The 57,671-nt window shown below is 43.7% G+C and carries 58 protein-coding genes, 1 tRNA gene, 1 other RNA gene and 1 other annotated feature (1 of these 61 running past the window's edge); of the genes, 20 read left to right on the forward strand and 40 right to left on the reverse strand.

The window, feature by feature from the left end; all coding sequences use genetic code 11:
- Positions 1–330: 330 nt before the first annotated feature.
- The 11 genes from ACE1TF_RS16440 to panD all read right to left on the reverse strand — a co-directional run bounded on the left by ACE1TF_RS16440 (position 331) and on the right by panD (position 6,011).
- Entirely contained in the window at positions 331–600 is a 270-nt protein-coding gene (locus ACE1TF_RS16440) for a pro-sigmaK processing inhibitor BofA family protein (RefSeq protein WP_042402223.1), read from the reverse strand.
- A 141-nt stretch (positions 601–741) separates the two neighbouring features.
- Positions 742–936: a DUF2508 family protein gene (locus ACE1TF_RS16445; protein ID WP_042402226.1), complete on the reverse strand. Its 195-nt coding sequence runs from the start codon at positions 934–936 to the stop codon at positions 742–744.
- Positions 933–1,529: a recombination mediator RecR gene (gene recR, locus ACE1TF_RS16450; protein WP_042402229.1), complete on the reverse strand. Its 597-nt coding sequence runs from the start codon at positions 1,527–1,529 to the stop codon at positions 933–935. The genes ACE1TF_RS16445 and recR overlap by 4 nt, the downstream gene beginning before the upstream one ends.
- 12 nt (positions 1,530–1,541) lie before the next feature.
- Complete coding sequence (locus tag ACE1TF_RS16455; RefSeq protein ID WP_042402231.1) at positions 1,542–1,853, reverse strand: YbaB/EbfC family nucleoid-associated protein; 312 nt, start codon at positions 1,851–1,853, stop codon at positions 1,542–1,544.
- 15 nt (positions 1,854–1,868) lie between these two features.
- Positions 1,869–3,596, reverse strand: coding sequence for a DNA polymerase III subunit gamma/tau (gene dnaX, locus ACE1TF_RS16460; RefSeq protein WP_375018398.1), 1,728 nt, complete (start codon positions 3,594–3,596; stop codon positions 1,869–1,871).
- A 129-nt stretch (positions 3,597–3,725) separates the two neighbouring features.
- Positions 3,726–3,991: signal recognition particle sRNA large type (gene ffs / locus ACE1TF_RS16465), an RNA gene on the reverse strand.
- A 33-nt stretch (positions 3,992–4,024) separates the two neighbouring features.
- On the reverse strand, positions 4,025–4,507 hold the full coding sequence (tadA, locus tag ACE1TF_RS16470) for a tRNA adenosine(34) deaminase TadA (RefSeq protein WP_375018400.1): 483 nt from the start codon (positions 4,505–4,507) through the stop codon (positions 4,025–4,027).
- 169 nt (positions 4,508–4,676) lie between these two features.
- Positions 4,677–5,027, reverse strand: a complete 351-nt coding sequence (locus tag ACE1TF_RS16475; RefSeq protein WP_375018402.1) for a hypothetical protein — start codon at positions 5,025–5,027, stop codon at positions 4,677–4,679.
- 9 nt (positions 5,028–5,036) lie between these two features.
- Complete coding sequence (locus ACE1TF_RS16480) at positions 5,037–5,180, reverse strand: hypothetical protein (protein WP_375018404.1); 144 nt, start codon at positions 5,178–5,180, stop codon at positions 5,037–5,039.
- Positions 5,181–5,383: 203 nt separating this feature from the next.
- Positions 5,384–5,476, reverse strand: a tRNA-Ser gene (locus tag ACE1TF_RS16485).
- A gap of 142 nt (positions 5,477–5,618) precedes the next feature.
- Positions 5,619–6,011, reverse strand: a complete 393-nt coding sequence (gene panD, locus ACE1TF_RS16490; RefSeq protein ID WP_375018406.1) for an aspartate 1-decarboxylase — start codon at positions 6,009–6,011, stop codon at positions 5,619–5,621.
- A gap of 204 nt (positions 6,012–6,215) precedes the next feature.
- On the opposite strand from panD, the gene ACE1TF_RS16495 reads away from it, so the two are divergent.
- From ACE1TF_RS16495 to ACE1TF_RS16505, 3 genes are all read left to right on the forward strand, one after another.
- Positions 6,216–6,734 carry a hypothetical protein gene (locus tag ACE1TF_RS16495; protein ID WP_375018408.1) on the forward strand — a complete coding sequence of 173 codons (519 nt, stop codon included), beginning with the start codon at positions 6,216–6,218 and terminating at the stop codon, positions 6,732–6,734.
- 89 nt (positions 6,735–6,823) lie between these two features.
- Positions 6,824–7,084 carry a hypothetical protein gene (locus ACE1TF_RS16500; RefSeq protein ID WP_375018410.1) on the forward strand — a complete coding sequence of 87 codons (261 nt, stop codon included), beginning with the start codon at positions 6,824–6,826 and terminating at the stop codon, positions 7,082–7,084.
- Between the two features lie 31 nt (positions 7,085–7,115).
- Positions 7,116–7,859 carry a class I SAM-dependent DNA methyltransferase gene (locus ACE1TF_RS16505; RefSeq protein ID WP_375018412.1) on the forward strand — a complete coding sequence of 248 codons (744 nt, stop codon included), beginning with the start codon at positions 7,116–7,118 and terminating at the stop codon, positions 7,857–7,859.
- Between the two features lie 883 nt (positions 7,860–8,742).
- Here ACE1TF_RS16505 and ACE1TF_RS16510 read toward each other — a convergent pair.
- The 20 genes from ACE1TF_RS16510 to guaB all read right to left on the reverse strand — a co-directional run bounded on the left by ACE1TF_RS16510 (position 8,743) and on the right by guaB (position 31,616).
- Positions 8,743–9,252 (reverse strand): ECF transporter S component, encoded by a 510-nt coding sequence (locus tag ACE1TF_RS16510; protein ID WP_042425945.1) that lies wholly within the window; start codon positions 9,250–9,252, stop codon positions 8,743–8,745.
- Positions 9,253–9,348: 96 nt separating this feature from the next.
- Positions 9,349–10,653, reverse strand: coding sequence for an amidohydrolase family protein (locus ACE1TF_RS16515; RefSeq protein ID WP_375018414.1), 1,305 nt, complete (start codon positions 10,651–10,653; stop codon positions 9,349–9,351).
- 27 nt (positions 10,654–10,680) lie between these two features.
- Positions 10,681–11,901, reverse strand: coding sequence for an MFS transporter (locus tag ACE1TF_RS16520; protein WP_375018416.1), 1,221 nt, complete (start codon positions 11,899–11,901; stop codon positions 10,681–10,683).
- A gap of 155 nt (positions 11,902–12,056) precedes the next feature.
- A complete protein-coding gene (gene opp4C, locus ACE1TF_RS16525; protein WP_375018418.1) occupies positions 12,057–12,974 on the reverse strand; it encodes an oligopeptide ABC transporter permease in 918 nt (305 codons plus the stop codon).
- A 12-nt stretch (positions 12,975–12,986) separates the two neighbouring features.
- Positions 12,987–13,934, reverse strand: coding sequence for an ABC transporter permease (locus ACE1TF_RS16530; protein ID WP_375018420.1), 948 nt, complete (start codon positions 13,932–13,934; stop codon positions 12,987–12,989).
- 67 nt (positions 13,935–14,001) lie between these two features.
- The gene (locus ACE1TF_RS16535) at positions 14,002–15,702 is read right to left on the reverse strand and encodes an ABC transporter substrate-binding protein (protein ID WP_375018422.1); all 1,701 of its coding nucleotides are present in this window, start codon (positions 15,700–15,702) and stop codon (positions 14,002–14,004) included.
- Between the two features lie 91 nt (positions 15,703–15,793).
- Positions 15,794–16,816, reverse strand: a complete 1,023-nt coding sequence (locus tag ACE1TF_RS16540; RefSeq protein WP_375018424.1) for an ABC transporter ATP-binding protein — start codon at positions 16,814–16,816, stop codon at positions 15,794–15,796.
- Positions 16,791–17,804, reverse strand: a complete 1,014-nt coding sequence (locus tag ACE1TF_RS16545; protein WP_042402251.1) for an ABC transporter ATP-binding protein — start codon at positions 17,802–17,804, stop codon at positions 16,791–16,793. Before ACE1TF_RS16545 ends, ACE1TF_RS16540 begins: the two co-directional genes overlap by 26 nt.
- 227 nt (positions 17,805–18,031) lie before the next feature.
- Positions 18,032–18,481: an Lrp/AsnC family transcriptional regulator gene (locus ACE1TF_RS16550; RefSeq protein ID WP_042425682.1), complete on the reverse strand. Its 450-nt coding sequence runs from the start codon at positions 18,479–18,481 to the stop codon at positions 18,032–18,034.
- Between the two features lie 174 nt (positions 18,482–18,655).
- A complete protein-coding gene (locus tag ACE1TF_RS16555) occupies positions 18,656–19,117 on the reverse strand; it encodes an Lrp/AsnC family transcriptional regulator (RefSeq protein WP_375018427.1) in 462 nt (153 codons plus the stop codon).
- Between the two features lie 21 nt (positions 19,118–19,138).
- The gene (locus tag ACE1TF_RS16560; RefSeq protein WP_375018429.1) at positions 19,139–20,026 is read right to left on the reverse strand and encodes a hypothetical protein; all 888 of its coding nucleotides are present in this window, start codon (positions 20,024–20,026) and stop codon (positions 19,139–19,141) included.
- Positions 20,023–20,910, reverse strand: coding sequence for an ABC transporter permease subunit (locus ACE1TF_RS16565; protein ID WP_375018431.1), 888 nt, complete (start codon positions 20,908–20,910; stop codon positions 20,023–20,025). Before ACE1TF_RS16565 ends, ACE1TF_RS16560 begins: the two co-directional genes overlap by 4 nt.
- A 71-nt stretch (positions 20,911–20,981) precedes the next feature.
- Positions 20,982–21,914 carry an oligopeptide ABC transporter permease gene (gene opp4C / locus ACE1TF_RS16570; protein WP_375018433.1) on the reverse strand — a complete coding sequence of 311 codons (933 nt, stop codon included), beginning with the start codon at positions 21,912–21,914 and terminating at the stop codon, positions 20,982–20,984.
- An 11-nt stretch (positions 21,915–21,925) separates the two neighbouring features.
- Positions 21,926–22,891, reverse strand: coding sequence for an ABC transporter permease (locus tag ACE1TF_RS16575; RefSeq protein ID WP_042402262.1), 966 nt, complete (start codon positions 22,889–22,891; stop codon positions 21,926–21,928).
- Positions 22,892–22,978: 87 nt separating this feature from the next.
- A complete protein-coding gene (locus ACE1TF_RS16580) occupies positions 22,979–24,811 on the reverse strand; it encodes an ABC transporter substrate-binding protein (RefSeq protein WP_042402265.1) in 1,833 nt (610 codons plus the stop codon).
- 91 nt (positions 24,812–24,902) lie between these two features.
- A complete protein-coding gene (locus tag ACE1TF_RS16585) occupies positions 24,903–25,904 on the reverse strand; it encodes an ABC transporter ATP-binding protein (protein ID WP_042402319.1) in 1,002 nt (333 codons plus the stop codon).
- Positions 25,879–26,898 carry an ABC transporter ATP-binding protein gene (locus ACE1TF_RS16590; RefSeq protein WP_042402268.1) on the reverse strand — a complete coding sequence of 340 codons (1,020 nt, stop codon included), beginning with the start codon at positions 26,896–26,898 and terminating at the stop codon, positions 25,879–25,881. Before ACE1TF_RS16590 ends, ACE1TF_RS16585 begins: the two co-directional genes overlap by 26 nt.
- Before the next feature lie 191 nt (positions 26,899–27,089).
- Positions 27,090–28,361, reverse strand: a complete 1,272-nt coding sequence (gene serS, locus ACE1TF_RS16595; RefSeq protein WP_042402271.1) for a serine--tRNA ligase — start codon at positions 28,359–28,361, stop codon at positions 27,090–27,092.
- Between the two features lie 48 nt (positions 28,362–28,409).
- Positions 28,410–28,638 (reverse strand) — a binding site (T-box leader).
- A gap of 46 nt (positions 28,639–28,684) precedes the next feature.
- Complete coding sequence (locus ACE1TF_RS16600) at positions 28,685–30,034, reverse strand: D-alanyl-D-alanine carboxypeptidase family protein (protein WP_238544735.1); 1,350 nt, start codon at positions 30,032–30,034, stop codon at positions 28,685–28,687.
- 124 nt (positions 30,035–30,158) lie between these two features.
- On the reverse strand, positions 30,159–31,616 hold the full coding sequence (guaB, locus tag ACE1TF_RS16605) for an IMP dehydrogenase (RefSeq protein WP_375018437.1): 1,458 nt from the start codon (positions 31,614–31,616) through the stop codon (positions 30,159–30,161).
- A 161-nt stretch (positions 31,617–31,777) separates the two neighbouring features.
- On the opposite strand from guaB, the gene ACE1TF_RS16610 reads away from it, so the two are divergent.
- Positions 31,778–32,503 (forward strand): YaaC family protein, encoded by a 726-nt coding sequence (locus ACE1TF_RS16610; protein WP_193744767.1) that lies wholly within the window; start codon positions 31,778–31,780, stop codon positions 32,501–32,503.
- Positions 32,504–33,312: 809 nt separating this feature from the next.
- Here the strand turns inward: ACE1TF_RS16610 and gyrA are convergent.
- The 7 genes from gyrA to dnaA all read right to left on the reverse strand — a co-directional run bounded on the left by gyrA (position 33,313) and on the right by dnaA (position 42,462).
- On the reverse strand, positions 33,313–35,820 hold the full coding sequence (gene gyrA, locus ACE1TF_RS16615) for a DNA gyrase subunit A (RefSeq protein WP_375018439.1): 2,508 nt from the start codon (positions 35,818–35,820) through the stop codon (positions 33,313–33,315).
- A gap of 40 nt (positions 35,821–35,860) precedes the next feature.
- Positions 35,861–37,774 (reverse strand): DNA topoisomerase (ATP-hydrolyzing) subunit B, encoded by a 1,914-nt coding sequence (gene gyrB, locus ACE1TF_RS16620; RefSeq protein ID WP_375018441.1) that lies wholly within the window; start codon positions 37,772–37,774, stop codon positions 35,861–35,863.
- Between the two features lie 115 nt (positions 37,775–37,889).
- Entirely contained in the window at positions 37,890–38,159 is a 270-nt protein-coding gene (gene remB / locus ACE1TF_RS16625; RefSeq protein WP_375018443.1) for an extracellular matrix regulator RemB, read from the reverse strand.
- Positions 38,160–38,202: 43 nt separating this feature from the next.
- On the reverse strand, positions 38,203–39,321 hold the full coding sequence (recF, locus tag ACE1TF_RS16630) for a DNA replication/repair protein RecF (protein ID WP_375018445.1): 1,119 nt from the start codon (positions 39,319–39,321) through the stop codon (positions 38,203–38,205).
- A gap of 19 nt (positions 39,322–39,340) precedes the next feature.
- Entirely contained in the window at positions 39,341–39,571 is a 231-nt protein-coding gene (gene yaaA, locus ACE1TF_RS16635) for a S4 domain-containing protein YaaA (protein WP_375018447.1), read from the reverse strand.
- A gap of 182 nt (positions 39,572–39,753) precedes the next feature.
- Positions 39,754–40,893, reverse strand: a complete 1,140-nt coding sequence (gene dnaN / locus ACE1TF_RS16640) for a DNA polymerase III subunit beta (protein WP_042402275.1) — start codon at positions 40,891–40,893, stop codon at positions 39,754–39,756.
- 198 nt (positions 40,894–41,091) lie between these two features.
- Positions 41,092–42,462: a chromosomal replication initiator protein DnaA gene (gene dnaA / locus ACE1TF_RS16645; RefSeq protein WP_042402278.1), complete on the reverse strand. Its 1,371-nt coding sequence runs from the start codon at positions 42,460–42,462 to the stop codon at positions 41,092–41,094.
- Positions 42,463–43,160: 698 nt separating this feature from the next.
- Here dnaA and rpmH point away from each other — a divergent pair.
- The 13 genes from rpmH to ACE1TF_RS16710 all read left to right on the forward strand — a co-directional run bounded on the left by rpmH (position 43,161) and on the right by ACE1TF_RS16710 (position 53,922).
- Positions 43,161–43,298 (forward strand): 50S ribosomal protein L34, encoded by a 138-nt coding sequence (gene rpmH, locus ACE1TF_RS16650; RefSeq protein WP_042358041.1) that lies wholly within the window; start codon positions 43,161–43,163, stop codon positions 43,296–43,298.
- 84 nt (positions 43,299–43,382) lie between these two features.
- On the forward strand, positions 43,383–43,727 hold the full coding sequence (rnpA, locus tag ACE1TF_RS16655; protein ID WP_042402282.1) for a ribonuclease P protein component: 345 nt from the start codon (positions 43,383–43,385) through the stop codon (positions 43,725–43,727).
- Between the two features lie 69 nt (positions 43,728–43,796).
- Complete coding sequence (spoIIIJ, locus tag ACE1TF_RS16660) at positions 43,797–44,564, forward strand: YidC family membrane integrase SpoIIIJ (RefSeq protein ID WP_375018451.1); 768 nt, start codon at positions 43,797–43,799, stop codon at positions 44,562–44,564.
- Between the two features lie 2 nt (positions 44,565–44,566).
- A complete protein-coding gene (jag, locus tag ACE1TF_RS16665; RefSeq protein WP_375018453.1) occupies positions 44,567–45,190 on the forward strand; it encodes an RNA-binding cell elongation regulator Jag/EloR in 624 nt (207 codons plus the stop codon).
- Positions 45,191–45,821: 631 nt separating this feature from the next.
- Positions 45,822–47,198, forward strand: coding sequence for a tRNA uridine-5-carboxymethylaminomethyl(34) synthesis GTPase MnmE (mnmE, locus tag ACE1TF_RS16670; RefSeq protein WP_375018455.1), 1,377 nt, complete (start codon positions 45,822–45,824; stop codon positions 47,196–47,198).
- Between the two features lie 15 nt (positions 47,199–47,213).
- On the forward strand, positions 47,214–49,097 hold the full coding sequence (gene mnmG / locus ACE1TF_RS16675) for a tRNA uridine-5-carboxymethylaminomethyl(34) synthesis enzyme MnmG (protein ID WP_375018457.1): 1,884 nt from the start codon (positions 47,214–47,216) through the stop codon (positions 49,095–49,097).
- A 66-nt stretch (positions 49,098–49,163) separates the two neighbouring features.
- Entirely contained in the window at positions 49,164–49,874 is a 711-nt protein-coding gene (rsmG, locus tag ACE1TF_RS16680) for a 16S rRNA (guanine(527)-N(7))-methyltransferase RsmG (protein ID WP_375018459.1), read from the forward strand.
- Positions 49,875–49,960: 86 nt separating this feature from the next.
- Positions 49,961–50,836, forward strand: coding sequence for a nucleoid occlusion protein (gene noc / locus ACE1TF_RS16685; protein WP_042402287.1), 876 nt, complete (start codon positions 49,961–49,963; stop codon positions 50,834–50,836).
- A gap of 108 nt (positions 50,837–50,944) precedes the next feature.
- A complete protein-coding gene (locus ACE1TF_RS16690) occupies positions 50,945–51,706 on the forward strand; it encodes a ParA family protein (RefSeq protein ID WP_042402336.1) in 762 nt (253 codons plus the stop codon).
- Positions 51,699–52,550, forward strand: coding sequence for a ParB/RepB/Spo0J family partition protein (locus tag ACE1TF_RS16695; RefSeq protein WP_375018462.1), 852 nt, complete (start codon positions 51,699–51,701; stop codon positions 52,548–52,550). The genes ACE1TF_RS16690 and ACE1TF_RS16695 overlap by 8 nt, the downstream gene beginning before the upstream one ends.
- Before the next feature lie 26 nt (positions 52,551–52,576).
- A complete protein-coding gene (locus ACE1TF_RS16700; RefSeq protein WP_042402290.1) occupies positions 52,577–53,281 on the forward strand; it encodes a DUF554 domain-containing protein in 705 nt (234 codons plus the stop codon).
- 82 nt (positions 53,282–53,363) lie between these two features.
- Positions 53,364–53,672: a hypothetical protein gene (locus ACE1TF_RS16705; protein WP_375018464.1), complete on the forward strand. Its 309-nt coding sequence runs from the start codon at positions 53,364–53,366 to the stop codon at positions 53,670–53,672.
- Between the two features lie 25 nt (positions 53,673–53,697).
- Positions 53,698–53,922 carry a hypothetical protein gene (locus ACE1TF_RS16710; protein WP_375018466.1) on the forward strand — a complete coding sequence of 75 codons (225 nt, stop codon included), beginning with the start codon at positions 53,698–53,700 and terminating at the stop codon, positions 53,920–53,922.
- A gap of 19 nt (positions 53,923–53,941) precedes the next feature.
- Here ACE1TF_RS16710 and ACE1TF_RS16715 read toward each other — a convergent pair whose 3' ends face one another.
- Positions 53,942–54,322, reverse strand: coding sequence for a DUF5391 family protein (locus tag ACE1TF_RS16715; RefSeq protein ID WP_152549083.1), 381 nt, complete (start codon positions 54,320–54,322; stop codon positions 53,942–53,944).
- A gap of 176 nt (positions 54,323–54,498) precedes the next feature.
- On the opposite strand from ACE1TF_RS16715, the gene ACE1TF_RS16720 reads away from it, so the two are divergent.
- Positions 54,499–55,182 (forward strand): YczE/YyaS/YitT family protein, encoded by a 684-nt coding sequence (locus tag ACE1TF_RS16720; RefSeq protein ID WP_375018468.1) that lies wholly within the window; start codon positions 54,499–54,501, stop codon positions 55,180–55,182.
- Between the two features lie 137 nt (positions 55,183–55,319).
- Positions 55,320–56,693, forward strand: coding sequence for an aminotransferase family protein (locus ACE1TF_RS16725; protein ID WP_375018470.1), 1,374 nt, complete (start codon positions 55,320–55,322; stop codon positions 56,691–56,693).
- Positions 56,694–56,771: 78 nt separating this feature from the next.
- On the opposite strand, the gene yyaC is transcribed toward ACE1TF_RS16725, so the two are convergent.
- Complete coding sequence (gene yyaC / locus ACE1TF_RS16730; protein ID WP_375018472.1) at positions 56,772–57,428, reverse strand: spore protease YyaC; 657 nt, start codon at positions 57,426–57,428, stop codon at positions 56,772–56,774.
- 85 nt (positions 57,429–57,513) lie between these two features.
- On the opposite strand from yyaC, the gene ACE1TF_RS16735 reads away from it, so the two are divergent.
- Positions 57,514–57,671 carry the 5' end (the start) of a YkvI family membrane protein gene (locus ACE1TF_RS16735; RefSeq protein ID WP_042402303.1) on the forward strand. It continues 868 nt past the right edge of the window, so only the first 158 of its 1,026 coding nucleotides appear in the window; its start codon is at positions 57,514–57,516; its stop codon lies off the right edge, out of view.

Below are 57,671 nucleotides of genomic sequence, written 5' to 3' on the forward strand. Positions count from 1 at the left end.
TCTCCATTGAAAGTGTTCCTTTTTTCGTCAGCACGGGGGTGCCAACGAGGCTCGTGCTTCTTTAATAGAAGCGCTAGCTTTTATTGCTTTAATTCGCTTATCTTTCATTCAGTTTTCAAAGGGCAATATTTGCGCTGTCGCCTTTAACAGCGACTTGATTATCATATCATCTTGCGTCGTCCGCGTCAACAACTTTTTTGTTTCTTTTTCGTTGTTTCTGTCGGCGTTTCTGCCTCTCTTGCGGCGACTCTTAGTATATTATCAGCTCTCTATTCTACTGTCAACAATTCTAGTAATATTTTCTTAAAATAATTTTATAGGGTGTGTATTTTAGAAAGGAAGCACGAAGTAATGGACAGCGAAGAGCATAATAACGCCTGGTATACCAAGGATTCCTGCCACCGATGATGTAAACAGATTGATTGGCATATGAATCCCTGCTAAGTTTCCGAATAAATTAATAACAAAAAGAGCGATCGCGCCAATGAGAATTCGAACTGCGCCACTGCCTAGCCACTTTATTGGCTTTAGCGAGGCACTAGCAATAACACCTACAAATAATATCGCACTTACAATAGAAATAATGATTACAGGATCCACAATCATTCCTCCTTCATAGCTTTATAACCATACTATGCTTGGACATGTGTGGACTTGCTTACTTCTTTAAATAAATTCATAGGTAACTAAACAAAAACGAAATCACCCCCTACTCATTATCCGGGGACGACTTCGCCGCTTTTACCATCTTCTCGCTTCTTTAAGGAGGAAGCGATATTTGGCTTCTTCCATTTTCAGTTGCGCTAACGCTTCTCTACTTGGATCAATACTCTTTTCCATATGCTTCTTCTGTGAGCTAAGTTTGAATTTCTGCGCATCTAACACTTCATATAGACGTTTCTTTTCTTTATGGTAGATTTTCGCTTTTCTTCTCAAAACTCTCGCCGTCCTTCCACTGCTCGTGAAAGGGTCACTTCATCCGCATACTCTAAATCTCCACCAACCGGTAGACCATGAGCAAGACGCGTTACGCGAATGCCTGTTGGTTTAATCATCCGTGACAAATACATCGCTGTCGCTTCACCTTCAATTGAAGGGTTTGTTGCGACGATTACTTCTTGAACGGTATCATCTTGCAGACGTTTAATGAGTTCTGGCATTCGTATATCCTCAGGGCCAATCCCATCCATTGGTGAGATCGCCCCGTGCAATACGTGATACAAACCCCGATACTCCTGCATTTTCTCCATGGCCATAACGTCTTTAGAATCTTCAACTACGCAGATCATTGACCGATCACGATGTGAATCATCACAAATGAGGCATGGATCTTTATCGGTAATATAGAAACAAGACGAACAATGCGTAAGATCTCGTTTCGCATTCACTAACGCTTTCGCAAAATCTAACACATCGTCTTCTTTCATATTGAGTACGTGAAAAGCAAGGCGACCTGCCGTTTTTGGGCCAATCCCTGGCAATTTCATAAACCCATCAATTAATTTTGAGATCGGTGCAGGGTATTGCACAAACCATTCCTCCTAGAACATGCCCGGAAGATTCATCCCTTTAGTAAACTTACCGAGATCTTCTTCAACGAGTTTGTCAACTTGAGCCAACACATCATTAGTCGCCGCAAGCACAAGATCTTGAAGCATTTCCACATCTTCTGGGTCGACAACTTCTTCATCAATTTGAATATCGAGGATGCGCTTATCCCCTGAGGCAACAACTTTAACTGCGCCACCGCCTGCAGTTGCTTCTACTGTCTTTTCTTTTAGCTTCTCTTGCGCTTCCGCCATTTGCTTTTGCATCTTTTGCATTTGTTTCATCATATTTCCCATATTTTTCATCGTTTGATATCCTCCTTAAGGTTTAGGTGGTGCATCGTCGACAATTTCGACGAGTTCCTCACCGAACAATTTATGCGCTTCAGAAACAAGCGGATCTTCTTGAGGCTCTTGCGGTTGTTGTTCTTCTTCGCCTGACTCTTCTTCTGCATTTTTCGATCGGTAGGAAGATTTTATTTCTTCCCATTGATGATGCAAAAGATTAATTATCTGATAGCTATGTTCATTATTAGACGCAATCGCCCGTTCCGTCAACGTCCGAAACTTATCGTCAATCATCCCTCTATGCATTTCGTTTTGGAACACAAGAATGATTGCTTCTGTACTAGCTGCTACAGGCTTCGCATCATTAATCCAAGCGGATGCGGGCACACTTTCTTGTTTAATCGTGCGCAAGGTGTCCGCCCAACGACTTTCTACTTTCGCACGTTCTTCTTTCGAAGCGTTTGGCAACATCCGCTGCGCTTGTTTCACTGATGCACTATTTTGCGCATTTGGTTGCGGTTTGCGCTTCGCCTTTTGTTTCTTAGGCGCTTCCTCCTCACTAGAAGAAGCACTGCCCGCACTTACTTTTCCAAGCTTCTCTTGAAGAAGAGACACTTGTTCTTTTAACTGTTGGACCACTTCATCATCAACCGATGATGAAGTCTGAACCGTTTTATTCTTTTGGGCTACATGAATGAGGGCCATTTCCAAGAAAATCTTAGGGTGTGATGCCCCTTTCATTTCTCTTTGTTCTTGATGGAGCGTCTCAATTGTATCATAGACCCATTCTCGATCGGCGAGTTTCGCCAATTCTGCAAACGCATCATCCGCTTGAACACGGTCTAATAACGTGTCCAGCGAAGGCGCGGTTTGGTACAACAACAAGTCTCGCAAGTAATAAATGAGGTCCTCCATGAACCGTAACGGGTCTTTCCCTTCACGCACGAGCGCATCCGCAGCTTGCACAGCCGCTTGAGCATCCCGATTCACCAATGCTCTCACCGCGTCGGTAAGAAATTGCTGAGAGACTGCACCCGTAATCGTCAACACATCACTAGAACGCACCGTTTGGTCTTCGGAAAATGACAATGTTTGATCAAGCAAACTAAGCGCATCCCTCATCCCACCTTCGGCCACTCGCGCAATGAATTGAAGGGCATCGTCTTCCGCCTCCGCGCCAATTTCTTGAACGATATAGCGCATGCGTTCCATTAACGTCTCCGGACCAATTCGTTTAAAATCAAACCGCTGGGTCCTCGATATAATCGTCAGTGGAATCTTATGGGGTTCTGTCGTAGCAAGAATGAAGATGGCGTGCGCTGGAGGTTCTTCTAACGTTTTTAATAACGCGTTGAACGCTCCTGTTGAAAGCATGTGCACCTCATCAATAATATACACCTTAAACCGTACATCTCTCGGTGCAGCAATGACATTATCTCGGATATAGCGAATCTCATCCACTCCGTTATTTGATGCCGCATCGATTTCAATTACATCAACGACCGCGCCGCTCTGAATTCCTTCACACGCCTGGCACGCATTGCACGGCTCAGCGACTGGCGCATGTTCACAATTGATCGCTTTTGCCAAGATCTTCGCAGCACTCGTCTTACCCGTCCCTCTTGGTCCACTAAACAAGTACGCATGAGCGACCTTTTGTTGCAATAACGCATTTTGCAGTGTCTTCGTAATATGATTCTGCCCAGCCACATCCTCTAACCTTCGTGGGCGCCACACCCGATACAACGCTTGGTAACTCAATCGAACCCCCCCTTCCTTCGTCCATCCTCTGACTTCACGCAGTTTGCTTTTATTATACTTGTTCCATAGTCGATTTTCAAAACCTAAAAAGAGCCCCTCTTTAAACAAGAGAGACTCTTCATTATGTAGCCGCGCACCTTCCATCGATCTATACACCACAAGCGTTACCTAAGCAGTTGGCTCGATCCAGGCAACTCCACGGCACACGAAAGGTCACGCTTACTGCTGCTTCCTTCCGGACCTGACAGGGTTCACGAGTTCCCGTTGCGTGGAACCCAAATGTCAACACTACTTACTTAGGGCAGACCTCGCAGCGTATAAACCTCAGGAAGGGATTCAGTCTTGCTGTAGCGGATTGCAAGTACAGGGCACCGCTAATTCCCCACCTAGCACGGCATGTAAAAGTATAAATCATCAATTACGAGAAATCAATGCTTGTTTCTTTTCTTTCTTTCACGAAGCTCTTTGAAAAAAGAAGACAGCATCGTCCCGCACTCGTTTTCGAGCACACCGCCAATCACTTCACTCCGATGATTAAACCGTTCATCATCAAGAAGATTGTAGAGAGAACCCGTAGCACCGGCTTTTGGGTCCCGTGCCCCGAATACCACCCTTGGCACCCGCGCTTGCAACAAAGCCCCTGCGCACATCGGGCACGGCTCAAGTGTCACATACAATGTGCATTCTTCTAGTCTCCAAGAACCCACATGTTCGTTCCCTTCACGAATGACGACACATTCTGCATGGGAAAACGTATGCTGATCATGTTCACGTCGATTGTGCGCCTTTGCAATCACCTCGCCCCGATAGACGAGCACAGCCCCAATCGGCACTTCATCAATACGGGCCGCTTTCATCGCTTCTTCCAAGGCCAAACGCATATAATATTCATCCAATTGTGTTTGTTCCATGTGAAACGACTTCTTTCTATATAAATTTACATACAAAAAAACTTCCAGCAATTGTGGAAGGTTTGGTTTGTGTATCATTTACGGTTTCGTTACTTATGAACCTATAATACCGAGAGACATTATTATAGTCAAGCTACTCTTCTTTGCTCGAGACCGCTATCCTTGTTAGTTAATGAAGTACATTTCTATTTATAATCGACAAGATCTCTTCTTTAGTGATCTTTTCAGTGACATTCTTTGAATAAATAGACAATGGATAGATCTCGTTTTCAGTAACTACCACCGTTATAATAATTCTAAACCCACCTTGTTTCCCTCTATTGGCATCGGGGTTTGCGTGGCGAGTCTTTATAACCAAATGTGAACCCGTTCCTTGTATAACGTCGCCGGGTACATTTCCCTTGATACATTCTAATTCCAAAAAGTATTCTTCTACAACGTCAACGACTTTTGGGTATTTGCGCGCCAGCTTTGTTAACAGTCGTTCAAACTCATCTGTTGGTATAACTGTATATCCCATATAAGCAATCTAATCCTGAGTATTCTCTCTAATACGGTGAATCATACTCCTCCAGGAGTTTTTCTCTTTCTTTCCATTACGCATATCATTGCACTGTTGGGCTGACTTCTCCAGAGACTCTTTCACTTCATCTTTATGAATTGTCGTTTCCAAGCCTTTGTCCTCCTCATCGTTGCGCAAACTCATCACCACCGATAAACAATGTATGAGCATACTATGCGCGTATTCGAGTAAATTATACCACTTTTCTGTCATCCGTAAACAATTAATAAACGGGCCGTTTAGGAGCCTCTGCATATTAAAAAACCATACAAAAAAACTTCCAGCAATTGTGGAAGGTTTGGTTTGTGTAATAATGGCGGAGGAGGAGGGATTCGAACCCCCGCGGGGCGTTAACCCCCTGGCGGTTTTCAAGACCGCTCCCTTCAGCCAGACTTGGGTACTCCTCCGTGCAATGTATAACGTATCTTGTCCGACAAAAATTATAGTAGCACGGACACACACACAAATGCAACACTTTTACCTGTTTTTTTTAAATCCTTTTGTATTTACGCGTGCGCATGTCCATTGTTACTCCTGATTTACAACGTTTTAATCATGCGTTCGAACGGTAGCCGCAGGCTCTGTGCCCATCATTTCAATGATCTCATTGTTTGCATTCATGATCGCCACCCGCGGTTGGAAAGCACTCAGTTCTTGTTCATGAACGACGGCGTAACCGATAATAATGACCGTATCGCCCGGTTGAACTAACCGTGCAGCTGCTCCATTCAAACAAACGACCCCGCTGCCACGCTCACCTGCAATGATGTATGTTTCCAGTCTTGCTCCGTTATTATTATTCACCACTTGCACTTTTTCATTTTCCATTAGGTCGACAGCATCTAGCAAGTCTTCGTCTATAGTAATACTGCCTACGTAGTTCAAGTTCGCCTCAGTCACTACGGCTTGGTGAAGTTTCGCTTTCATCATATGACGGTACATGTCTCTTCCTTTCGAACAACGTCGGCATCCTTTGTCTCCGGTTTTCACACTCGAAGCAAATACATCTGTTGTTCTTTACAAAAAGTACAGCTTCCAAAGAATGCTGTCTATCGTTTTATTATACCAGACTCATCACGAGGTTTGATCGTACATAAATCGGGAATGATAAAATGAAACTTCTTAAGAGAAAGGGCTCGTGGACCAATGGCTAAAAATCAAGACAATCAATCTCTTTTACTCGTCAAGTTCCCAGAACAAGCACAAGCATTTGAAGCGCTGTCAGAACTTAAGAAACGAGCAGAAGGGCCAAACCATACGATCGTACAAGCTGCAGTTGTAGAGAAAAGTATAAATGATGATATGGTGTACCGAGACGGATTCACAACAGAGCAAGAACGAAGCAACGACTGGTTTAAAGGCGGCATCATTGGCGGCCTCGTTGGAATTCTTGGCGGACCGTTCGGTGTACTCATCGGCGGTGGTATCGGCACACTGATCGGTACAATTGTTACTCAAGATAAAATTCAAGACCAGAGCGAAATCGTAGATGGGAAAATGACGGATATTGATGCAGAGAACCCATTTATTCTTGCACTCGTCGAAGAAGACGACGAAAGCGACGTGAATTATGTGTTCCGCGAAATCGACGAGCGCGTCGTCATCCGTCGTACAGATGCAAATGTCGTTGCCAAAGAAATTGAACAAGCACAATTAGACGATTGATCATATAGACAAGACGATATCAAAATTCCATCACAAGACATTCTGTGTTGGAATTTTGATCGTTTCATCCTAATATTCGGAGGCGTCTTATGGCTCGACAAACCTTCCCATTGTATATATTTGGTCTCCTATTTGGCATTGGGTTTTGCTTGCACTTATTTTTCAATCGCCATGCGTATGACCCAGAATACATATCGAGCGGTTTGATATTTACAGGAGCCGTTCTCGTTTACTATTTTCCAGCTGTGTATGTGTATCATCGCCACCCCATCGGTAAAATCATTGTGATGATTAGCTGGCTCATTATTCTCGCTTTCTCTGTATATATGATCTTTTTCTTCGCATCGTGATATAGTTAGTAAAAACGATGAGGGGCGTCAAATGTTTACAGAATACGGAGAATTAAGTGCACAATTTTATGAAGTTTCTAAACCGGTGGGTACATCACTATCTGGAGATATCGAATTTTACACCAAACAACTCAATCATGTTACAGGCAGTGTATTGGAAGCGGGTGTCGGTACAGGTCGTATGCTCATTCCCCTTCTTCAACGAGGCATTGCCGTTGACGGTGTCGATTTGTCAGAACAAATGTTGGATGTGTGCAAACAAAATTTGCAACGAGCAGAACTCCACGCCAACTTGTATGAGCAAGACCTCACAACATTGACATTGCCAAAGCAATACGAAGCCATTATTATGCCTTCTGGCAGCCTGAATCTATTACCGGGAAGAGAGGCATTGGAACAAATGTTATCCGCATTCAAAACCCATTTACAGCCAGGCGGACAAATCATTGTCGATATGCTTCTTCCGATTAATTGGCAAGAAGGAAAGGTCATGACAAAATCAATCCAAACAAGCATTCACGAAGGCATCGTTCTCACGTCCACATCTGCCGAGATAAACTGGGAACGCCAATACACGATCGATCTGCACAAATATGAAAAGTGGCGAAATGGGCAGCTTCAACATACGGAGCTTTCACAGTTCACCCTCCACTGGTACGGGGTCCAAGAATTTAAAGACATACTGACCGGGTACGGATTTACTCGTATTCACATAGTGCCAAGTTACAACGGGGCGAATCCGGATGGCTCTCTCTACACGTTCATCGCGTCTTAATCGATAGCGTTACACAGTCTCCATAAATAGATCATCGGAACTTGTAGGGATGATTAGTCAATGAGCAGTTCTCCTATTTTTGAATAAACAAGGCAATAAGTTTATGGAAACCTGCGGTTCAAGAGAGAGCTCGCAATTCGCGGTCACGGTGTCGTGAGTACGTGGTGAACTTGTCAGAAGCAGAAAAACACTGGTCACTCAGATGTCTGGGGAGTATGCACACACGGCAACCGAGCACCTCCAATTGGTGAAACGGGGGAGGGCTGAAAAAATACTCTCTCACTTTATATGTTACTCGTGCAACCCTTGGAGTTCGATCTATTTTGGGATTCCAGTGATCGGGGGCGTGGATGCAAATAATCCTCTCATAGAGCCGTCTACGAGGGGATATTGCCTTTCTATGTGGGGATTCCAGCAAAAAGTGTGTCCTCATCAACATAAATACCATCAAAGACAGCGTCTATGCGGGATCTTCTACTAAAAACAAGATTATACGTTTTTCAATTTGCCTCTTCCCGCATCCTCCTTGGCACCAACTAGGGCTCAGGACGAAAACTTTACCATAGAGCTTCCTGTGGTAAGATTTCTCTCCTTCTCCGCGTTTTGTTTTTGGAAATCCTACCATAGAAACCGAAAATCCCACCATAGACAAAACAATGGTAAGATTTTAGCTAAATCGGCTCCCTACTTGCAAAAAATCCTACCATAGCCAGGAGCCACTCTTTAAAATGCGTAAGCAAACGTGCACAGTCACCGAAAGAAGCTCCTCACTTTCTAAGCCAATCTTTAACGCGAACGATCCGATCTATTTGGGGTTTTCAATTCCCCTTTTTCAGTGACCTCAGTCCGCCTTCTGCTCTACTATTTTGTCGTGCCGAGTAGTTCAAGAAAGCTCCTCATAGTTTGTTTTCCGATATTCTTTGAATGACCATTTTAAAAACGGATATAAGAGAAGGACGAACGCGACGTTGCCGATGGCGTGCGCGGTGTCGAATGGCAAACCTGCCAAATAATACGCCCAGTAATTATTGGCAAAAAGCAGCATGTTTAAAGAGACGATCGCCCCGTATACGTACCCAAGCACACCGCCAATAGCTGCTAACACGTAGCGATTCGTGTTCGGAAACAGTTTTCCGATTCCTCCAGTAAGAAATCCAATACACCCCCAAGCGACGATTTGAAAAAGTGTCCAAACGCCAGAGCCTAAAAATAAATTCGTAATAACCGCACTGCCTACGGCAAGCAGGAAACCAAAGACTGGCCCCATAAAAAAAGAAGATAAAATAATAATTGCTGTCACCGGTTGTACGTTAGGAATGAACACAAACACGACGCGTCCGACGACACAAAGTGCAATCATCACCGCTAATAACGTTAGTTTTTTCGTTGTCATGTCGCGCTTAACCATTTACCGGAACCTGTACACATGAAGAAGCCACCTTCCTTACTCTATTCATCAAGTGTACCAATCCAGTATTTTTCACACAATCTATCGTACATTCCAAGATTCGAGGTGTTGTTGCCAGCGTGACATAAATTCTTGCTCATCAATATCAATTTTCTCATCCGACTCTGCTTGAGCGAATAACTCTGCTTGAGAGTAACACTGACCTCCCTTGCCAATGATTGCAATTTTACTAACGTTTTCAATGTGTTTAAGAGGGTCTTCTTTTAATAGCACGAAATCCGCGTGATTCCCCCGTTTAATTTCACCAAGATCAGGTCGATTTAACACACGAGCAGGAACGATTGTTGCACTTTTCAACGCTTCATATGGTGACAAACCGGATTGTGTGAGTAACATTAACTCACGGTGCAAACTAGCCCCTGGATTTGTAAAGATGATCGCTGGCGAGTCGGTTCCTGCTAAAACCGTCCCACCTAACTGATGGTAGACTCGTGTTATCGCTTTCGTATAAGTGAAAATAGCCTGAGAGCGGCACGACGAAACATGAGGGGCTGTTTGTTCCCACACCTGTAATAAACTCGGGCTTATAAAGCGGTCCGACACCCGATGGTTTGGATAATCAGCTGCTTGTTTGAACAATCCCATTGTTGGTACAAGAATCGTGTCCCGCGCTAGCAACGGTTGCAAAACACGAGCGATCTCTTCTTCATTTGGCGGCTGCAAAAATGGTTCATAAAGATCATCACTTGCATTCATATGCCAGCCAGGGTGAAGCATCTGCATAATCCCTGAGTTATGCTCCAGAAACCGGACGCCTGCCTCGACCGCCACCTTTGCATCCAGTGAATCAGCCCCTAGCAAATCGGCACTAACATCTAAATGATTTCTTTTCGATTCCTTTATGACTTCTTTTAACATTTCTTCAGTAATCTTTGAGTAAACCTTTATGAAGTCTACACCCGTCTCAACTTGCCTTTTCACTTCTTCTTTCGCTTCTTCGAGATCATCTGTTGATAATGATCCATGATTCGTTTCTCCCCACGACCCTGGAGTACCATCAATCATACGATCTGCTGTAATTAGACTGGGAACCGCTTCGTGTGCTTCCGCTTCTCGAATAGATGAGAGCAAGAGATGATTGCCAGCAGTATTGCGTACCGTCGTAATTCCAGCTGCCAGAAAAAGGGATGCATAATTTGCGCTAATGTGGCAATGGCAGTCCATTAAGCCCGGAATCATATACAACCCATCGCCATTAATGACTTGTTCCCCTACTCGTGATCGAAGTGCACCCATTTCTGAAAATAGCCCTGCCTCGATGCGAATATCTTGTAACGTATAACTACCTGTAGCTATGTCTAATATGTGACTTCCTTTAATTAACATACGGTCTCTACCTTCCTATCCTACCGATTACGCCACTTCAGATGGCTTCTCTTCGTTTCTTTGCTCGCGAATTTTTCGCCATCCGATAATGACAGCTATAATTGACATACATGCTGCGATTAAGATGACAAATTCACTGTCCACAACCATAAGGATGATCCCTGCAATAAACACGCCTAACGGTTGGGCAATGGTCACCCCTGAAGAAAGCATTCCCATCGTGCTGCCTAACATATTTTTCGGTGTGCTTTCTTGAATTTCGGTCGTGAAAATAATGGATAACGGGGCTGATAACAATCCGAATATGCCGAACAAAAGAATGCTAAAGATGATTTGATCAATAAGAAAACCTGCACAAACGACAGCTAAACTAGAAATGATATATAACGTAATGGATACGTCGAATGTGATCTTTTTCATGCGGAACGTTAGGGCTGCACCGATGAGTGTTCCGAGACCGATCGCAGTGAAACAAACCCCTAAAGCCGCTGATCCGTTAATGCTAATATCAGCGAATAGATATGGCAAAGCTGCATCCATAATCATGACGAACGCCATATTCGTGAACACTGCAGACAATACGCCGATGACGATCCAATTTTGCTTTTTTATTTGTTGGAATGACTCTTTTAGTGCATTTAATGTGCCTGAACTCGTTTTTTCGTTTCTCGGAATATGTACTCGTATTTTTAAAATAAAGTAACAACTGATCGAAACAATTGATAAACTAATCGCGAGGAGTATCGTCACACCAAAACCGGTAACAGCAATCATAATTCCGGCGATACTTGTACCGATCAGACTTGTAACTTGGGATAGTGCTGTAATTACACTGTTTACAGACTTCAACTCACCTTCATTGGCAAGGATGGGCGTGAGCGTGCGTTCGAGTGGAGACAATACCGCTGAAGCCATACCCATAATGACAACGAGCGCGACATACACCCAGTATCCGGCACCAACCGCTACGACCTCGTTTAAACCAATCATTAAAAAAATACAGAGAGTGATCAAGTGCCAAATACTCGCCCCTAATCCGAGTGTTATCTTATCAGTGCGATCAATCGCCACGCCACTTAACATCGTAAGCAGTATGCCGGGTATGTATCGAAAAGCCATAAGCGAGCCAAATGCGACTGCAGACTCGGTAATTGTCGTAAAGTACCAGGCAAACGTGATAAATATAATACTTGATTGCAAGGATTGCGCGCCAACCGCTACAATGACGAAAGAGACATTGCGATTCATAACATTATCGATCCACCCTTACTAAATGATTATTTTATTTTATACAAATAATAATATTAAGAATATTTATATGCTAGTGAAATCTTTTCTTCCTTGAAAAAACGTAGAACAAGCCCTTATAAAGGCCTGTTCTACTCAATAAATAAACAGATGGTTTATTTCTCCACGACTCTAGGGTCTAGTGCATCTCGCAATCCATCACCGACGAAGTTAAAACTAAGTACAGTGATGAAGATCATTAACCCTGGAAATAGTGGATACCACCAGGCAGTCTGGAAAATTGTTAGGTTTTGTGCTGCAGAAAGCATATTCCCCCACGTCGCTGTTGGCGGACTGATCCCGAGCCCTAAGAAGCTAAGTGTTGATTCAGCAATAATATATCCACCGATTGCTAATGTAGCGGATACAATGAGTGGGCCAATGGCATTTGGCAATATGTGGTTAAAGATAATTCTCCACTTTGGCAAACCTAATATCCGGGCAGCTAGCACATATTCTCTACGTTTTAACGATAGAATCTCCCCGCGAACGAGACGAGCGGTTCCTGTCCATGTAAGAATAGCGAACATAACAATGAGCCAAAATGGACTTGGTCTAAATAATGCCACAAGCGTAATGAGCAAGAAGATGTTTGGGAATGAGATAATAATATCAACAATTCTCATCAGTATGTTATCAATCAAACCGCCAAAGTATCCTGCAATTGCGCCAATGGTCGCCCCAATAAATGTAGAACTAGCCATGGCAGCAAATCCAACGAGCAGTGACATTTGACCAGCATACAATAACCGACTAAACAAATCTCGTCCTAACTGATCCGCACCGAGCCAATATTCAGCACTCGGTTCGTGCAAACGGGCAATCAAGGTTTGGTGGTTCGGATCATGTGGAGCAATTAACGGTGCAAAAACAGCTGAACCGATAATAATAAATAGCATCGCCAAACCAAAGACAGCGAGTTTGTTTTGAAAAAATTTAGACACGATAATTGCCAACATCGAGCGGTGCTTTCCGAGCGTGTCTTGATTAGGGGTAATTGATTCTTGTTTTCCTGCTTGATTAAATTGATCCATAGCTGTTCCTCCCTAATACTCAATGCGCGGATCGACGATGGCGTATAAAATGTCCGCGATCAGGTTTCCGATTACGACAAGAAATGCGGTAAACATCGTCATCGCCATAATCACTGGATAATCACGCTGGTTTACACTCGTTAAGAAGAGCTCCCCAATCCCTGGCCAGGAAAAGACGTTTTCAACAACGACAGAACCGCCAATAAATGTTGGCAACATCAGACCAAAAATTGTAATTAACGGCAATAGCGCATTTCGAAGTGCATGCTTAAAGATGACTTTTCCCTCTTTAAATCCTTTTGCTCGTGCTGTCCGAATGTAATCTTGGTTTTTCACTTCCAACATGCTCGTTCTTGTGTAACGAGTTAGACCAGCCGTATCGGCGGTTGCTAATACGATCGCCGGTAAAAAGAGGTGATGAAGTCGATCCCAAATATTAAAGTCGGCATTAAGCGTTTGGACACCACCTACTGGAAACCAACCAAGCTGGACACTCAAGAACATAATTAACATTAAACCTATCCAGAAGTTCGGTACGGCAACTCCAGCAAAGGAAAAAAGTGTGATCGTGTAATCGGTTTTTGTATACTGTCGAACAGCCGAAATGATTCCTATCGGTATGGCAATGACGATCGCCAACACTGAGGATGCAAACATTAAGATCAACGTGTTTGGCAACCTCTCTGTAATCATATCGACAACTGGTCGTTTAGAAATGTAGGAGTTTCCTAAATCTCCTGTCACAACCCCACCCATCCATCGTGCGTATTGGACTGGAAGCGGGTCATTTAACCCTAATGCTTCAATTTGAGCCTCTCTCGCTTCTGGTGGAATATCCGGGTCAACATCAAGTATTGCTGGATTTCCAGGCGCAAATTGCATCATCGCAAACGTGATGATGGAGATCCCGATTAGCAATGGAATTGTCATGATAAGTCTTCTGATTATATATGTAGTCATATTCCAAATCTCCTTTTAAGCGAAAGAGAAGAGAGGCCACCCTCTCTCCCCTTTCGGAATGAAGATTTTACTCTTCAATCCACCATTCGTTAACGCGGAATAAGTTAACCCGAGGGTTGTGTTGGAAGTTCTGTACATTATCACGGTATGCACTAAATTCTGTAGCATAATACATGAATGTGTATGCTTGGTCTTCAGCAACTTGTAAAAATGCATCTTGAAGAACTTCAATACGCTCATCTGGATCAATAATACTACGGTTATCTCCAGCTAACTCATCAAACTCATCGCTTGCGTAAGCAATGTTGTTTTGGCCAGCTTCGATGTTATCAGAGTGGAAAAGCTGCTCAGGGTTTGGATCAAGTGCTAGGTTCCATGCACCTGCTACCGCATCGAAATCCCAATTTGGAGGTTGAATACGATCAAGGTAAGCACCAAACTCCATTGTTTCTGTTTCGACAGCAATACCAATCTCACCTAGCATTTGCTGTACTGCAACAATCCAATCCGTACGAACGTGAGCTTCAGAGTTAGTTAATAAGTTGAATGAGAACTGCTCACCACTGTCATTAACAAGTTGATCTCCTTCAAGCTCCCATCCTTCTTCTGCAAACAGTTCAAGAGCACCATCTGGATCAAATGGAATCTCTTCAATTTCATCTGTATACACAGGACCTTCAGGGCTGTGTGGGAATTCAGCAATGGTTGCATGTCCAGACATAATTCCGTCAATGATTCCTTGACGGTCAATTGCCATCGTTAATGCACGTCGAACAGTCGGTGATTCAAATAATTCATTACGGTGGTTCCAGCCAATATAGTTATAACCAAATCCTGGAACTTCACTAATGTTAAAACCGTCTACAGATTCTGCTGTTACTAGATCTTGTGGTGGAACATTCATAACATCAATTTCGTTCGCTTGTAAGTTTGCAAGCTGAGCATCGTTGTCACCAAGTCTCCACGTTACTTGTTGAATATATGGACCTTCTTCATGATAGTCATCACGTGCTTCGTAGTTAATGTACTGACCAGACGTCCAGTCTGTCATTTCGTAAGGACCTGCACCAACAACAGCGTCAGTTGTGCTAGCTTCGTGCTCTTCAATTGCCGCATAGCTGTCAGCTTCACCAAGAATATGTTCAGGTACAATATAAATACCAAGACCAATAGGCAGTGCGGAATCTGGCTCGTTAAGTGTCAATGTCACTTCAAATTCATCTGTTGCTTCTACTGTATCAACACGCTCAAACGTTGTGATAGCAGGACCTGTATAATCTTCCATCATATAGATTCCGATTGTGAAAGCAACATCGTCCGCCGTCAATTGCTCACCGTCACTGAAATATACATCGTCACGAATTTCAATCACGTATTCTAAACCATCTTCTGATACTTGTGGCTCTCCAGCCGCTACTTCCGGCTCTACTTCATAAGCATCGCTTTGTTGACGATAAAGCATTGCATGAACCAAGTTATGGGCATCCGTAGACGCAGAGTCAGAAACGGTTGCAGGTGTTAATCCGTTAGGCTCAGCATCTGTACCGTAAATTAATTCGCCACCTTCAACCGGATCGCCTGTTGCTGCTGTATCATCGTCGCCATCTTCATCATCTGTATCATCGTCTGTTTCTTCTGTATCTGGCTCGTCATCGCCACCTGCATCGCCGTCTGTTTCTGTTTCGTCAGCGCCGCCGCCACATGCAGCAAGCAATAGACCTAATGCAAAAATCATTGCTAGAAGTAACCAATGTGCTTTTTTACCCACTTATAAATCCCCCTTTAATAAATGTAAAGATAATTGATTTGAACCTTCCGACAATTGTTTAGCATCCCTCCCTGTACAGGGTAATCTGTTCTTACTCGTGTAAGTGACAAGCGACGTAATGCTTCGGTCTAATTTCTTTCATTTCCGGCTTCACTTCTCGACAATGGTCCATCACATACGGACATCTTGTATGGAACACACACCCACTCGGTGGATTTGCAGGACTCGGGATATCCCCTTTTAGAATGATTCTCTCCCGCGTTTGTTCACGAGGGTGAGAACGAGGAACCGCAGACAATAGCGCTTGTGTATACGGGTGTAGGGGTTCATTGTACAAATCATTCTTTTCAGCAACTTCAGCCATATTGCCAAGATACATGACTCCGATCCGATCAGAAAAATGTTTCACAACACTTAAATCATGAGCAATAAATAAGTACGTAAGGTCAAACTCATCCTGAAGATCATTAAGTAAGTTGAGTACTTGAGATTGGATCGAAACATCTAAAGCTGATACGGGTTCGTCTCCAACGATAAGTTTTGGATTAAGAATAAGTGCTCTAGCAATCCCAATACGTTGACGTTGTCCACCGGAAAATTCATGGGGATAACGATTAATGAAGGAAGGGTTTAACCCTACTCGCTCCATGATTGACTGGGCAAATTCACGCCGTGCTTTCGTATTCGATTGGATGCCGTGCACCTTCATCGGTTCAATAAGCGTCGCCCCCACGGTTTTACGGGGGTTAAGTGATGAAAATGGGTCTTGGAAAACCATTTGCATATCTCGTCGTAACGAGAAAAGATTACGCTCTTTGCTTTTTGTTATATCGTTCCCGTCAAACATAATCGTACCGTCTGTCGGCTCATACAACCTTGTGATCGTACGTCCTGCCGTCGATTTCCCACAGCCAGATTCTCCAACGAGTCCAAACGATTCACCTTTACGGATATAGAAATCAATCCCATCAACCGCTTTGATTTGCCCTTTTGTTCTTTGGAGCACTCCTGCTTTGACTGGAAAGTGTTTTTTCAGATTTTTAATTTCTAAAATCTTATCATCATTCTGATTTATACTCGTTGATGGATCATGAGCTACGTTCGTGTTCGCCATCGTTTACGACCCCTTCCTCATGTAGAAAACAGCGCACTTTATGTCCGGATTCTTTTTCTAGTAATGTTGGCTGCTCTTTTGTACATACTTCCATCGCATACGGGCAACGCGTCACGAAACGGCATCCGACAGGGAAGTTATCAGGTGTCGGTACGGCACCTGGAATCGATTGCAAGCGATCTTGTTCTTCATCAAGCTTAGGCATCGAGTTTAATAATCCTTCTGTGTACGGGTGTAACGGTTTATCAAATAAATCTTCTATAGCAGCCTCTTCGACAACTTGGCCAGCATACATAACGACGACTCGTTGAGCAAGCTCTGCTACAACGCCAAGATCATGTGTAATCAGAATAATCGAAGAATCATACTCATTCGATAAGTTCCTCATTAAATCGAGAATTTGTGCTTGTACCGTTACATCAAGTGCCGTTGTTGGTTCATCTGCAATGAGCAACTTCGGATTATTACTTAGCGCAATCGCGATCATCACCCGCTGCCTCATACCACCTGACAACTGGTGCGGGTACTCTCCCATGATTTCTTTCGCTCTTGAGAAACCGACGCGCTCTAGCATTTCGATTCCCTTCTGATGAGCTTCACGCTTAGATAGTGGCTGGTGATACATGAGTTGTTCCCGAATCTGTTCTCCAACAGTATATACAGGATTTAACGATGTCATGGGTTCTTGGAAAATCATCGAAATGTCATTTCCACGCACCGTATACATCGCCTTCTCTGGCTTTTTAAGTAGATCTTCTCCGTTAAAAATAATTTCACCATTCGTAATTTTCCCATTAGGTGAAGGGACGAGCTGCATAATTGAAAGAGAAGTCATACTCTTTCCCGATCCTGATTCTCCAACAATCGCTAGGGTCTCCCCTTGTTTTACGTTGAAGCTGACACGATCGACGACGGTTAATTCTTGCTTTCTGCTGTAAAATGATGTGGTTACTTCTTTAAGTTCAATAACATTCTGCTGTTGATCCATAGATGATTGCACCTCATCTCTTTCATCCCTGTATATTTCTATTTGATTGAATTGATAAACAATTCCAACTAGGTGTCTGCCCACTCATATGTAGAAAAGTACTATGACAGAATATTTATTACAAGAAACTAAAGATCATTATAAGCGCATTTCTATGAGCGATGCAATGATTTCTTTAAATTTTTTTAATTTTTTTGTGATATAAATGTCACACTTCGTAATAAAACTTAACTGTCAATGTAAGAAAACGTATCCTTATATTGCTTTAGTTCAACATTTACATCGACGCTAATAATTCCTTCAATTTCTGATAATTCCCGATTTACAAATCCAATAAGTTCATCGTTGTTTCGGAAGTAAGCTTGAATGATCAAGTCATGCTTACCAGAGAACGCCCCAATAAAACGAACAGCCCCATGCCCCTGAAGCCGACAAGCAATCGAATCTTGTTTACCGAGCCGTGTTTCCAAACCAATAATGGCTTGCACGTGCAGTCCTATCTTATTTGGATTTGTATGAATAATGAATTCAAACACTTCTTCTTTGAGCATTTTGTTTACCCTGGAACGGATGGTTCCTTCACTTACTTCAAGACCTCTCGCAATCTCACTATACGATTGTTTTCCATTTTCTTGAAGATGCGCCAAGATCTTAAAGTCCATTTGATCTAGTTCCATAGCTTCACCACTTCTTTTTCCATGTATATAGTTTGATTATTCGGCTTAAAAAGCAAAAAATGAACTTCTTTTTTACTGATTTCGTAGAATATTTTAGACTTATTATACTTTTTGCTTGTCTGAAGTGCAATGCTTTTCTACACAAAAAAAGATTATTGCTCATGGAGTCAATAATCACGACATCAGGCTTTTACGTATGATTCGATTTTTAGACGACTCATATGTTTTTAATTCGATATTCATCGTCACTCCTAGTATGCCATCCATTGCTGCCAAATGGTCATTCATAAAAGCGGTCAATGCTTTCTTATCTTTAAAGCGAGCCCTCATCAGTAGATTAAAATCACCAGAATAGGCACTGATGAAATGCACTTGCTCACAATCCATAAGTTCGCTGGCAATCGTATCTTGTTTTCCTGCTACGGTCGTAAGCCAGATGAGAACGTGTACTGTCCCTAAACGACTCGGGTCTACGGAGATAAGAAACTGGAATACCCCTTCTCGAAGCATGGCATTCACTCGGTGCTTAACCACTCGTTCACTTAGCATCAACTCGCTAGCGATCTTTCTATATGATTTCCTTCCATTTCGTTGCAGTTCATCTAGTATTGAAAAATCAATTTCGTCAAGATACACCGTCCTCACCTTCTTTCATAATCAACTCGTCGTTTGCTGCATGTTTTTTAGAGCATTACCGATTGAGAAAAAGATTAATGAAGTGACAGCAATGGCTAACGATGGCCAAAAAATGACCCACATTTCATTAGGAATATGTGTACGAGCGTTTGAAAGCAGTGTTGGCCACGTTTCAAATGCATTGATTGCGATTGGCTCACCTAAGTCATTAACAGCGAACGTCATCGATATGAACATCGCGAAAAACCCAAGCTGCCCGAGCAACATCATCATTTTACTAATATCTAAGCAGAACAACACGATTAGTGAACTTCGAATATGACGCCAATAATATTTTCTCCAAACAGTCCAACGACTGCTGCCAATCATAGTAGGCGTCTCCATAAAGGATTTCTGACGAACTTGATGAAAACTCTCTTGAACTGTAACTGCTGTCCTGCCAAGTTCAAATAGTACAATTCCAATAAACACAAAAAGCATTCGGTATTCAGAGGAAATGACAAACGGAATGGTCATAAAAAAAATCATTCCAATGAGTAACGGCATAAACGAGAACAATTGATTTAGAAGATGGATTCCTTGATGAAAGATGCCCTTTTGTTTCCTTCCGAAGTAAGCGAGCGGTACGGCAAGAATAAACCGAACAGCGACAATCATCAACACGAGTAATAACGTCCCTTGACCCGCACTCATCAGTTGTCCGAATAAATCATTACCCGCAGCGTCCGACCCGAGTACAAAATCTTCGCCTGGAGGGAACGGAGCCGTTCTAATCGAGCCATCATTCATTATCATCACCCCATCTTCGTGTTCTGGCGATGAATAGATGAAGGGACCGACAAATAAAAAGGCAACGAGCATAAGAAGGGCAGACACTGAAATGATCAGTGAGGCAGGAAGGTTCTTCACGATAATCTCCTCCTCCTCGTCACGATTTCCGTCATAACTCGACTACCGATGTTGACAAGAAAACCTAAAGAAATAAAGAATGTCAAATAGACGACAATCACAGGTTCTTCAATGTACATTTGGTTAGGTAAACTTTCTAAGCTCGTCTCTTGAAATCCCATTGCCTGATAGGTCCTATACATTGCCCCTCGGAATGACGTGAGAAATTCTACCATTAATAAGTTAGAAAGTAAGTACATAAACATAACCGGAATCTGTTGAACAATCGACGGTAGGGCATTTGCTAACTGATGTTTGATTAACAATACGCTTTTTTTAACTCCTCGTCCTTTGGCTGCTATTAAATAGAAGGAACCTTCTTCGCTTTCAAGTGTTGAAGCGACAATGTTCGCAAAATACATAGAAGGAAATAGTGACAACAAAACCGCAGCAAACAAGAACGCAGACAGATCCTCATTTCCATACAATGAAAATTGCGGGAACCCTTGTCGAAATAGCCATAAGACGACCATTTGCACGACAATAATGATGAAGAAATCAGGCAATGCCTGCATGCCTTGTCCAATTTTTCGACTTGAACGAGCAAAGATTCCTTTATACCGTGTGTCAAAATACGCTTTTGCTGTGCCTATGAAAATAGCGATAATCGAAGCAATTCCTATGAGTTGCAAGCTACGGCTCGCATACAGTTGTAAATCCACGAGTACATTCGTTCCGTATCGATTCTCTCCTAACGATCCCGACCCAATCATGGCGACATATTCAGAGAGCCTCTCCCCGTAGAGTTGCATATTCATCGTCGCGATTCCATACGTTTCGTACTCTTCGGAAACAAACACGAGTTCTCGTGGCAGAAAGGCAATAAGCACAACTACCACGACCATACATACCCACAGAAAGAGTTGTTGCAGAAGAAATATTCTCATGCACGTCGTTCCTTCCTTGAAGCGGGCATTTATTTTCTGCTGCTTTTCGGATCAAAAGCATCTCGTAAACCGTCGCCAATAAAGTTAATTGATAATACCGTAATAACGATCATGATGCCTGGTGGCATCCACGCCCACGGCATGCCCGTAAGGATATTTAAACTTCTCGCTTCGTTCAGCATCGCTCCCCAAGAAGGCGTCGGAGCAGGGATCCCAAAACCGATAAAACTTAGTGCAGACTCTAAGATAATCATCTGCGCCATAATGATTGTTGCATTTACAATGATCGGACCGATCGCATTTGGAATCATATGTTTCACGATAATGCGTAGATCAGTCGCGCCGGCCGCCCTTGCACTATATATGAACTCTCTTTCACGTAACGTGAGATATGTTCCCCTCAGAATCCTCGTAATGTTTGGCCAGACGATGAGTCCGAGGGTGATGACCAGAATCGCAACATTCACATTTTGTAAGATTGTAACGACGGTCAGAACGAGCAATAGAAACGGAAAGATTAAAAACAAATCAGTAATTCTCATAATAATGCTATCTATCCAACCACCGAAATACCCAGAAATACTACCGAGAACAACACCTATCACAGATACGATGAGCATGATAAACACGCCGACTTGTAAGGAAATTTGTCCTCCATACACAAGGCGAGCAAAATTGTCTTGACCTGAGCTGTTCGTCCCGAGCCAATGATCGGAGCTCGGTTCTGCATACGTATTTAATGGGTTTGTTTGTGCTGGATCATGTTCGACAAACAAAGGGGCTGAGAAAGAAAAAATGACGACAAGTAAAAACATAAATACACCGGCTACTGCCAATTTATTTGCGAAAAATCGTTTCACGATTAATTTTGTCGGACTATAGCTTTTCTTTTGTTCTTTCGCTTCTGGCATTGGTGGCTCGGTGTTTACTTGCTTTGTGCTACCTGGACTTGGTCCGCTCATCAACTACCACCTCAATCATAACGAATTCTCGGATCAACAACTGCATACATAATATCGGCTAACAGATTCCCAACAAGTATTGTGACACCAATGAGTAAGTTAATGCCCATAATTAACGGAAAATCACGATTTTGAATGCCTGTTAGGAACAGTTGACCAATGCCTGGAAAATTAAAGACCGCTTCGGTAACAACGGCTCCGCTTACGAGTGTTCCAAATTCAAAACCGAGAAGAGTTATAATTGGAATCGTTGCGTTTCGAAGCGTATGCTTGTACACAACAGTCCCATTTGTCATTCCTTTTGCACGTGCAGTCCGGACGAAATCACTGCTCAACACATCAAGCATCTCAGATCGAATGTAGCGCATGTAGATGGCAACACTTGCAAGTCCAAGTGTGAGACCGGGCAAGATAAGGTGATGCAATCGATCCAAAAACTCTGCCAGACCACTGATGGATGCACTGCTCTGTGTCCCTTGCGCTGGAAACCAGCCAAGTTGAAAAGAGAAAAAGTAAACGGCTAATAAAGCGAAGAAAAAGTTTGGAACAGCAAGTCCAAAAAAACCAAATGTTGTTACAAAGTAATCTGCTGCAGTGTATTGCTTTCGAGCCGCATATATCCCGAGCGGCAGTCCGATGACTAGCGTAATAAATAGAGAGAAAACCGCGAGATATACTGTATTCGGGAGACGAGACCAAATTAAATCTTGGACGGTTCGTCCACTAAAGTACAGTGAATCCCCTAAGTTCCCTGTCGCTACTTCACTCAACCAATTTATGTATTGCACAGGCGGTGGGTCATTTAATCCGAGTGCTTCTCTTCGTTCTTCCAGCGCTGCTGGATCAATTGTAGGGTCAAGTTGTTGACCTGTTAATGGGTCTCCTGGTGCTAATGTAGCAAGAGTAAATACTACAATCGTTACGATGAAGAGCATCGGAATAAAGATGAGTAAGCGCCGCAAAATATACTTTGCCATAGTACATTGGACCTCCTTATAAGCCAATGATGAGAAAAGGCGTGTGGTGGCTTTGCACACCACACGCCTTTTGCTGGTGTTTCTCGTCTATTCTTGGACGTACCACAGATGTGGATCTTTTAGCATCGTTACTGGATCTTCTGTAATTCCTCCAACACGATCTGTTGCAGCCCAGTTATTAATCATTGACCATAAGAATGCGTAAGGCACTTGCTCGGACACATATTCTGCCCACTCGCTATATACTTCCTCCCGGTACTCTTGCTCAAAAGCATCCGGTGCAGAAAGTCCACGTTGAATCATTTCATCACTCGTTTCATCTACCCAACGCGTGTAGTTGTAAGGAACGTGTGACGTGAAAATTCCTCCAGGGTCTGGGTCGCCTGATGCAAGGCCCCAACCCATCAAGTACATATCAATACTCTGGTCATCATTTTCCACAATCTCAGAGTGAGCTGGAAACTCTCTTGGTGTATCGACGTTCACATTGATACCTACTTCAGCTAGTTGTTGTTCAATAACAATTGCGGCATTTTCTCGTGGTTCATTCCCTGTTGGATAAGCCAATGTGAGTACGTACTCTTCACCATTTGGATCTTCAACAAAACCATCACCATTCGTATCTTCATAACCCGCCTCAGCTAATAGTTCCATTGCACGGTCTGTATCGTACTCAAGACCGATGTCAGCATTTTCATCGAACGCCCACGATGCTTCTGGGAACGGAGCATGAAGCACTTGACCTGACCCTTGAAGAAGGCCACCTTCACCGTCTTCACCACCAACCATCGCTTCACGATCTAAAGCATGAACGATCGCTTGACGAACACGAACATCACTTAGCTTTTCATTCTCAATAAAATTATCCGTATCAATTACACCAGCTTCAACATCTTCCGATGGGCGATAACCGATTTTGAAGCCCATATATTGATACCCTAAGTCTTGGGGTTGATACAAAGTCACATTGTCCATCTGTTCAACAGAGGCCACATCACTTGGCACAATACCATCCGGTTGGATAACCATGTCCACATCGCCAGACTCGAGAAGACCGGTAATAACAGCTTGGTCACGAACTTGCAGTGTTACCGTATCCAAATTTGGTGCACCATTCCAATAATCTTCATTTGCATTCAACACGTACTGATCCCCTTCGACGAAGTCTCCGAGCATGAACGGTCCAGTTCCAACAACTTCACCCGTTGCAATGGAGCTTTCATGACTCTCGATTTCACCAGGTTCAACCGCGCCAAAAATGTGCTCAGGAATAATCGGGAAACTTGCATTAAATTCCGGTGTTACGCTTGACTCTTCCCATCGGAATATAACGGTTTGATCGTCTTCTGCAGTGACACCTTCGAATTCATCCGATTCGCCAGCACGAAAATCTTCATACCCTACGAGTTTATCTGCATACGTTCCACGCACACCCGTATATTCCGGATGAGAAATCATTTCGTACGTAAATACGACATCGTCAGCTGTAAATGCTTCCCCATCATGCCAAGTAATGCCTTCGTTTAGTGTGACCGTCATTTCCGTTTGATCATCATTTAGTTCATAACTTTCTGCCAAATGTGGTTGCAATAACAACTCATCATCCGTTCTAAATAATGCTTCAAAAATAAAGTCCATGACGTTTGCATCATAAGTAGACGTATAATAAATCGGGTTAAACTGATGCTCAGGAGGTGAGAAGAAGGCAATGTTTACATTTCCGCCTTCACTTGCTTCTCCAGCTGTGTCGTCGTCACCATCGTCATCACCATTTTCATCATCTGCAGGCTCTTCCCCGTTGTCATCTGCAGGTTCTTCTGGGTCTGTGCCTGTCTCATCATCGCCCCCGTTACATGCTGCTAACAGTAACACTGAGAATGTAAGTGCTAATAAGAAACTCCACCATTTTTTTAGATTCACGATATCATATCCCCCTTAGTTAATCTGCACTAGGCATAACATTCAATCCATCCATGCTTTCGGTACACCACCCCCTAAACGGATCTAAGTGTTAACTTTGTGTATACAAGTGACAAGCAACGTAATGTTCTTCTCCCATCTTTGTCATTTCCGGACGCTCCAACGTACAGCGTTCATGCGCCTCTGGACAACGTGTGTGGAATGGACAACCACTCGGCGGATTGGCTGGGCTCGGCAAATCCCCTTGCAATATTATTCGTTCGCGTTTTTCATCAATATCTGTCGTTGGCACGGCTGAGATCAACGCTTGTGTATACGGATGTAATGGATTGGCGTACAAGTCGTCTTTCGGCGCCACTTCTGCCAGTCGTCCTAAATACATCACGGCCACGCGGTCGCTAATATGCTTAACGACGCTCAAGTCATGGGCAATGAACAGATACGTAAGTTGGAAATCATTCTGCAAGTCTTCCATCAGATTCAGTACTTGTGATTGAACCGATACATCGAGTGCACTGACAGGCTCATCACCGATAATTACCTTTGGGCGTGTAGACAGTGCACGAGCAATACCAATCCGTTGTCGTTGTCCCCCAGAAAACTCATGCGGGTATTTATATCTTGCTTCCTGTTGTAAACCGACTCTTTCTAGCAGACTAATTACATTTTCTTGCCGTTCTTTTGATGATCCCGTTTTTTGGATAAGCATCGGTTCTTCAATAATCTCCCCAACGCTCATCCTCGGATTGAGCGAAGCGTACGGATCTTGAAAGATCATCTGCATATCTTTACGGAGCGGGCGAATCTTCGATTGTCGAATGGTCGAAATATCAACGCCATTAAACGTAATCTGTCCTTCGGTCGGATCTAAGAGACGCATCATCATTCGACCTAATGTTGATTTCCCTGAGCCGGACTCCCCGACAATCCCTAAAGTTTCGCCTTCAAAAATATGTAAGGAAACGTCATCTACAGCCTTCACATGACCGACGGTTCGTTTTAACACCCCGCCTTTGATCGGAAAGTATTTCTTAAGATTCTGAACTCTAAGGATTTCTTTTTTTTCGTTAGGCTCTTTGACTGGTTGTGACATCGTCATACCGTTGTCCCCCTTGCTCGGCATACAGGATGCACCGAACCAAATGTTCATTTTCATTGTTGACGAGCTCAGGAATGTCTTTCGTACAATTTTCAGTCGCGAAGTCGCACCGTGGTGCGAATCGACATCCTTCTGGAAAACTATGTGCCGGTGGTACACTGCCACGAATCGATGTTAACCGCTCTTTATTAGAAGTTAGGCTAGGCATACTTTCCAACAACCCCACCGTATACGGGTGCTTTGGCGTTTTTAACAACTGCCTTCTCGTCGCTTGTTCAACCACTTGACCTCCGTACATAACGATAATGTCATCGGCCATTTCTGCCACAACACCAAGATCGTGGGTAATGAGTAAAATTGATGAATCGAATTCTTTTTGAACTTTTTTCATTAGGTCTAATATTTGCGCTTGAATGGTTACATCAAGTGCAGTCGTCGGTTCGTCTGCAATCAGCAGTTTAGGGTCACAACTCATGGCAATTGCGATCATTACCCGTTGCCTCATCCCCCCGGATAACTGATGTGGAAACTCTTTCATCGTATCTTCAGCTCTTGGGAACCCGACGAGCTTGAGTAACTCAACCCCTTTTTGAAACGCTTGACTCTTTGACAATCCTCGGTGTTTCATTAACGGTTCTTTGATTTGTGTTCCAACAGTGAACACGGGGTTCAAACTGGTCATCGGCTCTTGAAAAACCATGCCAATTTCATTGCCGCGTACTTTCTCCATTTGCTTATCACTTAATTGGAGCAAGTCTTTGCCTGAGAGTTTTACAGCCCCATCAACAATCTTTCCAGTAGGACCTGGCACAAGTTGCATGATGGATAACGACGTCATACTCTTCCCACTACCTGACTCCCCAACGATCGCGAGTGTTTTTCCTTTCTTAATCGAGAAGTCTATACCGTCTACCGCTTTAGCAACATTCCCACCCATGTAAAAATAAGTTTTTAACTGATTCACTTCTAATAGCACATCATCGGCCATGATTTCACCTCTATCTGACAATACTGAAAATTCGACTTAAACGTTCGGAAGAACAATTCTCCTTTTTCTGAATTTGAATGAGTTTATTATAATCATGTCTATAGGACATTGCAACAAAAAATTCCAAACTTTTTGTTTTGGATTAGATATAAAGTAGCACCACTATAGAATGAGTGTGGTGCTACTTTTATTTACAATACTTTTTTTCCACCCATGTACGGAACGAGTACATCTGGAACACGGACAGTTCCATCCGCTTGTTGATAGTTCTCAATAATTGCAGCGATCGTACGTCCTACTGCAAGCCCTGAGCCATTTAATGTGTGCACAAATTCTGCTTGAGATTTAGCATCTCTTTTGAATTTAATGTTCGCACGGCGAGCTTGATAGTCTTCACAGTTACTACAAGAAGATATTTCTTTATACGTGTTATAGCTCGGCAACCAAACTTCTAGATCATACGTTTTTGCCGCTGTAAAACCAATATCACCTGTGCATAGGTCAAGGATGCGATAAGGCAGTTCTAAATCTTGTAAAATACGTTCTGCATGTCCTGTGAGATTCGTAAGCGCCTCATAAGAATGTTCCGGCTTCGTATACATAATGAGTTCGACTTTACTAAATTGATGCTGACGAATAATGCCCCGTGTATCTCTCCCTGCAGAACCTGCTTCAGCTCTAAAACATGCGCTGTACGCGACATATTTGAGGTCGAGGTCATCGCCGTTTAACATTTCGTTTCGATGTAAGTTCACCACCGGCACTTCTGCAGTTGGAATCAAATAGTAAGGCTCTCCTTCAATACGAAATGCGTCTTCTTCGAATTTCGGCAATTGACCAGAACCGACCATACTATCTTCATGAACAATTTGTGGAGGAATCGTTTCTGTATACCCATGCTCGTCGGCATGCGTATCCATCATCCATTGCATTAGCGCGCGCTCAAGGCGTGCACCGTTGCGTTTGTAAAAGGCAAAGCGACTGCCCGTCGTTTTCGCCGCTCGTTCAAAGTCAATAATATCTAGTTGTGTAGCGAGGTCCCAATGTGCTTTTGGTTCAAATTCGAAACTCGTCGGTGTTCCCCACGTTTTTATTTCGATGTTTTCTTCTTCGCTCTCACCGAAAGGTACAGTCTTGTGTACGAGATTCGGAATGTTAAGCAGAAGTGTTTGCAGCTTCGACTCTATCGCGCGTAATTGTTCATCATAATCCTTCATCGCCTGTGAAACATCTTTTGTAGCTTGAATGAGATCATCGGCGTTCTCTTTTGCGCGTTTTCTTTCAGCTACTTGTTTACTAATTTCGTTACGCTTTTGCTTTTGCTCTTCTGTTTTAACGATCAATGCTCTTCGTTCTTCGTCATAACGAATGGCTTCATCAATTTCTCTTGGGTCCACCCCTTGTGACTGGACATTCGCTTTCACTTCTTCAGTATTTTGCCGAATGTACTTCATATCTAACATGATGTTTCCCTCCTAAAATAAATAAAAAAAACGCCCCTGTATAATATATACAGGGACGATTGATCACCGCGATGCCACCCTCATTATCAGCGCTAATGTTACGTTTAGCTACTGATCCGCTCAACTCCATTAACGCTGGACAACGGAGAAAATTACGCCTTAATGGTTTCCATTTCTCACTCAAGACTGGATTCACTTCAATCAACTTACCGGCTTTCACCAACCGCCGACTCTCTGAAAAATCGTTGAAGTTACTATTGTCTCTCAATGCTTTAGCTTATAGTATCACACAATATGATAAAGAGTATACCACGAAATCAAAATTAAGAGAACCAGCCACCAATTGTCTCCGTCGTTCGATTCCAAAGTCCAGAGAAGAAGTCACCGATTCCTCTCATAGAGAGAACAAACCAATTTGAACGATCCACATCTTCTTGAATAACAACAGGTACAGTTTGCCGCTGTTCATGGGCATTTGTAAGAAATTCGTAGTCACCTTCACCTTGGTACTCGACCATGGCATAACCGACCGTTTGCCCGGCTTCAATCGGTGCATCAATCGTGCCATCTTCATTTAGCGCATCCGGATCAAGCGTAAAAGAAACTTCATATAGTTCTTCTTCACCTTCTTGAATCGGGAGCACAAGCTGTTCACCCGCTGCAATTGCCACCTCTTGCTCCTGACCATTCGGCACTTCAAGCATCATATGTTCAGAATCTTGATCACCTTCGGCAATCATTTCCGTCTCAACAAACTCTTCAAAGCCATAATCGTAAAGCGTTGCTGTTTGGTTAAAACGTTCTTCATGACTTTCCGTTCTCATGACAACCGATAACAAACGCGTGCCATCTTGCTCAACGGTTCCTGTAAACGCACTTCCAGCCCGAGAAGTCGAGCCTGTCTTCAGACCGTCAACACCGTCATACTCTTGCCCGAGACCTGGTAACATCCGATTCCAATTGAGCATCGTGATTTCATCGTTTGTTCCTTCACGAAATTGCATTTGCGGAATGCTTGCTGTATCTAAAATCTCAGGGTATTCGGTAATAAGACGGTACGCTAATGTCGCAGTATCCCGAGCTGACATTTCATTTTCTGCATTTTCATCCGTGCCTTCAGGATGGAAACCTTGCATGCTGGCATTGTTCAACCCTGTAGAGTTTACAAATACGGTATCATCCAACCCTAATTCACTTGCCGTTTCATTCATTAAGTCAACGAAGGCCGCTTCACTGCCAGATACCGCTTCTGCAAGAGCAATTGTTGATCCGTTTGCTGAATAAATCGCCATCGATTCATACAGTTCTTCAATTGTATATGTTGTATCAGTACGCAAAAACACATTAGAAAGTACCGTATCTTGCGATAATAACGCAATTTCATCTGTAACAGATACTTCATCATCCCAAGAGAGTTCCCCTGCATCAATTGCACGGTTCACCAAGTATTCGGTCATCATTTTTGACATACTTGCTACCGGTAACTGTGTATCAATCTCATCACCATGAAGAATGACCCCGCTATTCATATCAACGAGAATCGAAGCGTCTGCTTGCAATTCAGGACTTTGAGCTTCCGCTGATATTGGTGTTGCTATCGTTGTGAGTAAAGCTGTAGCAGCAATCAAGCTTATGTATGTATGTTTCGGTTTCGTTATAAGTTTCTTCATCATTAATTAGCACCTCCGAGGTGTAGTTCACTGAACTTGTCCAGACGTAATTTTACCATATTTGCATCGGAAAGAATAGGCGAGCTTGGACAAAAAAAGTCCCGGGATATTTCCCGGGAAATGATCGTTAAAGGCTATAATTTGGCGCTTCTTTCGTAATCTGAACGTCGTGAGGATGACTTTCTTTCAACGATGCATTCGTAATCTTCACAAATTGTCCATGTTCTCGTAACAGTTCAAGGCTTTCTGTACCACAATAACCCATTCCTGCTCTCATACCGCCTGTCATTTGATAAAGTGTATCTGCCAATGGTCCTTTATATGCAATTCGACCTTCAATGCCTTCAGGTACAAACTTTTTATTTTCTTCTTGGAAATACCGATCATTACTTCCTTTTTCCATCGCTCCAAGAGAACCCATTCCTCGGTAAACTTTAAACTGACGTCCTTGATAAATCTCCGTCTCTCCAGGACTTTCAGTCGTTCCGGCAAGCATGCTACCGAGCATAACTGCATTTGCACCCGCTGCCAAAGCCTTCACAATATCTCCAGAGTATTTAATTCCTCCGTCAGCAATGATCGGCACATCATGTTTCACCGCTTCTTGTGCACAATCATAAACCGCTGTAATTTGTGGTACACCGACACCTGCAACAACGCGCGTTGTGCAAATCGACCCTGGGCCAATACCGACTTTTACAACGTCTGCACCAGCTTTAATTAAATCTCTTGTCCCTTCAGCTGTAGCGACGTTCCCGACAATGAGTGTAATGTCCGGATACTGACTGCGTATTTCTGCCACTTGATCGAGTACACCTTTGGAATGACCGTGAGCAGTATCAATAACAAGTGCATCAACATCTGCATCAGCCAGCGCTTTCACGCGGACTGCAGTATCTTTAGACACACCAACCGCTGCGGCAACAAGAAGACGACCTTGGCTGTCTTTCGCTGAATGAGGAAATTCAATTGCTTTTTCTATATCTTTAATCGTAATTAACCCTTTTAATGTCATATCATCGTCGACGAGGGGCAATTTTTCGATCTTATACTTCTGTAAAATCTTCTCCGCTTCATTCAAGGTAGTCCCAACAGATGCGGTCACGAGATTATCTTGGGTCATCACTTCATCAATCGTAATCGCGTAGTCTTCAATAAAACGCAAGTCCCGATTCGTAATGATGCCGACAAGTTTTTGGTGTTCATCAACGATCGGAACACCTGAAATGCGATATTTCCCCATGAGATGCTCCGCATCAAACACTTGCCGATCTCTTGTGAGGTAAAAAGGATCGGTGATAACACCGCTCTCTGAGCGTTTCACACGATCGACCATTTCCGCTTGTTCTTCCACTGACATGTTCTTGTGAATCACACCAAGTCCACCTTCACGTGCCATGGCAATCGCCATTCCAGCCTCAGTGACCGTATCCATGCCAGCACTTAAGATCGGAATATTTAGCGGTAGCTTCTTTGTCAACTGCGTCGATATATTAACATTTCTAGGATGAATTTCTGACCTTGCCGGAACGAGCAGTACATCGTCAAACGTTAATCCTTCTTTTGCAAACTTATCCTCTCTCATTGAAGCTCCACCCTTTCTTCGATCACACGTGTATTTTGTACAAAAACGGGGACAGTAATTCTTAACAGCAATAGTATTTTTCCTATTTTATCACGTTTTCCAACGTTTTTATTGCTAGGAAGAGAAGTTCTAACTTTCAAACAATGATTGGGGTGCTCACATTGGAACCACTTGATACTTTGCAAGCGTTTACGACGACCGACCATTTGCAACCCGCATTGCAAAGCCTTTACGAGCGCGTTGGTTTTAGCGATCCACTCCCCAAAAAATATGCGTATGCCAATACATTACCGTTTTTGCATCGGTATCTACAAGCGCGACGACTTTTAGCGTCGACCGGTCAGAATGACATCCATATTCAGCCTCTGCTCCTATACTATAGCTTTACCGAATTTATGAAAGCTATTGTCTTATTTCATGATCCTGAATATCCGTCCACGACTTCTGTGCTTCAACACGGTGTGAGTACGAGAAAGCGTAAGAAAAAAGATTATCGGTTTATTGATGATGAAGTGAAAATTCAACAAAATGGATTACTTCCACTTCTTAACCGCAAAATGTTTCACGTGAAAATGAATGATGGCGAACGATTTACGATGGGGAAACTATTCAGAGAGCTCGATGAGTTGAAAGCCATTCTTCAGCACGATCGTCGTCTGTCAAACCAACATAAAGATGCTCGAAACCTTCCTCCTTTGTTCGTACATTATCTAATCCTCTATAATTTGAGCATGATATGTCGTTATGAAACCGAATGGTGGGGAGAACTCATTTCATCACGCTCGTCTATTGATCTGCCGCTAATTGAACACTACTTGCGCATCGCCCCACTTCACATTTGTGAGGAGATTGCAATCGAAATGCGCAAACATCTCATAAGAGATTGATCGATATATGTTGAATTATAAACGTTCCCTTCCGCATGGAGCTGAGTGAGCAATACTATATGGAATGAACGAAACCTTATCCTGCTCAGCACCGTTAGTTGCTGCTTTCCACTGCTGGAGTATGGTTGTACTCCCGAGCATAAGGGCAACACGGTTCACGTTTCTGCCTACTGGTTATGATGTTGAAACAAGTCCAAATGCCCCATATATTCATTAATGTGACACTTGAGAAACAAAAATCATGATTCAAAACGTGGATGCGCACATAAACAGAGTCAACGGTCACATATATCGCGATTTGTGACCGTTGAGGGCAGGAAGTTCCCGGTTTGAGGGCTGAATGGTCACATAAGTGACAGGTCATCACATGCTTGTGCAAGGTGGTGACCATATTTCTTCAAGAACCAATGGGAAGCTTGGTAAAGTGTAAACTGTGCTCGAGTTACGACCGAACTGTTCTCAAGTTGGGGGAAATCGCAGAAAAAGCGATATATTCACCTAAACTCGGGAACAGAATGAGCAAACTCGGGAACAGATCACCGGGTCAGGTGTACATCCCCGCCCCGAAGTACTCACAAGCTGTCGGCGCGGACCGCGCCGACAGGGTACTCGCATATGGGCATTTCTGCGCTCCAGTTGGAACAAACTGCGCAGGAGTTTAGCGGAATGAGCGCCGAAATCGTTTAACTAGGCAAACTAGCGCGCAAAATGACACCCAGCACCGCGCTACCTCTCCTACCCAACATCCACCAGCGCAAACAATACACAAAAAACGGACGCTCTCCAATAATAAGAGCGTCCGTTTTAATCTATTCTTCTTCTGTTGGATCTTCTTCTGCATTTTCTACTTCTTCAGCCGGTGCTTCTTCCTCTTCGCCATCGATGTCTTCGTCTTCATCGACTTCAATTGGAGCGACAGTAGAAACTTCTTCGTCATCACTAACACGGATCAGTGTTACTCCTTGTGCATAACGACCGAGTGTGGATATCTCATCCGACTTTATGCGAATGAGCACGCCTTTAATTGTGATCAGCATTAAATCGAAGTCATCATCAATGACTCGTAGAGACACAATGTGTCCGGTGCGGTCCGTCAACGTTGACGCTCGAAGACCTTTACCACCCCGATTTTGGATGCGGAATTCGTCTTCGTTTGTGCGTTTTCCGTAACCCTTATTGGACACAATGAGCACTTTCTGACCAGCCTTCACGATGTCCATACCGACAACTTGATCATCATGATCTAATGAGATGGCTTTCACACCACCTGCTGTCCGGCCCATTGAACGCACATCATCTTCTTGGAAACGAATCGCCATTGCTTTTTGCGTGCCAATGATCACATCACTTTGGCCATCTGTTAGACGTACACCGTGCAATTCATCATCGTCACGAAGATTGATTGCAAACAGCCCGCCTTTTCGAATGTTCGCGTATGCAGACAGTGGCGTGCGTTTGGAAATCCCTCTTTTCGTCAAGAAGAACAGGTACTTGTCATCACTGAATTCATCGATTGGAATGACCGTACTGATCTCTTCCCCTTTTTCAATTTGCAAAAGGTTGATGATCGGAATGCCTTTCGCCGTTCGCGAAAGGTCAGGAATTTCATAGCCTTTGAGACGATACACTTTCCCTTTATTCGTAAAGAAGAGAATCGTGCGGTGCGAATTCGTCGTGAACAGATGCTCGACGAAGTCCCCGTCGTTCGTTCCCATTCCTTGAATACCTCGTCCACCACGACGCTGACTTTTGTACGTCGTAATTGGCAGCCGTTTAATATATCCTTCATGCGTTACTGTAATAACAACGTTCTGTTGCGGAATGAGATCCTCATCTTCAAGCACATTTTCACTCGCATGAATCGCTGTGCGTCGTTCGTCGTTAAAACGCTCTTTCACTTCAAGCAATTCTTCGCGAATAAGGTCGAGCACTTTCTCATCGTCAGCAAGAATGGCTCGTAGCTCTTGAATACGAGCGAGCAACTCATTGTACTCATTCTCAATTTTATCTCGCTCAAGACCAGTTAAACGTTGCAAGCGCATATCAAGAATGGCTTGTGCTTGTTCGTGGGACAACTCATAGTTCTCCATCAAGCCGTTGCGCGCAATGTCGGCCGTTTCAGAAGCACGAATGAGGGCAATAATCTCATCAATATGGTCAAGTGCAATTCGAAGACCTTCAAGAATATGGGCACGTGCTTCCGCTTTGTTCAAATCAAATTGCGTCCGGCGGCGGATCACTTCGACTTGATGGTCTAAGTAGTGTTCTAGTGTTTGTTTAAGGTTAAGCACTTTCGGTTGCCCATTTACAAGCGCAAGCAAGTTAACGCCAAACGTCGTTTGTAATGCCGTTAACTTGTACAAGTTATTTAGCAATACGTTCGCATTGGCGTCTTTTCGAACCTCTATGACAATTCTCATCCCTTGACGAGCAGACTCATCGCGTAAATCCGTAATGCCTTCAATCTTCTTCTCACGAACAAGTTCAGCAATTTTTTCAACAAGGCGTGCTTTGTTCACTTGATACGGAAGCTCAGTCACAATAATTTCTTCTTTGCCGTTCGCTTTTTGGTCAATATGAACGTTCGCCCTCAAAGTAATGGATCCGCGCCCGGTTTGGTACGCCTTTCGGATTCCACTGCGCCCCATAATTAAACCTGCTGTTGGGAAGTCAGGTCCTGGGATATAGTCCATCAGTTCTTGTATCGTAATCTCTTTATTATGGCTATAAGCAAGTAAGCCGTCAATGACTTCTCCAAGCTGATGAGGGGGGATGTTCGTTGCCATTCCTACAGCAATTCCTGATGCACCGTTCACGAGCAAGTTCGGGAATCGCGCAGGTAAGACAACGGGTTCACGTTCAGCCCCGTCGTAATTATCTTGGTAGTCAATCGTATCTTTTTTAATGTCCCGGACGAGTTCCATCGAGATCTTCGACATTTTCGCCTCGGTATACCGCATGGCTGCAGCAGAGTCCCCATCTACTGAACCGAAGTTTCCGTGTCCATCAACAAGCATATAGCGGTAGCTGAAGTCTTGTGCCATACGAACCATCGTCTCATACACCGCTGAATCACCGTGAGGGTGGTACTTACCAATCACATCCCCGACAATTCTTGCTGACTTCTTGTATGCTTTATCTGGCGTCATGCCGAGTTCATTCATAGCGTACAAAATACGTCGATGAACGGGTTTCATCCCGTCACGAACATCTGGCAGGGCACGGCTGACAATGACACTCATTGCATAGTCAAGAAATGATGTTTGCATCTCTTGGCTAATGTTAATTTCATGAATTCTTGATTCTTGGTCTGCCATCCTCTTACCTCCAATTTCTTAGAACACTGCGAAATGTTCGTTACACGTCCAAGTTCTTCACGTATTCCGCATTTTCTTGGATAAATTCACGACGTGGTTCTACACGATCACCCATCAATGTTTCAAACACTTGATCCGCGAGCATAGCGTCTTCTAACGTCACTTGAAGAAGTGTACGTACTTCTGGGTCCATCGTTGTTTCCCATAACTGTTCTGCGTTCATCTCTCCAAGACCCTTATACCGTTGAACATCAGGCTTTGGTGTTTCTGGCCACTCATGAAGCGTATCAGCTAGTTCTTTATCAGAATGTACATACGTAATCTTTTTCCCTTGTTTGATCTGGAACAAAGGAGGTTGTGCGATATACACGTAGCCTTTTTCAATAAGCGGGCGCATGAAACGATAGAAAAACGTTAGGATGAGGGTACGAATATGCGCACCATCGACATCTGCATCAGTCATGAGCATAATTTTATGGTATCTTGCTTTTTCAATATCAAATTCATCGGCAATTCCTGTTCCTAATGCCGTAATTATCGTTCGAATCTCATTGTTGGCAAGGATCTTATCTAATCTTGCTTTCTCGACGTTTAGAATCTTCCCTCGTAACGGGAGAATCGCTTGAAAATGACGATCTCGTCCCATTTTCGCGGATCCACCAGCTGAATCACCCTCAACGATATACAGTTCACTAATGGCTGCATCCCTTGAGGAGCAGTCGGCAAGCTTACCAGGCAAGGCACCGACATCGAGTGCACTTTTTCGACGCGTAAGGTCACGTGCTTTTTTCGCGGCTTCTCTCGCTCTTGAAGCTGTTATCCCTTTCTCAACAATGAGCCGGGCTGTGTCCGGGTTTTCTGCAAGAAAACGTGCGAACAATGTGCTGAACTGTTGATCAGTAATTGTTCTTGCTTCACTATTTCCAAGTTTCGTCTTCGTCTGACCTTCGAATTGTGGATCGGGGATTTTGACAGAAATAATTGCTGTTAAACCTTCCCGAACGTCCTCACCAACAAGGTTCGGATCATTTTCTTTAAACAGTTGGTTCTGTCTTGCATAATTGTTAATCACACGGGTGAGTGCCGTTTTAAACCCTGACTCGTGCGTTCCACCTTCGTGTGTATTGATGTTATTGGCAAACGAGTAAATACTGCTCGTAAAACTGTCGTTGTATTGAACGGCGATTTCGACACTCATGCCGTCTTGCTCGCTTTCAATGAAGATCGGCGGATCATGTAGAGGCTCTTTGGAACGATTTATATACTCTACAAATGAGCGAATTCCGCCTTCATAGTAATACTTCTTCTGAGATGGTTCTTCATCACGCTCATCGGTAAAAATAATGCTTAATCCTTTGTTCAGAAACGCCAGTTCTCGAATCCGTGTTTGCAGTATTTCTGCTTCATAAACGGTTGACTCTGTGAAAATCGACGGGTCCGGCTTGAAATGAACACGCGTACCTGTCAGTTCCGTTTCTCCAATCACAGAAATGTCCCCTTGTGGTTGGCCTTTCCGATAATCTTGATAGTGAATTTGCCCGTTTCTGTACACATGAACTTCAAGATGTTCTGATAACGCGTTTACAACAGACGCGCCTACACCGTGAAGGCCACCAGACACTTTGTACCCTCCGGCACCAAATTTTCCGCCCGCATGCAAGACCGTCATAATAACTTCTAAAGCTGGTCGGCCGGTTTTTTCTTGCGTATCTACAGGAATTCCACGGCCATTATCGGTCACAGTAATGCTGTTATCTTTCTCTAGCACAATATTAATCTCATCCGCATATCCAGCCATGGCTTCGTCGATGCTATTATCAACGATTTCCCATACGAGATGATGCAAACCTCTTGGACCTGTAGAACCTATATACATTCCCGGTCGTTTACGAACTGGATCAAGCCCTTCGAGAACTTGAATTTGACTAGCATCATAAGAGTGTTCAATCGACAATCTATTCACCTTCGCTTCTGTCAGGTATTCAGGGGGCAAGTCTATAGAGACATGCCCTGTCATTTTGTTGCTATTGGCACATGACGGTAACGATCACACCACTCAAAAAAGAAAATTAGACGGGATCATCTTCCTCATGCAAGGAATCGTGTCCTTGCACTGCCCGTCGCTTCAATGTCACCGACGATATGGGTGAGTAGAAGACTTTTGTATCTGTGATGACAACCGACTTTGTCCCCTCTTCACTAATGTGTACGACATCTTCTTTTGGCACGTGAGCCAAAAAATTATCGGTATGCAAAGACGTATCTTTTTCGTCGTAATTCAAGATTGCAACAACATCTTTTGATTGAATCACCGCATAGCCACCAAGATGTAGGAACAAATCAACCACCTCACTTTTACACAATCCATATATGTTCGTTTATTTAATCAAGCAAAGAAATGCGTCCATTTTGCACGTCGTACCTCTTTGCTTGTTGCAACGTATGATGTTCAATCCCAGAAACATTCGTCGTCGTTACGAATGTTTGGACTTTGCCTTGGATCGCATTCAGGAGATGTGACTGCCGGTGGTCATCAAGCTCACTCAGCACATCGTCCAATAGCAATATCGGCGGGTCCCCAGTCGCTTCAGTAATCAGTTCTATCTCTGCTAGCTTTAAAGATAGAGCCGCGGTTCGTTGTTGGCCTTGTGAGCCATATGTGCCAACGTCCCGGTCGTTTACATAGATTAAAACATCTTCCCGATGAGGGCCGACGAGGCTAAGCCCTCTGCGGATCTCTTGATCTTTCTTCTGCACGTACTGATTCGTATACGCCTCTTGCAATTGTGTCAAACTCAAGTCGCCATCCACATCTGCAGATGCTTCGTACTGGAGCTGCAGTTGTTCAAGGTTTCGGCTAATTTGTTCATGAATCTCTTTTGCCCAAGATTCAAGCTGACGAATAAACGCTAATCGGCGATGAACGACTTTCGCTGCGACTGTAGCCAGTTGCTCCGTAAGCACATCCAACATGACGTGATCTGGAGATTTGGCACGCCAAAAATCTTTTAACAGTTGGTTTCTTTGTTTCAACGTTTTATGGTACTGGGATAAATCGTGAAGGTAAACATTACTAATCTGCCCAATTTCCATGTCAATAAAACGTCTCCGTTGCTTTGGTCCGCCCTTTACAAGATTCAAATCTTCAGGAGCAAACATCACCACATTTAACGCACCGATGTATTCACTAAGACGACGCTGTTCAAGATGGTTGATCTTTGCGCGTTTTCCTTGCCCGGAGAACTGAACATCAAGTGTGAGTGGTCCGACACGTTTCTCCACTGCTCCGTGGATCCGTGCGTACTCTTCCCCCCAAGCAATTAATTCACGATCTTTAGATGTTCGATGAGATTTCGCAAAACCTAGCACATATAAGGTTTCTAAAATATTCGTTTTCCCTTGTGCATTTTCACCGAGAAAAAGGATGACGGAATCATCAAAGAGAAGAGTATGTGTGTCGAGATTCCGATAGCCGCTCACTGACAATTCACGTACAAACACAGTTTATGCTCCTTCTCATTTAGGCGCCATCATCGGTGTGAGCGACGACAAAAGACCCCGCATCTTCTACTTGGACGAGATCACCGGGATATAACTTTCTCCCTCTGCGCTCTTCAGGTTCTCCGTTCACACGCACATCGTACTCAGCAAGAATCATCTTCACCATTCCTCCTGTACCAACGACGCCTCCCTGTTTTAAGAGCTGCCCTAAGGTAATGTATTCAGTCTGTATCGTCACTTTCTCTGTCATGGTCTACACCTTTCTCGGTTGCGATCTCTATTCGAACATTCGCATCCAATCTTTATTTTACTAGAAATTATCTTCGAGCGCCAAAAAATTTAAGAGATTTCTCGAAATGAGGTCCATCTGCACAAACATCCAAACAAATAAAAGCTCTAAAAGAACAAGTTCTGTTCTTAAAGAGCTCTCGATTAGTTCGTACGTACGGGTGAAAAGAGATGAGTCATTTGGTTATGGTCCGTCGGCCGAATGACGAATGGACTCATTGAACCGGTAAACATAATCGAGATCGATTCGCTGTCGATCACCTTTAATGCATCAGAGATATTCTTCCCGTTAAAGGCGATACGTAATTCTTCTCCATCCATCATTTCTGCGGTTAATTGCTCTTTCACTTTCCCAACTTCAGCAGAAACGGATGTAATTTCGACATCACCGTCAGAACTTATCCTCATGTGGATAACATTATTTTTTGCTTCTCGTGATAACAGCATGGCACGATCAAGCGCTTGATTCAATGGTTTTGTGGATAACGTCAACGTCATCTTTCCCGATTGAGGAATCATATTGTTTGTGAGCGGGAACTTGCCGTCTAAGAGACGTGAGTAAAATAACAGATTTTCCATCTTAAACAATACTTGTGTCTTTTCTAACACGACAGTGACCGGGGTCTCATCGTCTTTTAAGATCCTGCTCAATTCAACAAGACTCTTTCCAGGAATGATCACATTTGTAAAATCTAACTCATCACTCGTATCTACAGTTGCACTGCGCATCGCTAAGCGGTGGCTATCTGTCGCTGTAGCCGTAAGTTGTTGGTTCTCAACATCGAAATTAACTCCCGTTAACACCGGCCTCGTTTCTTGAGAGGAAACAGCAAAAACGGTTTGACGAATCATGTCTTTTAGCAGGTGTTGGGGCAATGTCAAGCGGTTGTCTTCGGGTAGTTCTGGCAACCTTGGATAATCGTCTGGATCGTAGCCATTCAAGTTGAATACGACCGCGTTCGATTGGATGGTTGCAGCCATTTGTCCGTCCTTTTGCAAGGTAAGGGATTCTCCAGGCATTTTTTTAACGATATCAGTGAAATATTTCTCTTGAAGGACGAGTTGACCTTCTTCATGAACCGTCATATATTCTCGTTCTTCATCCCCGAGAGGAATAAAGGTTTCAATCGAAATATCAGAGTCACTTCCAGTTAATGTGACGCCTTCTTGTGTCGCAACGATTTTAATTCCTGTAAGAATTTGTATCGTTGTTCTGGAAGATACAGCTTTACTTACATATTGAACCGCAGTCACAAATGTATTTGTATCGATGGTCAGGTGCATAATTCATCTCCCCGTGTGCCATTAATTTCAGGAATAGACAGCTAAAAGCTGTAATAATTATATAGATTTTTAAATCGTAGTAGTAGTATATGCTGTGAAAGATGTGGATAAGCTAGTAAAACCTATACATATCAACGTTTAGAGCGTGTGGATGAACTGTGTATAACTTCGTATAAATAAGAGCACTTATTCACACGCTCATTGCTTGATTTTTTCGGTAATCTCGTTAATTTGTGCTTGGACGTGAGTATCTTCTGCAAACAACTTCGTAATCTTTTCATGCGCATGGATGACTGTCGTGTGGTCTCGACCGCCAAATTTCTCACCAATTTTCGGCAGTGAGAAGTCCGTCATTTCTCGTGATAAATACATAGCAATTTGCCGAGCATGGGCGATGGACTTCGTTCGTTTTTTAGCCGTTAACTCCTCGATCTTTAACTGGAAATATGCAGCAACGTGTGACTGAATGTCTTCGATCCCGATTGTTCTAGGCTTTGCACTTGGAATGATATCTTTCAACGCCTCTGCAGCTAAATCCGCATTCATATCTTCATTAATTAAGGATGAGTACGCCACAACACGGATGAGTGCGCCTTCTAGCTCTCGGATGTTCGTATCAATTTGATTGGCGATATAGAGCATCACTTCATTTGGAATATCGAGCATGTCAGCTTTTGCTTTTTTACGGAGTATCGCAATTCTTGTTTCAAGATCAGGCGGTGTAATGTCGGTAATTAATCCCCATTCAAAGCGGGATCTCAGGCGGTCTTCTAGTGTTGGAATCTCTTTTGGCGGTCGATCACTTGAGATGACAATTTGCTTGGAATCTTCATGAAGCGCATTGAACGTGTGGAAAAATTCTTCTTGTGTTTGTTCTTTTCCCGCTAAAAATTGAATATCATCAATAAGAAGCACGTCGACATTTCGATATTTATTACGGAAATTGTCGCCGCGGTTGTCGCGAATGGCATTAATAAACTCATTCGTAAATTTCTCAGAAGATAAATAAACGACGCGAGCTCCAGGGTTATGTTCAATCACGTAATGTCCAATGGCGTGCATAAGGTGGGTCTTCCCCAAACCAACGCCCCCGTAGATAAACAACGGATTGTACGCTTTAGCCGGTGCTTCTGCGACGGCGAGTGAGGCTGCATGAGCAAACCGGTTTCCTGATCCAATAACAAACGTATTAAACGTATATTTGTCATTAAGCGGCGCATCTTCACGTTGTACGATTTGGCGCTGTTGTTGCGTCATGTCTTTTTTTGTATCTTTTTCTGATTGAGTGGCTTGACTGTCTGGCGTAGTGTCATACACCCGCTCTTGTGGAATCACAAACTTCACATCATATTTAGAACCTGTAATTTCTTCAACAGTACTGGCAATAATGACGGAATAACGATCTTCTAACCAATCTTTAGCGAATTCGTTCGGTGCAGCAATGAGCAAGGTGTCTTCTTTCAGCTCCAATGGCTCCGTTGCTTTTAGCCATGTTTCATAACTAGGCTTGCTAACCCGTTCTTTAACGGTTAACAGTGTCTTTTCCCAAAGATCTGTCAAGTGCTCCAATGGTAACGGCCCCCTCCTTTTACGTACTTTGGTATAGCCTCTCTACACAATCTATATATCGCTCATTCAAACTAGAAAAGGGAGGTACCCTTTCGTTCGTGTGAAAAAGCTTCCTACTCATCACTTGTTTTGAAGTAAGGAAGCTTTCTGATTCTACATGCTTAAGATACGTTTCGTCCACATGCAAAATCTCTAGTCATTCGAGTAGTTTCAACAGTTCTTCACAATATGCACTGGCGTGTGGACAACAGTATAAAGAACCTGTGGACTTTATCCACATAGATATACACAGGCTGTGGATGAACGAATTTCGTTCGGTTAAGTTTTCAAGAAAACATGTTAATCATATCAAAAATAAAGAGGGGCTTCAACGGGTAATAATAAAGTTATCCACACCATCCAGTGAGGATTTTTGTTTCATTTTCCACAACATGGGATATGTGGACAACCTGTCGATGAGTGTGTCGATAAAAATCGAGACCACCCACATTCTGAAAATGGCTGTGTGGATAACTGTCGAAAATCCTTATGTTTTTAGGAAAAATGTCGAATCAATGCGTGTGGATGAAGATGGAAAAGAAATCAAGCAAAGTGAATTGCGAAGAAGAATTTACGTGCGGTATTGACAGATGAGTGGATCTGTCTGTATACTTTTTTAGAATGCCTGAATATGGATTGATTTGAGGAGGTGGCTTGCGATGTCAAAGAAAACATTTCAACCGAATAATCGTAAGCGGAAGAAAGTTCATGGTTTTCGTTCTCGCATGAGCACGAAAAACGGTCGTCTCGTACTAAAGCGTAGACGTCAAAAAGGACGTAAAGTTCTTTCTGCATAAGGCCACTGTCGCTTCAGTGGTCTTTTTTCTCATTTGAGTGAGACCATTGTACATATATTGACTAAATGAGGTTTAAGAGATTTTATGAAAAAAGCCTATCGAATTAAAGATCAAGAAGAGTTTGCTGCGATTTTTAAGCATGGAAAGACAGCCGCGAATCGTCAGTTCGTCATTTACGTGCTAGACAAGCCGGACCAACAGCATTTTCGCGTCGGTTTCACCGTAGGAAGAAAAGTTGGGAATGCAGTCACTAGAAATTATTTGAAGCGCTGGATGAGGGAACTTATGAGAGCGCATGCAGACCAAATTGAACAAGATAAAGATTACGTTCTTATTGCAAGAAAAGCGCTTTTGAGTATGGATTATGAGGCTGCTGGTAAAAGTCTAAAGCACGTACTTAAACGAGCAGAAGTATGGAGAAAATGTTAACACCATTGAAACCGAGTCCGTTTCTCTATATCTTTAAGGATAGAGTATTCACCAAGGAGGATGTACGCGTTGCGAAAGAAATTATCACTGGCAGCGATTCTAATAGCTGTAACCGCATTAATGACGGGGTGTTTCAGCCTTGATCAACCGATGGATGGCAACCCAGAAGGCATTTGGGATACCTTCTTTGTTTTTCCCCTCTATTGGCTAATGGTAAACATTGCTGAAGCGACGGGGCAAAACTATGGACTTGCGATTATTGTCGTTACGCTTATTTTAAGAATCTTGATTCTGCCACTTATGATTAAGCAGACAAAAAGTACGAAGGCGATGCAGGAAATTCAACCTGAATTGCTGAAATTAAGAGAGAAGTATAGCGCCAAAGATCAAAAGACGCAGCAAAAGTTGCAGCAAGAAACGATGAGCTTGTTTACAGAAAACAGCATTAATCCGCTCGCCGGTTGTTTGCCTCTATTCATACAAATGCCGATTCTCATTGCATTTTATCACGCAATTATGCGTACGTATGAAATTCGAGAGCACGATTTTTTATGGTTCCAGCTTGGTGAACCCGATTTTATTTTGCCAATCATTGCAGCTGTGACGACCTTCTTACAGCAGAAGATGATGATGGTAAACAACATGAACCCACAAATGCAAATTTTGCTATACATGATGCCGATCATGATCGGGGTTTTTGCTTTCTTCTTCCCATCAGCACTCGCACTGTACTGGGTAGTCGGTAACATTTTCATGATTGCACAAACGTACTTTATTACTGGACCAGGTGCGCAAAAACGTAAAGACGAAAAAAAGAATCCGGGAGGAGCTAAATAGTCATGAAAACCATTTCGGTGTCAGGAAAGACGGTTGAAGAAGCGTTAGATAACGGGCTTACACAACTACAGGTCAGTCGTGAACGAGTCGAATACGTTGAAATCCAGTCACCGAAAAAAGGGTTTTTAAATCTTTTTAGCAAACCGGCAATTTTAGAAATCACGGTTAAACCGGATCCTATTGAAGAAGCGCGTTCGTTCCTTTCAACGATTTTAGAATGTATGCAAGTCGACCTGACAATTGATATTCATCAATTAAAAGAGAATGAAGCACGATTTAATCTTGAAGGTGAAGACGTTGGCATTACGATTGGTAAGCGTGGGCAGACACTTGAATCATTACAGTATTTGACCAACTTAGCAGCGAATCGTCATGCGGATCGCTTTTATCGCATTGAATTGGATGCAGAGAATTACCGCGAACGTCGCCAGAAAACGTTAGAACAGCTTGCATTTAGGCTTGCAGAAAAGGCGAAACGAACGAAACGAAAAGTAACGCTCGAACCGATGCAAGCGAAAGAGCGAAAGCTCATTCACCAGACATTACAAAAAGATCGAGCTATTGAAACCTTCTCTGATGGGAAGGAACCACGACGTCATATTGTTATCGCCCCAAAAAACCACTGATCTTAGTTGCGATCAGTGGTTTTTTTGATGCAATCTATGGGGGATGAACTTAAAATTTTCCTTATTTGCGCTGTTGGGTGTTGGGTTAGAGGGGTAGCGCGGTGCCATTTTTCGTGCTAGTTTACTCGTTCTGTAGTTTAACGATTTCAGCGCTCATTTCGCTAAACTCCTGCGCAGTTTGTTCCAACTGGAGCGCAGATTCAATGCTAACAACCTGTCGGTCCCAGCGGGACCGAAACGAAACCGGTATCGGTTCGGCGCGACTCGCGCCCAGGTGTTGTTGGCACCATGAGCGGGGCGATAGCTGTAAGTCTACCATGGGAAGCCCAAAGTATAAGCGCATCAATCCGTTCGGTGGTGTGAGAGGTCGGGGGTTAATTACCCCCTCCTACTCGATTTTAGGAGCTTATCTCCGCCGGTCCCCGTGGTTGATAAATGCCCGAATGTGTACTAGCGACCGTTTACATGTCTGAACTTCGCGAGTTGTGGATAAAACGAAAAGAGGAAAGGTGGGAATATCCACATGTGGAAAAAACAAGCGTCACAAAGTTGTCCACACAACAATGGTTTGATCTTTTTTCATGTGTTATCCTAAGGAGATGTGAAGTGAATCGTATCGGAGGTAGAAATGATGGAATGGGATACAATAGCGGCGATTTCGACTCCTCCTGGTGAGGGTGCGATTGCGATTATTCGCCTGAGCGGAGACGGTGCCATGAAAATTGGCGACCGTTTATATCGAGGCAAAACAGCGCTTCAAGACGTGGACACCCATACGATTAATTATGGCCATCTCGTTCACCCAACGCGTGAAGAAGTCATTGAAGAAGTGATGGTGTCGGTATTGCATGCGCCGAGAACATTTACGAAAGAAGATATGATTGAAATTAACGTCCACGGGGGCGTAGTTTCTGCCGATCGGGTATTGCAGCATGTGTTGGCTGAAGGAGCACGACTCGCTGAACCAGGTGAGTTCACAAAACGTGCGTTCTTAAATGGTAGAATTGACTTGTCACAGGCAGAAGGCGTTATGGACATGATCCGTGCAAAGACAGACCGAGCAATGTCTGTGGCGATGAAACAGCTTGAAGGGCGTTTAGCTCGAGAAATTAAACACCTTCGTCAACAGTTACTTGAAGGAATTGCGAGTGTAGAAGTGAACATTGATTATCCGGAGTATGATGCCGACGATGTGACATTGACTTCTTTATATACACAAATCCAAGCCGTGGATGTTGAGATTGATAAACTACTCAAGACAGCAAAACAAGGAAAGATACTACGTGAAGGGTTAGCAACGGCGATTATCGGACGTCCGAACGTCGGGAAATCCTCACTTTTAAATACACTTGTCCAAGACGCTAAAGCGATTGTGACTGATATTCCTGGAACGACCCGGGATGTGCTCGAAGAATATGTGAATGTGAACGGGGTACCGCTCAGACTAATCGATACAGCAGGGATTCGCGATACGGAAGATACTGTAGAAAAAATCGGTGTCGAACGTTCACGTCAAGCATTGCAAGATGCGGAGTTGATCCTGCTCGTCTTTAATGCGAATGAGCCGCTCACTAAAGAAGACGAAGCGCTCATTGAAGCGAGTATTGATTTTGATGTGATCGTCGTTTTAAACAAAACCGATTTGCCAAAGAAAATTGACGAAGAACGTTTGCAACAGTTAGTGCCGAACCGGCCAATCGTGCGCACGGCATTATTGCAAGAAGAGGGTGTTAGTGCGCTTGAAGAAGCAATTGGTTCCTTGTTTTTTGAGCAAGGAGTTGAGGCGATTGACATGAATTATGTATCCAATACTCGGCACATTGCTTTGCTACATCAAGCAAAGACATCCATTCATGAAGCATTAACGTCTGCTGAAGATGGCATGCCGATTGACATGGTACAAATAGACGTTACGAGGGCGTGGGAACAACTCGGCGAAATTGTTGGAGAGACTGCGCCTGACCAATTGATTGATCAACTGTTTTCACAGTTTTGTTTAGGAAAATAAAAGGAGGAGAAAACGATGGCATTTGAACACGGAAATTATGACGTAATTGTCATTGGTGCTGGTCATGCAGGGGCGGAGTCGGGACTCGCTGCTGCTAGAATGGGTGCAAACACACTCATGCTCACATTGAATTTGGATGCAGTTGCATATATGCCTTGCAATCCTTCGGTTGGTGGCCCGGCAAAGGGGATCGTCGTTCGCGAAATTGATGCGCTAGGCGGCGAAATGGCACGAAACATTGACCAAACGTATATTCAAATGAGAATGCTGAACACGGGGAAAGGCCCAGCTGTTCGTGCTTTGCGCGCCCAAGCGGATAAGTTTGAGTATCAGCATGAGATGAAGAAAACGCTAGAAAACACGGAAAATTTGACGCTTCGTCAAGGGCTCGTTGAACGTCTAATTATTGAGGATGGCGAATGTAAAGGTGTCGTGACGAACACAGGCGCACACTACCGCGCCCAGGCCGTCATTGTTACGACAGGCACGTATTTACGAGGGAAAATTATTATCGGAGACTTGGCGTATGATAGTGGTCCGAATAACATGCAACCTTCAGTAGAGTTGTCTCATCATCTTCAAGAGCTAGGATTTGATATGGTTCGTTTTAAGACGGGCACACCACCACGTGTGAACGGGGATTCTATTGATTATTCCAAGACGGAAATTCAACCTGGAGACGATTTGCCACGGTCTTTTTCTTATGAGACGGTTGATGTAATTACCGACCAATTGCCGTGTTGGTTAACGTATACAAATGATACGACCCACGGGTATATTAATGACAACCTTACTCGTTCACCGATGTATTCTGGCATGATTGAAGGAACCGGCCCGAGATATTGTCCGTCGATTGAAGACAAGATAGTTCGGTTCCACGACAAAGATAAGCATCAAATCTTTTTAGAACCTGAAGGTCGAAACACGAATGAAGTGTATGTACAAGGACTTTCGACGTCGTTACCAGAAGATGTCCAGTATGATATGTTAAAAACGATTAGCGGGTTAGAGAACGCGAAAATGATGCGACCGGGCTATGCGATTGAATATGATGCCATCGTTCCGACGCAACTGTGGCCAACGCTTGAAACGAAAATGATTCCAGGGTTATTTACAGCTGGGCAAATTAATGGTACTTCCGGGTATGAGGAAGCGGCTGGGCAAGGATTAATGGCAGGCATAAACGCTGCACGGCGCGTACAAAATAAAGAAGGTATTATTTTGGGACGTGCGGATGCGTATATTGGCGTTCTCATCGATGACCTCGTCACGAAAGGCACGAACGAGCCGTACCGATTGCTTACATCAAGAGCGGAGTATCGTCTGCTTCTTCGTCATGATAATGCAGATTTACGCCTGACTGAACTTGGGTTTGATATTGGGCTCGTAACAAAGCAACGTTTTGATAAACTGGAAAAGAAAAAGCAAGCGGTCGCTAATGAGCGTAAACGTTTGAACAAAACGATCATTAAACCGAGCGATCATGTACAACGTGTGTTAGAGAAAAAAGGGTCAGCGGTGATGAAAGAAGCGTTATCAGCAACCCATCTTCTTAAGCGTCCGCAGCTCACATATGCAGATATCGAAGACATGTTGCAAGAAACGCCTGAGTTGGACGCTGAAGAAAAAGAGCAAGTCGAGATTCAGACGAAATATGAAGGATATATTGCAAAGCAGCTTGAACAAGTGGATCGTCTTAAAAAGATGGAGCGTAAACGTATTCCAGATTGGGTTAATTATGATGACATCCAAGGGCTCGCGACGGAGGCAAGAACGAAGCTCAAAGAAGTTCGCCCGTTGTCCGTTGGGCAAGCGTCTCGTGTATCTGGTGTGAATCCTGCAGATGTATCGATCTTGCTCGTCTTTTTAGAGCAAGGTAGACAAAAGCAGTCATCCTAACAAGAAATGCAGATCGTTGTTCAGATGACGATCTGCATGTTTATCATAATGAATGGAGGACAATCGATGAGAGTGTTTAAGCAATGGCTAAAAGAGATTGATGTTGCGCTAACGCATGATCAAATAAAACAATTCGAAACGTATTACGATACGTTAGTCGAATGGAATGAAAAAATGAACTTGACGAGAATTACGGATAAAGAAGATGCGTATGAAAAGCATTTCTTTGACTCGTTACTTGCAGCGAACTGCTACGATTTTACGTCGGTTCAACGAATGATTGATGTTGGTGGTGGAGCAGGGTTTCCGAGTATCCCCTTAAAAATTGCCTACCCTCATCTTGATGTGACGATTCTTGACGCATCAAACAAGCGCATCCAATTTTTAACCCATGTAGCCAAAGTGTTAGAGCTCGATAATGTTCACCCCATTCATAGCCGGGCAGAAGACGCCGCTCGTGACGATAATCATCGCGATCAGTACGATGTTGCCATTGCACGGGCAGTCGCCAGAATGCCCGTACTTGCAGAATATTGTTTACCGTTTGTGAAACCTCAAGGGGTTTGGATTGCCATGAAAGGAAAAGGTGGCGAAGAAGAGCGGGAAGAAGCAGAAGTTGCGATTAAGCGACTACAAGGCACGGTCTCTGACAATCATTATTTTGAACTTCCTACAGAGGCGAGCGAGAGAAGGATTTATGTCGTAGGAAAAAGGGATGCTACCCCTGACACATATCCCCGAAAAGCCGGCACAATTACTAAGAAACCGCTCATGTAATGACTGCTTCGACATAAAACGTGTGAACATTTCTTTACGGCATGGTAAAATAAACGCAGTATGAGTAGCAATGAGGGGGGGAGACGGTGAAAAGTTCTTTTCAGCGTATTTTCGGTTTTGGTGAGGATTCTAAAAACAGTGAATTAAAAACGGATAAAGACGGCGAAAACCATGAAGAAGTCCGTTTGATCCCGGTTTCTGACATCGTGCCCAATCCGTTCCAACCTCGAACAATCTTTGATACAGAGAAAATCGAAGAGCTTGCCCGGACGATTCACACGCACGGCATTCTTCAACCGATCGTCGTACGCATTCGGGACGGACAATATGAATTAATTGCTGGAGAGCGCCGTTTGCGTGCAGTAAAGCAGCTAGAATGGACGGAAGTTCCGGCAATTATTAAAGAGTTTAATGATGCACAGACAGCCTCGCTAGCGCTTATTGAAAACTTGCAGCGCGAAGAGTTGACCGTGATCGAAGAAGCAAGAGCATATAAACAGTTGATTGAATGGCATACGCTCACGCAAGAAAGTCTTGCTCAGCGCCTAGGAAAAGGGCAATCGACCATTGCCAACAAATTGCGACTGTTATCTTTACCAGAAGAAGTGCAAACTGCGCTATTGAATCGACAAATTAGTGAACGGCATGCCCGCGCACTCATTCGGTTGAAAGACGAGCAGTTACAGCAGGACTTGCTTCTAGAAATCATTGAACACGATTACAATGTAAAAGCTACAGAAGAAGCGGCCCTTCGTCTGCTTGAAGAACGAGAACAAGAAGAACAACCAGCAAAAGAAAAGAAAAAGGCTAGAAAACAACATTTCCCTAAAGATATGCGCATCGCAATGAATACGATTCGTGAGTCACTATCAATGGTTGAGAAATCAGGAATGAGTGTCGATAGTTCGGAAGAAGAACACGACGATTACTACCAATTTACGATTCGTATCCCGAAGAAATGATCTATCATGAGAATACATGATAGATTTTTTTTGATGGAGTGCTAGAATAAGAGAAGGAGAATTGTGACACAAACAACTAGGCAGCTTAGGGGAAAGGTTGTGTGCGAATTGGCGAAAGTTATTGCCATCGCGAATCAAAAAGGCGGCGTCGGCAAAACGACCAGCTCTGTGAATTTAAGTGCTTGTTTGGCATACATAGGAAAGCGTGTACTGTTAGTTGATATTGATCCACAAGGAAATGCAACGAGTGGGACAGGAATCGAGAAAGGTGATGTGGACCAGTGCGTATACAATCTTCTCGTCGATGATGTAGACGTAAACACAATCATTTATTCAACAGCTGTTGAAAATCTTTCCGTTGTTCCGGCTACGATCCAACTTTCGGGAGCAGAAATTGAACTCGTTCCGACGATTTCACGTGAAGTGCGTCTGAAAAAAGGACTCGCAGCGGTTAATGATCAGTTTGACTATATTATTATTGATTGCCCCCCTTCACTTGGACTATTGACGATTAATGCGTTGACTGCAGCGGATGCCGTATTGATCCCTGTACAATGTGAATACTATGCCTTGGAAGGGTTAAGTCAGTTGTTAAATACCGTTCGCCTCGTTCAAAAGCATCTGAATACGCACCTTGAAATTGAAGGCGTTTTATTAACGATGTTGGATGCGAGAACAAACCTCGGGATCCAAGTGATTGAAGAGGTGAAGAAGTACTTTAGAGATAAAGTATTTAAAACCATCGTTCCCCGCAGTGTTCGTCTCGGTGAAGCACCGAGTCACGGGATGCCGATCGTTCTTTACGATCCAAAGTCGCGAGGAGCGGATGTGTATTTAGAACTGGCAAAGGAAGTGGTTACTGGTGCCTAAAGGATTGGGCAGAGGATTGAATGCGTATTTTCCTGATGAAAGCAAAGGAGACGATGTGCAAACAATTGCTCTTAAAGAAATGCGTCCGAACCCGTATCAGCCCCGTAAAACGTTTGATGATCATGCCATTGAAGAGCTTGCCCAGTCAATTGATGAACATGGGATCTTGCAACCTTTGCTCGTACGAAAAAGCATTAAAGGGTACGATATCATCGCAGGAGAACGCCGGTATCGCGCAGCCAAACATGCAGGGCTAGATGAGGTTCCCGTCATTGTGAAAACACTCGATGACAAAGAAATGATGGAAATTGCCCTTATAGAGAATTTGCAGCGTGAAGACTTAAACCCGCTTGAAGAGGCTATGGCTTATGAGAAACTACAAAAACATTTAAAAATTACTCAGGAGCAGCTTGCAAAAAAGGTCGGCAAAAGCCGTCCACATGTTGCGAATCACCTGCGCCTGTTACAGCTCCCTGAAGTCGTGCAAACCGAGATTTCTGAGCAACGGTTATCGATGGGTCATGGACGGGCTTTGCTCGGCATCAATCATGAGGAACAGATGCCTGAGGCGGCTTATATGGTCATCGATCGTCAGTTAAACGTTAGACAAACGGAACAACTCGTTCAAGAGATGAATGAGCGGAACAATAAACCAAAGCGAACAAAAGAAAAAGCAAAACCGATATTCATTCGGGAACAAGAGCATCTACTCCAAACGTATTTCGGAACATCTGTACAAATCAAAAAAGGGAAACGTAAAGGCAAAATCGAAATTGAATTTTTATCAGATGAAGATTTGGACCGGATTCTTTCTCTCCTCGACCAACAAGAGGACGGTGAATAATGGGTTTTGTAGGTTAGGAGCCACACATGGTATTGCTTGGAACACTTGTAAATGGAGCGGCGATTCTATTCGGATCGCTGCTCGGTTTACTTTTAAAACGAATTCCAGAACGAATAAAAACGACGGTCATGCAGGCGCTTGGTCTTGCCGTCATCGCCCTAGGCATATCGATGTCTTTAGAGGGAGAACAGTTTCTAATCACGGTTGCTTCATTAGCGCTCGGCGCACTTTTAGGCGAATGGATGCGCATAGAGGAGCGTCTTAACGATGTGGGAACGTGGCTTGAGAAACGTGTCGGAAGCGGCGGCGGAGAATCTCAGTTCGCGAAAGGCTTCGTCACGGCTTCTCTCGTTTACGTTGTTGGTGCCATGGCCATTCTAGGCGCCCTCGACAGCGGGTTGCGTTTAGATCATAGCTTGCTTTATACGAAAGCGATGCTAGACGGATTCACCGCTGTGCTTTTCTCCTCCATTTTCGGCATTGGCGTCCTATTTTCACTCGTTCCCGTCGTTTTGTACCAAGGAGGGATTGCATTACTTGCAGGTCAGATCGATCAAATCGTCCCAACAGCAATGCTCGATGAATTTATCATTGAAATGACTGCTGTCGGCGGCATTATGATTATCGCCATCGGTTTAAAAATTCTTGGCATCTTGCATATCAAAGTCGCTAACCTACTGCCAGCATTGCCGATCGTATTTCTGCTCGTGATGCTCGTATATGTATTGTAGACGGGGTCAAACGAAACCACCCATAGAGCTTTGTATGGGTGGTTTTGTTTTGGATTAAAGATAAGATCGGGGGTGTGCCGGAGTGCAGGTAATTGACAAGAAAGTGTACGCTTTCGCCACCGGAGTGCACATAATCGACACAGAAGTGCACGCTTTCGCCACGGAAGTGCACATAATCGACACAGAAGAGCACGTTTTCGACACGGAAGTGCACGTAATCGACAAAGAAGAGCACGTTTTCGCCATCGGAGTGCACGCATTCGCCACGAGAGTGCACGCTTTCGACATCGGAGCGCACGCATTCGACAAAAGAGTGCACATAATCGACACCGAAGCGCTGAAGAATTCCCCCCTCCTCATTACCAGATTTTTCATATTCAAAGAAGGGTAAAGGGGATTAAGGAGGGGGTAATTCTATGGCAAAAGCGATTTTTGGATCAACATTAATGATTGTTGCCACGATTCTCTTTATCGGAACGTTTATTACGACGGCGATTGCTTCAGGCGGCGGTGTGGATATTACGGAGATGATCTATTCCTCGATGTGGAACGCTTTCCCTGTGCACATCGTTGTCGCAAGCATCGTATTTGCATCTGGGCTCGGATTATTGGTGTATGAGGTCTTTCGTAACAAATCTTAGCTTCGTAGAGAGACGTTTTCTAGCGGTAAGCGACGACATACCAATAAATATTTACGCAAATGAAACAGACGGCAATCGTCAAAAAGATGACGGTTGTCATCGCCCACACACCTAGCACGGTGCTTGCGGATAACATGAAGAAGAACATAACCGCGTTGAAGAATATCCCGAAACCGGCAGCGATACTCATAACGTGTTTCATCGGCAATACACCGAGGCGATACGGGATGAGTAGCAGCGCATACAGAAAGGTAATCATGAGGATGGCTGACCACATGCCCCAGTCTCCGAATTGATTGGCGTTCGGCCCATAAGCCGCTAAAGGGGTTAACGTCGCGGCAACGGTAAGGGTAATAAAGAGAAATAATGATACAAGTGTTAGGTTTGTTGTTGATTGCATGCTGATCAGCTCCTTATGTTCATTATATTAAGATTTCTTTCTTTTTTCCATTCGTCCAGGGGCGGAGCTAAGTCATTGAAAAAATCAGTCTAGAGGCGTATACTTACTCGGATATATCCTTGATAACATACAAGGTTCGCCCTCGGTGTGGCTTTTCAATAGAAAGAAGGAGTAGTATGGGGAAAATCATCAATGACTATCGCACGTTTGGTGTGCGTTACTTTATGAAACGTATAAGTTTGTTCATTATTGGCTTAATGGTCATGGCCTTTGGTGGCAACCTAATGATTCAATCAACGATGGGAACAGCGACGTGGGATGTGTTGCATATAGGTCTTGCCAATTTGACCCCTTTATCGATCGGTGCTTGGGTACAGATTGTCGGACTATTTATGATTGCCATTGCTTGTTGGTTGGAGAGGGAGTGGCCGCAAATCGGTAGTCTTTTAAACATCATCCTTGTCGGTATGTTTTTAGATTTATGGCTGTTACTCCCATTGCAAGAATTATTCAATGCAACGTGGCAATCGGTGATTATGTTATTTCTAGGCATTGTTGTTATTGGTTTAGGCTCCGGCATGTATGTCTCATCTCGCCTCGGTGCGGGTCCACGTGACGGGGTTACATTAGCGGTTGCTTCAAGGACCGGTTGGTCCGTTCGACGCGTTCGGACAAAACTTGAGATGCTTGCGCTCCTCATTGGCTGGCTCATTGGTGGTCCGGTTGCATTCGGTACATTTCTGTCTGTCTTTTTAATCGGCCCGGTCATGCAGGCATCGCTAGAGTTTTGGCGTTCTAGAGTACAAGTTTGGGAAAATGATGCAGTTGCTCGCCAACATCCACATACATTTACTGCGTAAAACTACAGCGAACGACGGTGTAGTTTTTTGTCTAATTTGTAAGCGATTTCATTACTATCCTTTCGGGAAAAAGGATGCTACACTTATGGGTAGTGTAATTGAATTCTAACTTTTCGAAACTTTGGGAGTGAATTGGGATGGCACAGAAAGCGGCGAAAGACCAACAGAAAGAACTTTTGAAAAAAGACCAAAAGCATTTTCTTCATCCAACCTCGAATCCGAAACAACAAGCAAAATCAGGTGCTTCAATTGTACTTAAACGAGGCAAAGGTATTTATGTGGAAGATATTGAAGGGAAACGTTACATGGATGGCCTCTCTAGCCTTTGGAACGTTCATATTGGCCATGGAAATGAAGAGCTTGCAAATGTTTCTTACGAGCAAATGTCTACGCTTGCCTATGCGAGCTCCTTCAAAGGATATTCAAATCCGGCTGCAATCGAATTGTCAGAGGAGCTTGCTAATATCGCCCCAGATAAATTAAACAGTGTATTTTACACTTCTGGAGGTTCAGAATCGAACGATACCGCGTTTAAACTGTCGCGTTTTTATTGGGAACAAGTAGGCAAACCCGAAAAGAAGAAGATTATTTCGCTAGAGCGCTCATATCACGGGGTAACGGTAGGGGCACAGTCGGCGACACATTTACCAGCATTCCATTCGTTTTCGGGATCATACATGAACGGGATGTTTCATGCGCTACCTCACCTCACTGATTGTGAGCGGGGAAACACTTCTGCTGACCATTATGAACAAAGCATTCGTGGCATTGTTGAAAGGGAAGGCGCAGACACTGTAGCTGCTGTCATTTTGGAACCGATCCAAGGGGCGGGTGGCATTTATGTTCCCCCTGCAGGATATCTTGAGGCGGTCCGGAAGTTGTGCGATGAGTTCGATATTCATTTGATTGCTGATGAAGTGATTTGTGGCTTTGGTAGAACAGGCAAAATGTTTGCGGTTGAACATTGGGACGTGACTCCTGATTTTCTAAGTGTTGCAAAAGGGATTACGAGTGGGTATGCACAGCTTGGTGGTGTCTTGATCCACGATACGATCCAAAAAGAAATCGCGAATTTTGACGGGGTACTCGCTCACGGTTTCACGTATAGTGGTCATCCTACTGCTTGTGCGGTCGGATTAAAAAATATCGAAATCATTGAACGTGAAGGCCTCGTCGAGCGGGCGGATGAGATGGGCAAAGTGTTAGCGGATCGACTTGAGCAAATCGTCACCGCTCATTCGACTGTAGGTTTAACCCGAGGAATGGGATTGCTCCGCTCTATTGAACTATTCAAAGACTCAAAGTCATTCGAGCGTTTTGATCCGAATGAAAATGCTGCAGAACGTGTGTATCAAGCATGTTTTGATCGGGGATTGCTTCTACGTACATCAGGCGGAAATGGCGTGAATATCATTCCGATGGCGCCGCCTTTAATTATTACGGAACCAGAAATCGATGAACTTATCGATCGCCTAGACGCTGGACTTACCGCTTTTGAAAGCAGCCTTTAACAATATGAAAAACAAGGCCCATTCGTTCTTCGCGAATGGGTCTTGTTTTTGACTTCACGTAGCGTTGAGAGGAGATCGCTAATGCAATTCTTTGGTCGGGGCAGTAAGAGATTCCCCATGTACGGGCAACGGGCACGTGCGAGAACGCCTCATCGTTGAATGACTGTTAAGAAGTCGATCGGCTTTTAGAATCCCTTCAGCGGTCCACTCTGCCATTTGCATGACAAAATGCAAACGTGTATTTTGTAGAATAACAAATTCCATCATCCCCCCCACATTGACCGTCCCTGTTATGTGCATGTCTCCTGCAGTAGGCAACACCTTTTTGACAGCACTTCCCGGGCGAACGGGCCCCGAAGCAAAGGTCACCCGGCCAACACTATCTGACCTGCCCATGCTTGCGTCAATGGCAATGACGAGGGCGCCGTGATGGAGCAGTTTGATTTCCTTTAGTGTCTCCTCAAGGTTTAGCGCATGGACGGGGTTTTGCAATGTTCCATAGACCGTCATCCGCTTGGAACTATTTTCATGAATGATCGTGCCGACTAACGGTCCGAATGCGTCACCGGTGGAACGGTCTGTACCGATGCAGATAAAGACAATGTGGTTCTTTTGCGGAGAGCGTTGCAACTGTTCGTAAACGTGTTCAGCCAGTTGATCGCTTCGGTCTTGCTGCTCAATATAATAGTGATGATGAAATGATTTTTCTTTGAAAAAAGAGAGCTTGATGGACATACCTTCCCCTCCTTCAACATACTAGTCCCAGTATAGGAGTTTTTTTAGAAGTCTATACTTGTGCTTCTGTAAGGGAGAGAAGGCAATGGTCGGTAGAGGGTTAAAATGGATGCTTTTACTTACAGGAACAATGATTGGCGCCGGTTATGCGTCTGGTCGAGAGATTTGGCAGTTTTTCGGTGCAGATAGCGGTGTTGCGATTATTTTGTTCAGCATGCTTTTTATGATTTGTTCTTATACGGT

The organism is Geomicrobium sp. JSM 1781026 (assembly GCF_041949955.1).
In the GTDB taxonomy this organism is placed as follows: Bacteria; Bacillota; Bacilli; order Bacillales; family Marinococcaceae; genus Geomicrobium_A.

Bases quoted from the DNA above. Each gene is read 5' to 3' on its own strand.
- ACE1TF_RS16600 (WP_238544735.1), bottom strand. From the start codon at position 30,034: ATGATGAAGAAACTTATAACGAAACCGAAACATACATACATAAGCTTG.
- mnmG (WP_375018457.1), top strand. From the start codon at position 47,214: ATGGCATTTGAACACGGAAATTATGACGTAATTGTCATTGGTGCTGGT.
- tadA (WP_375018400.1), bottom strand. From the start codon at position 4,507: ATGGAACAAACACAATTGGATGAATATTATATGCGTTTGGCCTTGGAA.
- ACE1TF_RS16725 (WP_375018470.1), top strand. From the start codon at position 55,320: ATGGCACAGAAAGCGGCGAAAGACCAACAGAAAGAACTTTTGAAAAAA.
- ACE1TF_RS16495 (WP_375018408.1), top strand. From the start codon at position 6,216: ATGGCTAAAAATCAAGACAATCAATCTCTTTTACTCGTCAAGTTCCCA.
- dnaN (WP_042402275.1), bottom strand. From the start codon at position 40,893: ATGCACCTGACCATCGATACAAATACATTTGTGACTGCGGTTCAATAT.
- rpmH (WP_042358041.1), top strand. From the start codon at position 43,161: ATGTCAAAGAAAACATTTCAACCGAATAATCGTAAGCGGAAGAAAGTT.
- ACE1TF_RS16575 (WP_042402262.1), bottom strand. From the start codon at position 22,891: ATGGCAAAGTATATTTTGCGGCGCTTACTCATCTTTATTCCGATGCTC.
- ACE1TF_RS16715 (WP_152549083.1), bottom strand. From the start codon at position 54,322: ATGCAATCAACAACAAACCTAACACTTGTATCATTATTTCTCTTTATT.
- ACE1TF_RS16510 (WP_042425945.1), bottom strand. From the start codon at position 9,252: ATGACAACGAAAAAACTAACGTTATTAGCGGTGATGATTGCACTTTGT.
- ACE1TF_RS16540 (WP_375018424.1), bottom strand. From the start codon at position 16,816: ATGGCGAACACGAACGTAGCTCATGATCCATCAACGAGTATAAATCAG.
- yyaC (WP_375018472.1), bottom strand. From the start codon at position 57,428: ATGTCCATCAAGCTCTCTTTTTTCAAAGAAAAATCATTTCATCATCAC.
- opp4C (WP_375018418.1), bottom strand. From the start codon at position 12,974: ATGGATCAATTTAATCAAGCAGGAAAACAAGAATCAATTACCCCTAAT.
- mnmE (WP_375018455.1), top strand. From the start codon at position 45,822: ATGGAATGGGATACAATAGCGGCGATTTCGACTCCTCCTGGTGAGGGT.
- rnpA (WP_042402282.1), top strand. From the start codon at position 43,383: ATGAAAAAAGCCTATCGAATTAAAGATCAAGAAGAGTTTGCTGCGATT.
- opp4C (WP_375018433.1), bottom strand. From the start codon at position 21,914: ATGAGCGGACCAAGTCCAGGTAGCACAAAGCAAGTAAACACCGAGCCA.
- ACE1TF_RS16720 (WP_375018468.1), top strand. From the start codon at position 54,499: ATGGGGAAAATCATCAATGACTATCGCACGTTTGGTGTGCGTTACTTT.
- rsmG (WP_375018459.1), top strand. From the start codon at position 49,164: ATGAGAGTGTTTAAGCAATGGCTAAAAGAGATTGATGTTGCGCTAACG.
- panD (WP_375018406.1), bottom strand. From the start codon at position 6,011: ATGTACCGTCATATGATGAAAGCGAAACTTCACCAAGCCGTAGTGACT.
- ACE1TF_RS16710 (WP_375018466.1), top strand. From the start codon at position 53,698: ATGGCAAAAGCGATTTTTGGATCAACATTAATGATTGTTGCCACGATT.
- ACE1TF_RS16520 (WP_375018416.1), bottom strand. From the start codon at position 11,901: ATGAATCGCAATGTCTCTTTCGTCATTGTAGCGGTTGGCGCGCAATCC.
- ACE1TF_RS16585 (WP_042402319.1), bottom strand. From the start codon at position 25,904: ATGTCACAACCAGTCAAAGAGCCTAACGAAAAAAAAGAAATCCTTAGA.
- ACE1TF_RS16505 (WP_375018412.1), top strand. From the start codon at position 7,116: ATGTTTACAGAATACGGAGAATTAAGTGCACAATTTTATGAAGTTTCT.
- ACE1TF_RS16700 (WP_042402290.1), top strand. From the start codon at position 52,577: ATGGTATTGCTTGGAACACTTGTAAATGGAGCGGCGATTCTATTCGGA.
- serS (WP_042402271.1), bottom strand. From the start codon at position 28,361: ATGTTAGATATGAAGTACATTCGGCAAAATACTGAAGAAGTGAAAGCG.
- ACE1TF_RS16455 (WP_042402231.1), bottom strand. From the start codon at position 1,853: ATGAAAAATATGGGAAATATGATGAAACAAATGCAAAAGATGCAAAAG.
- ACE1TF_RS16565 (WP_375018431.1), bottom strand. From the start codon at position 20,910: ATGGTCGTGGTAGTTGTGCTTATTGCCTTTCTGCCACGAGAACTCGTG.
- ACE1TF_RS16530 (WP_375018420.1), bottom strand. From the start codon at position 13,934: ATGACTACATATATAATCAGAAGACTTATCATGACAATTCCATTGCTA.
- jag (WP_375018453.1), top strand. From the start codon at position 44,567: ATGAAAACCATTTCGGTGTCAGGAAAGACGGTTGAAGAAGCGTTAGAT.
- ACE1TF_RS16500 (WP_375018410.1), top strand. From the start codon at position 6,824: ATGGCTCGACAAACCTTCCCATTGTATATATTTGGTCTCCTATTTGGC.
- ACE1TF_RS16515 (WP_375018414.1), bottom strand. From the start codon at position 10,653: ATGTTAATTAAAGGAAGTCACATATTAGACATAGCTACAGGTAGTTAT.
- guaB (WP_375018437.1), bottom strand. From the start codon at position 31,616: ATGAGAGAGGATAAGTTTGCAAAAGAAGGATTAACGTTTGACGATGTA.
- ACE1TF_RS16545 (WP_042402251.1), bottom strand. From the start codon at position 17,804: ATGGATCAACAGCAGAATGTTATTGAACTTAAAGAAGTAACCACATCA.
- gyrA (WP_375018439.1), bottom strand. From the start codon at position 35,820: ATGGCAGACCAAGAATCAAGAATTCATGAAATTAACATTAGCCAAGAG.
- yaaA (WP_375018447.1), bottom strand. From the start codon at position 39,571: ATGACAGAGAAAGTGACGATACAGACTGAATACATTACCTTAGGGCAG.
- ACE1TF_RS16550 (WP_042425682.1), bottom strand. From the start codon at position 18,481: ATGGAACTAGATCAAATGGACTTTAAGATCTTGGCGCATCTTCAAGAA.
- ACE1TF_RS16475 (WP_375018402.1), bottom strand. From the start codon at position 5,027: ATGGGATATACAGTTATACCAACAGATGAGTTTGAACGACTGTTAACA.
- ACE1TF_RS16590 (WP_042402268.1), bottom strand. From the start codon at position 26,898: ATGGCCGATGATGTGCTATTAGAAGTGAATCAGTTAAAAACTTATTTT.